Raw genomic sequence first — 55653 nt, 5'->3', positions numbered from 1 at the left:
CGCGAAACTCACGCACCGCTGCATCCACCGCAGCCTCGGCGTCGGGGTCGTACTCGCCCTTCGGAATCGACCACGCGCCGGCCTCCTTGCGCGCCCAGAACGGACCGCCCATGTGGGCGATCAGCACCTCGACCGCCGCACGGTCGAGTCGGTAGAGCAGGAGACCGGCGCTGTGGATCATGCCCCGGGGCGGGTCTTCGGCGAGACCTGGTAGGTCTTCTCCGGGTCGGTCTCGGCGACCGGCAGCAGCGCGTCGTCGATGGCGGCCAACGTGTCGGCGTCGAGCACCACCCCGGAGGCCTTCACCGAGTCGTCGAGCTGTTCGGGGCGCGAGGCGCCGACGAGGGCTGCGGCCACGTTCGGGTTCTGCAGCACCCAGGCGATCGCGAGCTGCGGCAGGGTGAGTCCCGCCTCGTCGGCGACCGGCTTCAGCTTCTGCACCGCGGTGAGCACATCGTCCTGCATGAACCGCTGGATGAAGTTCGCGCCGCTCTTCTCGTCGGTGGCGCGGGAGCCTTCGGGGGCCGGCCGGCCGGGCAGGTACTTGCCCGACAGCACGCCCTGCGCCATCGGCGAGAACACGACCTGCGAGATGCCGAGCTCCTCGCTCGTCGGCACGACCTTGCCCTCGATGACGCGCCACAGCGCGGAGTACTGCGGCTGGTTCGACACGAGCTGGACGCCCAGCTGCGTCGCCAGGGCGTGACTGGCACGGAGCTGCTCGGCGGTCCACTCGCTGACCCCGATGTAGAGGGCCTTGCCCTGCCGGACGATGTCCGCGAACGCCTGCATCGTCTCTTCCAGCGGGGTTTCGTAGTCGTAGCGATGCGCCTGGTACAGGTCGACGTACTCGACGCCGAGCCGTCGCAGCGACCCGTGAATGCCGTCGAAGATGTGCTTGCGGGACAGTCCGGCGTCGTTCGGGCCCTTCGGGCCGATCGGCCAGTAGACCTTAGTGAAGATCTCCAGCGACTCCCGCCGCTGGCCCTTCAGCGCCTCGCCGAGGACCTCCTCGGCCGCGGTGTTCGCGTACGTGTCGGCGGTGTCGAAACTCGTGATGCCGAGATCGAGCGCCCGGTGCACCGTGGCGATCGCCTGCTCGTTCCCGACCTGGGAGGCGTGCGTGATCCAGTTGCCGTACGTGATCTCCGAGACCTTGAAGCCGCTGTTGCCGAGGAAGCGATAGTTGACCATCCCTCCACGCTAGTGGCGACCTCAGACGCGCGGGCGACCAGGGCCACGCGCAGCACCGGACTCAGCGGCGGCGGCGGACGAACGCGACGCGGAGGCTCCGCAGGAGGAGAAGCAGGCCGCCGAGGCCCACGACGGCGCCAATGAAGGGGTATACCGGAACCTCCGGGGTCAGGTTCGGGCCGCCGCCCGCGACGCTGAGGAACACCGCCACGACCACCAGGGCGATACCGACGAGGGTGGTGGTGAGGCGGGCGACCAGCGTCTCGACCCACGACCGTTCGTCGCCGTCGTCGAAGCTGCGCAGGCTCACCCGGAAGGTCCCGTTCTCGAGCTGCTGGGTGAGGGTGCCGATACGCCGCGGCAGTTGCCGCAGCTGCTCGGCCATGAGCGCGGTGTGGGTCTGCACCGACATCGCCAGCGACCGCGGCGAGCCGATCTCGCGGGCGTAGTGCGGCGCCCGGGCGAGCGCCCGGCCCACCATGTCGTAGTCGGGGACGAGCCGGCGCAGCGACCCCTCGAGCGAGGCGAGGGTGCGGAAGACGAGAAGCAGTGCGGGCGGGAGCGCGAGCCGGTGCCGGCGCATGACGTCAACGAGCGCACGGAAGATGTTCTCGTCGACGCGGGTGTTGTGGACACGGGTGAGGATCACCCCGATGTCGTGCTGCAGCGCGGCCTGGTCGAGCGTGCCCTCCTCGGGCGCGGCCACCAGCATGAGGACCACGTCGGTGGCGCTCACGTCGTCCTCGTTCGCCATCGCGACCAGGAGCGGCAGCAGCATCCGGCGCATGCTCCTCTCCAGCACCCCGACCGAGCCGAAGTCGATGAGGGTCACGGCGCCGTCGGGCGCGAGCATGAGGTTCCCCGGATGGAGATCGGCGTGGAAGACGCCCCGCACGGCGATCTGCTCGAAGGCCGCGTCGAGCACGCCGTCGGCGATCTGGCGCGCGCGCTGCGGATCGAGGGTCGATGCATCGACGCGGCTGAACGGGATGCCGTCGGCCCGCTCCTGCACCATCATCTGCGCGGTGGTGAACTGGTCGTAGACGCGCGGGACGCGGAGGGTCAGCCCGGAGGAGCGCGCCACGGCGCCCCGCAGCATCTCGGTGTTGGCCGCCTCGATGCGGTAGTCGAGCTCCTCGCGGAGCGCTCGGCCGAACTCGGCGGCCAGTGCCACGGTGCCGTAGTCGCGTCCCCACTGCGTGTGGCGTTCCGCATCCCGGGCCAGCCGCTCCACGATGTCGAGGTCGGTGGCGACCTGCGCGCGGGCCTTCGGTCGCTGGATCTTGACCACTACGGCATCGCCGCCGTGCAGGGTCGCCGCGTGTACCTGGGCGACGGATGCGGCCGCCAGCGGCTGCTCGTCGACCTCGGCGAAGGCGGTGTCGAGGGGCGCGCCGAGCTGCGCCTCGATCGCTGCCCGCGCCTCGGTCCAGGGGATCGGCGTGCTCTCCATCTGCAAGGTCGCGAGCGCCGATGTGAGGTCGGGCGGCAGCAGATCGTCGCGGGCGGACAGCACCTGCCCGATCTTGATGAAGGTGACCCCGGCCTCGTTCATCGCCGCCACCAGCGCGGTCGGGAAGTCGTCCCCGGCGCCGGTGCGGCGCCGCCGGTACATGCCGAGGCCGTGGCGGGAGGCAATCGCGATGATCTGCCCGTACCGGCGGGCGCGGTCACGGCGGCGGAACGCCTCGCGGACCACGAGAACCGGGTTGACGAAGGGCCGGGTGGGCCAGAGGAACTCCAGAGTGACGAGCACGACCACAACGACCGCGAACATCCAGCCGAGGGTCAGCGCGAGGAACACCACGGCGAGCGGACCCTCGACGACGAGCCGATTGCCGGACATCACGCCCGCCTCATCGAGCGCCCAGTACGCGACCGGACTGACGAGCAGGAACACCACCGCGGCGGTGATCACCGAGCGGATCCAGCCGACCTTCGTCTCCAGCAAGCGCCGACTGCTCCAGCCCGCGACGACCGAGAACACGGCGATGATCACCACCGCCCAGATGTAGATCCAGAAGTCCACGTCGCCCCCGCTCGCGACCGTGCGTGAGGTCGCTGTCAGCCCAGGCTAATGGGACCCTCCGGATGCGGCGACCCGCCGCATCCGCCCCGCATCAGACCGGGGTGGCGGCCGCGGCGGCCTCGTCCTCGGTGCTCGCGACGAGCTGACCGCAGGCGCCGTCGATCTCTTTGCCGCGGGTGTCGCGGAGGGTGGTGGGGATGCCGGCGTCGTTCAGGCGACGCACGAACTCGTTCTGCACCGACTTCTCGGACGAGGTCCAGATCGAGCCGGGGGTCGGGTTCAGCGGGATGGGGTTCACGTGCACCCAGCCGCGTCCGCGGGAGTTGAGCTTCTCGGCCAGCAGATCGGCGCGCCAGGCGTGGTCGTTCATGTCTTTGATGAGGGCGTACTCGATCGAGACACGGCGGCCGGTCTTCTCGAAGTACTCGCGTGCCGCGTCGAGCGCCTCGTCGACCTTCCACTTCGAGTTCACCGGGATGAGCTCGTCGCGCAGCAGGTCGTCGGGGGCGTGCAGGGAGAGCGCGAACGTGACGGGGATCTCTTCGTTCGACAGCTTCCGGATGGCGGGGACGAGTCCGACCGTCGACACCGTGATGCCGCGCGCGCTCATGCCGAGGCCGTGCTTCTTGTCGACCATGACGCGGACGGCGTGCATCACGCGGGCGTAGTTCGCCAGCGGCTCACCCATCCCCATGAAGACGATGTTCGTCACCCGCTCGTCGGCGTGCTCGGCGGGGCCGAGGCCACCCTCGCGGATGAGGCGGTTGGCGCGAACGACCTGCTCGATGATCTCGGCGGCCGACATGTTGCGGGTAAGCCCCGCCTGGCCGGTGGCGCAGAACGGGCAGTTCATGCCGCAGCCGGCCTGGCTCGACACGCACAGCGTGATCCGGCCCGGGTAGCGCATCAGCACGGACTCGACCAGCGCGCCGTCGTGCAGCTTCCACAGGAACTTGACCGTGTCGCCGCGGTCGGTCTGCAGGCGTCGCACCTCGGTGAGCAGGGTCGGCAGCATCCCGGCGACGAGCTCCTCACGGCCGGCGGCCGGAAGGTCGGTCATGAGCTCCGGGTCCGACGTGTAGTGCGTGAAGTAGTGCTTCTCCAGCTGCGCGGCCCGGAACTTCGGGAACCCCAGCTCGAAGAGCTTCTCCGCACGCTGCTCGGCGGTCAGGTCGGCCAGGTGGACGGGCGGCTTGCCGCGCTTCGGACTGGCGAACTGGAGCAGCGGCCTGCCGGTGGCGTCCTTCTGCTGCGACCAGCCTTCCGTCGCCGGTCGCACCTGGCGAGGCGTGGTGGTGCGCACGGGCGTGGAATCGGTCATGGTTCCAGGGTACGCGAGCCGTCTGGACGGATGCCGGTGGTGGGGGATCAGGTCAGGAGCAGCAGATACACCGCCCCGACGACGGTCAGCGCGATCACCAGCCGCTCGAACAGCCGTTGCGGGATGCGGCGGGCGATGCGGCGGCCGACGAACGCGGCGGCGATGACCACGGGGGTCAGGACGAGCACGATCCAGAGCCCCGAGGGCGTGATCATGCCGAGCCCGACCAGGAAGGGGATCTTCGTGACGTTCACCACCGCGAAGAACCAGGCGCTCGTGCCGAGGAAGGCCGCGACCGGGAACCGCATCGACAGGAAGTACATCGACATCACCGGCCCGGCGGCGTTCGCGACCATGGTCGTGAACCCGCCGAGGCTGCCGTAGACCGCGGCGGCCACGCGATGGGGCCGAGGGCCGGGCGCAGCCGGAGCGCCGGCTGCGGGAGCGGGCGGCACGGATGCGGGGCGTCGGCGGCGCCACAGGGTGACACCGACCACCGCCAGCAGCAGCACCGCGATCGCGCGACGCACGAGGTCGTCCGAGGCGAACGCCAGGAACACGACGCCGAGGAGGAGCCCCACGATCACGGCGGGGATGAGGCGCAGCAGGGTCCGCAGGTCGGCGTCGCGCCGGTACGCCCACAGCGCGAACGCGTCACCGACGATGAGGAGCAGCAGGATGGTGCCGGTCGACTGCTTTGCCGGCAGGACCGCGGCGAACAGCGCGACGGCGACCGTGGAGCCGCCCGGCAGCGCTGCCTTCGTGAGCCCGATGACGACCGCGGCGACCGCGAGCAGCACCCACGCGAACGGGGTCAGGTCCGGCATGACGGGAAGACGGTGGGCACAGCGTTACGGTATCGCCCGCGACGGCCCCCGCCGTCAAGTCCCGGGCCGGGGCAACACCAACTCGGTACGGTGGCGGGCGTGAGCGACGTGACCATCCGACCCATCCACCCCGACGACGCCGGTGAGGTGCTGACGCTGCAGCGTGCCGCCTTCGTGTCGGAGGCGCAGATCTACGGCGACCCCGATATGCCGGTACTCACGCAGACCCTCGACGAGGTGCGGGTCGAACTCGCCGAGAACCTCGGATGCGTGGCGGTGCGCGGCGCGCGGATCGTCGGGGCGGCGCGCGCCCGCAGCGACGGCGCCCTGCTGCTGATCGGCCGGATCGCCATCGCCCCGGATCAGCAGGGCGAGGGGATCGGGTCGATGCTCCTGGCCGCCCTCGAGGACCGCGGCCGCGACGCCGGCTGCACCGAGGCGGAGCTGTTCACCGGCTCGCTCAGCGAGGCCAACCTGCGGCTGTACGAGCGCGAGGGGTACCGCGAGAGCGAGCGGGTGCCCGGCGACGGAAGCGACCAGATCTTCCTCCGCAAGCCACTCCGCTGAGCTGTCGCGGCACCGCTCTGGGTCAGCCCGCGGCCTCCGTCGTGACGATGCTGGCGCGCTCCCGCCAGGTGCGCGCGGTCACGCGGTCCAGGGCGACCTGACGCCGCAGAGCGTCAGCCTTCTCGTACAGCGACGGGTCGCCGTAGCTGGTGAGCACCTTCACGAGTACCGGGAGCAGCTCGATCATGAAGAAGAGCGCCGCGATCAGCCAGTGTGCCCACGCGAGCGCCGGCTCGCGCTGTGAGAGACGGTCGAGCGCGGAGATCTGGCTCAGCATCCCCTGTGCTCCGGCGTTCGTATCAGCGACCGCGGCGGAGCGCTCGTTGTAGGCCGCGAGCGCTGCGTCATACTGGTCCCGGGCAGCGGGCAGCTGGTCTTCCGCCTGCTGCTTGTTCGCCTCCGCGGCGCCGGCCGCCGCATCCGTCCCGGCCGCATTGGCGGCCGTCAGGGCGGCAGTCGCCTGCTGTAGCTGGGCCGCCAGGTCGTCGTAGGAGGTCTGCGCCTGCGTGAGCTGGGCCTCGGCCGCGTCGGAGCTCGCACCGTCGCCCTGGACGCCGGTGCAGCCCGGCACGGTGCCGGCACCCTGCCCAGTGAGTTCGCACTGGTACAGCGCGCGGGCCTGATCGATCACGCCCTGCTGGGCGGCGAGCTGCGCGGTGAGCTGATCCACGCTCTGCTGCGCGGCGACGGACTCGGCCGAGGTACTGGAGGTGCCCTCGACGATCCCGGTGGATGCCTGGTTCTCCAGCGCGCTCACCCGGGCGGAGGCCGCATCCAGTGCCTGCTTCTCCGGGCCGCTGGTGACCGCATCCTGGTCAGACAGCGCCTGACTGACGTTGACCGAGGTCACCTCCCGTGCGATGTCGTTGTGGAAGATCTGCAGCACGAGCGGCTCGGCGACCACGATGCCGATGAGCGCGGCCATGATGACGCGGGGCAGGGCGAGACCGAGCAGGCGCCAGACGCTGCGGGTGGCCCGCATGGTCGAGGTGAGGAACCGGTCGAGGTTGAAGATGATGAGCGCCCACACGATCGCGAGCGGCACCGCGAGCCAGATCGAGATGCGCACGCCGGTGATCAGCGCGAACACCATGGACAGGGCGGAGACGAGCGCGGTACCCGCGAGCACGAAGAACATCTGCACGAACCGCGGCGTCTCCACCGGGACGTCGTCCAGCACCTCGCCGTCGGCACCGCCGAGGATGGCGAGCCGGCGCGACAGCGGCATCCGACGACGGGACCGCGGCGCGCGGGCGGCGCGGGTGCGCGGCCCGTCTTCAACCGCATCCGGGGCGGTGTCCTCGGTCTCATGCGACGCCGCGGCATCGACCGGCTCAGCGTCTTCCCCGGGCGAGGCGTCGCGGTCGAGGTCGTCGGGATCGTCGCGGAGATCGCTCAGATACAGCGGGTCGTCCTCGAGGGGTCCCTCCAGGACGACGCGGCCATCGGCGCCGAACCGGCCGGGGCGGTGGTCAGAAAATGACATCCCATCAGGCTAGAAGGGTGCACCTGTGCGCCAGGTGGGCGCCGGTTATGGCCGGGCTGGGCGGCGGGCAGCGGGCAGGTATCCCCCGTTTCGGAGGGGAGTCGCATCCGAAGCCATTCCCGGACACCATGGAGGAAACGACAAGGAGCACCATGCGTCCGGATGCGGCACGGCGACGCGAGACGATCGTGCAGGAGGCGCGCGCCCTCTTGGCCGCGCACGGCGCGGGGGTGACCCTCGAGTCGGTGGCCGAGGCCAGCGGCGTCGGCATCGCCACCCTGTACCGCAACTTCGCGTCGCGGACCGAGCTGGCCGATGCCGTCGCCCTCGCGATCCTCGCCGACATCGAAGCGGCGGCCGCATCCGTCCTCGCCCGATTCGACGCGCATCCCGAGGCCGCCTGGCACGACTTCCTCATCCGGCTGACGACCCTCGACCTGGGCGCGCTCACGGATGCGGTGACCCGTCACGGGGCCGACGACGATCTGTCGGTCGCGGTGCGCGATGCGCATGATCAGGCGCTCGCCCGCGTCGCGACGCTGGTGACCGCGGCGCGCAGCAGCGGGCTCATGCGCGTCGACCTCGATCCACTGGAGCTCGTCGTCGCGATCGGCATGATCACGCGGCCGCAGCCACCGGCCGTCCGCGCGGTGTCGCCGCACCTGGTCCCGCGCCTGGTCGCGGTGTTCGAGGCGGGGCTGCGGGGCTGAACCGACCACGCCACCACTAACGTGGGGGCGTGGTTTCGCCGGAGAGTCTGCTCGCATTCGGCCTCGCGGCGATCGTGATCATCATCATCCCGGGGCCCGGTGTGCTGTTCGTGATCGGTCGCTCCCTCGCGCTCGGCCGCGTCGGGGGCCTCGTGAGCGTGATCGGCGGTGTGCTCGGGCAGGTGCCGCTGGTGCTCGCCGTCGCGTTCGGGGTCGGCGCGGTCGTGGCGCAGTCGGTGGTGCTCTTCACGATCGTGAAGATCGCCGGCGCCGGATACCTCGTGTACCTCGGGGCGCAGGCCATCCGGCACCGGAAGCGCGCCTCACGCGCCGCGACCGGCACGGCCCCGGTGTCGCACCGCCGTCAGCTCGCAGAGGGATTCATCGTCGGGGTCACGAACCCCAAGACGATCGCGTTCTTCGTCGCGGTGCTGCCGCAGTTCGTCGATCTGGGCGCCGGGTGGGTGCCGCTGCAGATGCTGGAGCTGGGGCTGGTATTCCTGCTGCTCGCGCTCCTCTCGGACGGCGCATGGGCGCTGCTGGCGGCCGCCGCCCGCGGCTGGTTCGCCCGCTCCCCCCGGCGGATCGAGACGCTCACCGCCACCGGCGGCGCCATGATCATCGGCCTCGGCGGCGTGCTGCTGCTCACCGGCTGGCGCGACTGAGGGAGGAGCCTCAGTCGAGGAAGATGTCCGGGAAGAGCTGGTCGTCGGGAGTCCCCGGCACCGCGGCATAGCCGGAGAAGTCGGTGATCCCGGCGGCCTCGAGCACGTCCTCCACGATCAGCGACTGCCCGGTGACCTCCCGCGCGGGCCGCGTGATGACCTCGTAGGCGGCGTCGGCATAGATGTCCGGAGTACGGCTGGCCTTCATCATCCGCTCCCCGCCGAGCGAGAACTGCACCGCCGCGGTGGCGATCGTCGTGCGCGGCCACAGCGTGTTGGCCGCGATCCCCTGGGCCGCGAACTCCGCGGCGATGCCGAGGGTGACCATGCTCATGCCGTACTTCGCGAGCGTGTACCCGGTGTGCGCCCCGAGCCACTTCGGCGAGAGGTTCAGCGGCGGAGAGAGGGAGAGGATGTGTGGGTTCTCCGCCTCGAGCAACGCGGGGAGGGCCGCCCGCGACAGCAGGAACGTGCCGCGCACGTTGACGTCCTGCATCAGGTCGTACTTCTTCACGGACAGGTCGAGAGACCCGGACAGGTCGATGACGCTGGCGTTGTTGACGACGATGTCGATGCCGCCGAATTCGCCCTGCGTCTTCAGCACGGCCTCGGTGATGGAGTCCGCGTCGCGCACGTCCCCGACGATCGGGAGCGCCCGGCCGCCCGCCGCCTCGATCTGCGCGGCAGCGGTGTGCACGGTGCCCTCGAGCTTCGGATGCGGGGTGTCGGTCTTCGCGAGCAGCGCGATGTTCGCGCCGTCACGGGCGGCACGCAGGGCGATGGCGAGGCCGATGCCGCGGCTGCCGCCGGAGATCAACAGGGTCTTGCCGGACAGCGGAGCGTTCTCGCTCATGCCTTCTCCTTCGGGGGACGGACGGATGCGGCGGCGAAGGCCGCGATGCGGGCGCGGGCCTGATCGGTGTCGAACGCCGCGCCGATGGTGGCGGCCTCGTCGTCGAGGTTCGCGGCGAAACCGCGGTGGGCGCCGGTGCGGATGAGGCGCTTGGCCTGACCGAACGCGGCGGTGGCGTTGTCGAGCCAGAACCGGGCGACCTGTTCGGTGCGGGCGGCGACCTGGTCGTTCGGGACGACCTCGGTCACGAGTCCCCATTCCTCGGCCGTGGCGGCGTCGATCGTCTCGTCCTGCAGCAGCAGACGCAGCGCGCGGCGCTGCCCGATCGCGGCCGGCAGCAGCGTCGAGACGCCGAGGTCGGGGGTGAGCCCGATGTTCGCGTAGCGGGAGACGAATTTCGCGCGCTCGGCCGCGACGATGTAGTCCGCGGTCAGCATGAGACCGAGGCCACCGCCCGCGACCGCGCCCTGCACGGCGGCGGCGATCGGCTTGTCCGATTCCACGAAGGTGCGGATGCCGTCATGGATGACGTGGGCCATGCCGGTGATCGCGGACCCGCCTGCGGCCGCTCCCTGCGCGCTCATCGCGATGACGTCGCCGCCGGCGCAGAACGCGGGACCCGCCGCGTCCAGGATCACGGCGCCGATGGTGTCATCGTCGGCGATCCGATGGGCGAGCTCCTGCCAGCGTTGCCCCATCTCGAAGTCCATGGCGTTCAGCGACGCCGGGCGGTTGAACGTGATCCGCGCGAGGCCGTCCTCGACGGCGAAGAGGATGCTGTCGCTCATCGCGGTGCCATCCGGATGGCGCCGTCGAGGCGGATCGTCTCACCGTTGAGGTAGCCGTTGCGGATGATCTCGAGCGCGAGCGAGGCGTACTCCTCCGGGCGGCCGACGCGCGGCGGGTAGGGCACCTGCTGGCCGAGCGAGTCCTGCGCGGCCTGCGGCAGCCCCGCGAGCATGGGCGTCTGCATGATGCCCGGGGCGATCGTGACCACCCGGATGCCGTAGCGGGCGAGTTCGCGCGCGATCGGAAGGGTCATGGCGTGGACGCCCCCCTTGGAGGCGGAGTAGGCGGGCTGACCGATCTGGCCGTCGAACGCCGCAACGCTCGCGGTGTTGACGATGACACCCCGGTCGCCGCCCTCCGTCGGGTCGGTGCGCGCAATGGCCGCGGACGCCTGCGAGATGACGTTGAAGGTGCCGACGAGGTTCACCCGCACGAGCTTCTCGAAGTCGGCGAGCGGCGACGGATTGCCGTCCCGGTCGAGGACCTTGGCGGGCGGCGCGATGCCCGCGCAGTTCACGACGACCCGGAGCGGACCGGACGCGGACGCCTGCGCGACCGCCTCCGCGACCTGCTCGGGGCTCGTGACGTCGGCGGCGGCGAAGGATCCCCCGAGCGCCGCGGCGCGTTCCGCCCCCGGCGAGGAGGGAAGATCCACGATCGTGACGATGGCTCCGGCGGCGGCGAGCGCCGTCGCGGTGGCGTGGCCGAGGCCGCTGGCGCCTCCGGTGACGAGGGCCGAGGCTCCCGTGATGTCCATGCGTTCTCCTTTGAAAGTCGGCATCCGGTGTCAGCATACGCGGCACCGCGTCCCGGATGCGGCCGGAACCAGGGGTGCGCCGACGGCGACGTCGCGTCAGGATATGGGGGTGGCACACCCTCCGATGTTCGACCCCGCCGACCCCGTGCTCGGGCGCCTCCGCGACCTGTGTCTGGCCTACCCGGAGGCGTACGAGCGGGTCAGTCACGGCCGGCCGAACTTCGCCACCGCCCGCAGCTTCTGCTGGTACGGCGGCAGCCAGCGCATCGACGGCGTCTGGGTGCCGCACGATGCCGCGATTCTCATCCGTCCCGACCCGGAAGACGAGCCGGCACTGCGGCAGGATGTCCGGTTCTTCGTCCCGGCCTATCTCGGCGTCCACGGCTGGCTGGGCCTGGACCTCGGCGTCGACACCGAATGGGCGGAGGTGGCGGAGCTCATCGACGCGTCCTACCGGGTCACCGCCCCTGCACGACTGGTCCGCACCCTCGACGCCTGAGGGCGGATCAGAGCGAGAACACCAGGCTCCAGGTACCGGCGAGGACGGCGGCGGTCACGGCGGTGGCGGCGACCACGACGGCCAGCCCGAGCATCACGACGTCGCGCCATCCGAGCCTCGAGACCCGCGCCCAGGTGCGGGGACCCTCGGCTCCGAACCCGCGGGCTTCCATCGCGGTCGCGAGCTTCGTGCCGCGGCGGATCGAGAGCACGAGCAGCGCGAACGCCTGCCCGAGGAAACGACGGATGCGGCCGGTGTCGGCGACTCCGCGCGCCCGCCGCGCCATGCCGAGCTCGCGCCAGTCGGAGATGAGTAGCCCCACGAGGCGCAGCCCGGCGAGCGCGCCCAGCACGAACCGGGCGGGCAGGCGCACCAGCTGGGCGAGCCCGTCGGCCAGGTCGGTGGGGTCCGTCGTGGCGAAAAGGAGGACGGAGGGCACGGCGATCGCGAGCACGCGCAGCAGGATGGCGCCCGCGAGGGAGAGCGAGCCCTCACTGATACGGATGAGACCCCACTCCAGGAACACGGTCCCCGACATCCGGCCGTAGAGGACGGTCGCCGCGCCCGCGATGACCGCGGCGACGACGATCGGCCACAGCCGCAGCCAGAGCTGCCGGGCAGGCAGACGCGCCCACGGCAGGAGGAGGAGGGTCGCACCGAGCGCCACGCCGGCGGACACCGGATCGATCGACAGCAGCAGCACGATCGACACGACGAGGGTCGCGGTCAGCTTCGTGACCGGGTTTATCCGGGCGAGGGGGCTGCGACCGACGTCCAGGGCGAACAGGCTCATGCGCCCACCCGCACCCGGTCGTCGGCGAGGAGGTCGACGAGGTCGGGGTCGTGCGACACGATTCCGACGGCCGTACCGGCGGCGCGCAGCGCGTCGATGAGGTCGGCGAGTTCGCGCCAGGTGCGGGCGTCCTGGCCGTAGGTGGGCTCGTCGAGCAGCAACACGGCGGGCTCCGTGGCGATCGCGGCGGCGACCGTCAGCCGCCGCTTCTCGCCGCCGGAGAGAGTGAACGGGTTGGCATCGGCGAGCCGGGCGAGACGGAGGCGGTCCAGCAGCGGGTCGATGCGCTCGGCTATCTGCGCCTCGCTGAGCCCGAGCGCACGGGGTCCGATCGCGAGCTCGTCTCGCACCCGGGTCGCCAGGAGCTGGTGCTCCGGCTCCTGGAACACCATGCCGATCCGGGTGAGCAGGTCACGCGACCGCCACCGGTGGGGTGCCGGCCGCAGCCCCGCCCGGAGACCCGCGGATGCGGCGACCGTGCCCGCCACCGGTTCCCGGAGGCCCGCGAGCGTCATCGCCAAGGTCGATTTCCCCGCTCCGTTGGGTCCGGTCACGGCGAGCGTCCGGCCCGCCCGGAGCGCGACGTCGATCCCGGATGCGGCCACCCTCGGGATCCGTTCCCCGAAGCCGCGGCGCCCCACGGCGAGGGAGCGGGCGGTGAGAAGCTCGGGGGCGTCGGCCCACCGGGTCCGGACGGCCGCGGCCACCGAGACGCCGGGGACCCAGACACCGGCATCCGTGAGGGTCCGGGCATGCGCGTCGAAGACGGCCGAGGGTGCCCCGTCGGCGAGGAGTCCCCCGTCGGCCGCGAGCACGATCACGCGGTCGACATGCTCCGCCCACAGCTCCACCCGGTGCTCGACCACGACGAGCGTCGCCCCCGCGCCGGTCGCCGCCGCCACCATGGCATCCCGTACCTCGACGGCGCCCGCCGGGTCGAGGTTCGCGGTGGGTTCGTCCAGGAGCAGAAGGCCCGGACCCATCGCGAGCGCTCCGGCGAGGGCGAGGCGTTGCTTCTGCCCGCCGGAGAGCGCCGTCGTGGGATGGTCGCGGGGGACCCGCAGGCCCACGGCGTCACGCGCTGCATCCACGCGTCGCCAGATCTCCTCGCGATCGATGCCGAGGTTCTCGCATCCGAACGCGATGTCGTCGCCGACTCGCGCCAGCACGACCTGGGAGTCCGGGTCCTGCAGCACGAGTCCCGCCCGACCCCGCACACGGGCGGGAGCTTCGCCGTCCATTCGCAGCCCGCCGGCGGATTCACCGTCCTCGGTGTCGCCGAGGACCCCCGCGAGACCACGCAGGAGGGTCGACTTGCCGGCTCCGCTCGCGCCGAGCAGCAGCACCCGCTCCCCGGGGTGGATGACGAGGTCGAGCCCGGAGACGGCCCACCGGCGACGCCCGGCGTGCCGCCAGCCCCACCCGCGCGCGTCGACCCGCGCGCCGGTCACGCTGCGTCGGCGCGGTCCACCGCACGGGCTTCACGGCCGGCGGCGAAGCGGTCCAGCGCCCCCGTGGCCGCCAGCGCCCGCACGAGCAGCCAGGACACGAGACCGGCCAGCAGGATGCCGGAGACCACGGCGGAGACGAAGTAGATCGCGCGCGGCCCGACGTCGTAGGCGGCGATGGAGCTGAAATTCGTGTCGAGGAGCGCCGCGGCCAGCCCCGCCAGCGCCCCCGAGACCAGGGCGGGCAGCAGCTTGAAGTTGGCGTAGAGGAACAGCGCGAAACCGAGTTCGGCGCCGAGACCCTCGACCACGCCCCACGCGAACGTGAGGAAGCCCCACTGGGTGCCCACCGCCATCGACACGACGGCCGCGACGATCTCGGTGTACAGCGCGGCACCGGGTTTGCGGATCACGAGTCCGCCGAGGACGCCGGCGAACAGCCAGCCGCCGGACAGCAGACCTTCCAGGCCCGGCAGGAATGCGAGGACGGTGCTCAGCGGCGTCCAGGCCTGCCCCCACACCCAGAAGATGACGCCGGCGGCCACTCCGATGACGCTGGCGACGACGATGTCGACGACCCGCCACCGGAATCGAGAGGCGGTGTTGACGGATGCGGACGTGGACGTGTGCATTCGGTGCTCCTTCCTGCGCCGGCATGATCCGGATCAGGTTCGACGGTCGAAGCGTGATTCGCTTCCTCTCAGCCCGGCATACCGGACTCCCGTGGGTGTGGTGCCGAGTATAGACGCGGTCGCGATAACTTAGGCGGGTGACCCCCGAAGGCCCTCCTCCCACCCGCCGTGCGCTGCGCGCGCGAAAGGCGCCCACGGTGGAGGTCACCCCACCCGCGGAGGACGATCCGTCGGCGTTGCCGCTGCTCGTCGCCGCCGCGGCGGCGGATGCCGCTCCCGTCACCGAGGGCACACCCGTCACCGCTGCGCCCGCTCCCGTTGCCGCGGAGCCGACGAGCCCCGAGGGCCCGGCACCGGCGATGGCGCCATCGCCCCACCCGGTCGCACCCCAGTCCGCCTCCGCGCCGCAGTCGGAGGCCAGGGCGCTGTCGACCGCGGACCCAGCAGCGGAGCCGTCGGTGGCCGTCGTCCTCCCGCCGACGGCACTGGCCTGGGTCGACGAGCGCGGCGTCCTCAGCCGCTCCGTCCCGCAGCTGCAGCTGGAGGCCCACGCGAGCGGGTACACCCCGGTCACCGCGGACCTCCTCGCCCGCGCCCCGCGACGGACGCCGTGGCGGCCCGGAGTCCTCGTCCCGACGGGCCTCATCCTCGCGATCATCGCCGCCTACTGCGCCACCGTGCTGCTGTGGCCGCTGCACGCGGTCGCCCCCACGGTGACCCCGATCGCGGTGCAGCCCGTCGCCGCGGCGGCCGCCGCTCCGGCCTGGCCGGCGCAGGGCAGTGCGGCCGTGACCGTCGACGGCGTGGGCACCGCCACCGCATCCGCCCTCGACGCGGTCCCGATGGCGAGCATCACCAAGGTCGTCACCGCCCTCGTCGTGCTGGAGCAGGCACCCCTCGCCCTCGGCGAGGAAGGCCGCAGGTTCCAGTTCACGTCCGCCGACCGCACGAGCTACTGGGCGTACCGTTCGCGCGGCGAGTCCGCCCTGGACGTGCCGGTGGGTGGCAGCCTCACCGAGTACCAGATGCTCCAGGGCATGCTCATCGGCTCCGCCGGCAACTACGCGGACCGCCTCGCCTCGACCTTCTGGCCGACGGATGCGGTCTACGCCGCGGCGGCCGGCAGCTGGCTCACCCAGCACGGCATCACGGGTGTCCGCGTGGTCGAGCCGACCGGCATCGACCCCGGGAACACCGCCACGCCGGAATCGCTCCTGGCGCTCGGCAAGCGGGCGCTCGCGAACCCGGTGATCGCGGAGATCGTTCGCACCGCCGCCGTCGACCTCCCCGGCGCGGGCCTGGTGACCAATACCAACCCGCTCCTCGCCGACCCGGGTGTCGTCGGCATCAAGACCGGCACGCTGGACCTGTACAACCTGCTCGCCGCGAAAGACCTCACCATCGACGGCACCCCGGTGCGCGTGTACGCCGACGTGCTCGGCCAGGCCGACGACGACGCGCGGGACGCCGCGACCCGGGCGCTGTTCGCGCAGGTCGAGCTCGAGCTGCAGCCGGTGCCGAGTGTCCCCCGCGGCACCACCGCGGGACAGGTGGAGACGCGCTGGGCCGATCCGGTCGCGATCATCGTCGACGCCGATGCGGACGTCATCCTGTGGAACGGCACGGTCGCCGACACCGCCAGCACGTTCGCCCTCGGCGACGCCCGTGACGAGGGCGAGCGGGTGGGCTCGCTCACCGCGACCGGCCCGAAGAACGCAGCGACCGTCGATCTGGTGCTCGCCGCCGACGTCCCCAGTCCGAGCCCGTGGTGGCGACTCACCCACCCACTCGAGCTGTTCGGCCTGCTCTGAGTCCGCTCAGGCGCGGAACTGCGGCGAGCCGAGCACCCGCTCGACGGTGATCTCCAGCACCACCCGCTCCGGGTTCACCGCCGGCTGCCGGTACCGCGCAGCGTAGAGCGCCACGGCGTGGGCGACCGCATCCGGGTCCTCGTTCACCCGCGCGGGACCCTCGAAGCTGATCCAGCGCCCGCCGTCCACGCTGTTGATGCTCGCCCGTCCCGCACGTGCGGCGTTCAGGAATTTCTGCGAGCCACGGGTGCCGATCACCCGCACGACGCCGTCCTCCCACGTCATCCCGACGGGCACGGAGTGGATGCGGCAGTCCCGCCCCAGCGTGGACAGGGTGGCCAGGTGGTACTCGCGGAGGAAGGCGCGCGCCTCGTCGGTGATCACGGTTCCAGCGTGCCATGCCGGATCCCGCACCGCCGACTCAGACGAACCGGACGGTCTGGTCCAGGCGCGTCCGGATGTCGAACACCTCGTTGCCACCGATGTCGCGGGCACCGGGCACGCCCCGGCGCAGCAGCGTCGACAGCGCGGCGCGGCCGACCACGGCGACCGGGGTGCCCCGGACCTTGCCGAGGTCGGTGATCGCCTGCGGTACGTCCTCGTCCGGCAGCACCACGATGGCCCCGCCGAAGCGCACCCGTGCGGCACGGGCGACCTGCCGCATCCCGGCGAGAAGGCGGGTGACCGGGGCGTCGGGCACGTGCGGCCCGGTGATCTCGCCGCGGCGGAACCCCACCGGCCCGCCGAAGTCCTCGCTCAGCACGCCATAAAGGCCGCTGGGGCCGAGCACCACGTGATCGAGTTTCGCGTCGGCGACGTCGGGTCCGCCGACGGCGACGTCATGCCACACCGTGTACCCCATGCCGAGATCGGCGACGATACGTGCCGTCGCCTCCTCGGCGAGCGCGTCGGCCAGCAGGCGTCGCAGCTCACGGGGGGCGGTGCGCAGCCACGCGGGGTCGTACGGGTCGGCGAGGTCCACGCCGCGACCCGCCCACTCCCGCATGAGCACGAGGTAGCGTTCCCGGCGCCAGCCGCCGGGGTGCCCGGTGCTCCGGGCGCGGGGCCGGGTGTCGGCGCGGGACGTCGGTGGCCGCCACATCGCCGCATCCGGGTCGGGCGCCACGGAGAACCCGTGACCGCGGTCGTAGGCGGCGCGGGACTCCACGGTGCCGATGAGCTCCCAGGCGCGTTGCACCCGCACGAACTCCGCGGCATCTCCGCCGGTATCCGGGTGGGTCTCCCGCAGCCGCTGGCGGAACGCGCGGCGCAGATCGTCGTCGGTGGCGGTGGCGGGAACGCCCAGCACCTCGTACGCGGATGCGGACAACGGACTGTCGAACACGCATCCTCCTCATGCCGCCCGGCGCGACGTCCCAGGCTAACGCGCCCCGGCCCCGCGGAGGCTGAGGGTACCCGGTCCCTCGTTCGGACATCACGGGCTCACCCCGGTCCTTCGTTCGGACATCCCACCTCACCCCGGTCCCTCGTTCGGACATCCCCACCTCACCCCGGTCCCTCGTTCGGACATCGCGGGCGACACGCCGCATCCTTGTCCCGCACCCCCGGGATTTCAGCGTCCGCACCAGCGGGATCCGAACGAAGGACCGGCAGGATCCGAACGAAGGACCAGCAGGATCCGAACGACGGACCGGCGGGATGGTCAGGGGCGGTCGTTACGGCGGGCGTAGGCGGCGGCGCTGCGACTGGACAGGGCGAGCAGGATGAGGATGTCGAGGGCGACGGTCAGCAGGGTCGTGTCGATGCGGATCTCCTGCCCGCTCGCGACCCACGTCGCGAACGAGGTCGAGGTGGAGATCACCGCGAACAGCATGACGATCACCCGCGGCCCGTTCCGGCCGAGGAGGATGAGCACCGCGAGCACCACCTCGGTCGCCATGACCACGCCGACGACGATCCACAGCACCCCGAGGCCGAGGCCCACCTCGTCCGCGCTGAGCGCGACGCCGTCCAGCTGCACGTCGATGTCGTGCGCGATCGAGCGCCACTGCACCGACAGCGCCAGCATCCACAGGAGCCCCGCGGCGACGCGCAGGAGCACGAGCACCGCCCCGGCGACGGTGCTGATCGGACGCTTCATGGCCGAGTCGGCCTCGGGCGCCTGCGCCAGCCGGGTCGGGGATTCGAAGGCCGGACGCTTGCGGTGCTCCTCGCTCACGCGGTCACCCCCCGCACGTCGATGATCGGCAGATCGCCGTCGGTGCGGATGCTGTCTCCGCCGCCGTTTCGGGAGTGATAGCCGGTGGAGAAGTCGCGGATGACGTCGACCGCGACGCCCGGGTGGCCCTCGGTAAGGGTGCGCACGATGTGGTCGCGTTCGATGTCGGTGTCGGCGTCGATGCGGTGCGTCACCTGCAGGGTGAACAGCGACAACCCCACCGCGGTGTCGAAGGTGCCGGCGGCGAGCCAGTCGACGCGGCGACCGCCGGGCAACAGCCAGTCGTCGGGGCACCGCCAGAACCGGACGTGATGGCGCTGCGCCGGGTTGCCGTCGACCTCCTGCTGGTAGGCGAAGTCCTGCATCCGGCCGAAGAGGAACAACGGGCTGACGGGCGCCTCGTTGTAGCTGCGACGGGTGAGGGTCGACGTTACGATCCGCCACGACGACCCGAGCGTGACGGGGTCGGCGCGCGTCCATCCGGCGGTTTCCAGCGCTCGCTGGATCTGTTCGGGCTCGCCCATCAGCGCAAGGTTCACCGGGTCGCCCAGCAGCCCGTCGCTCGTCCGGGTGCGGCCGATGAAGTACTCGGGCACATAGATCGTGGTGAGGATGCGGTGCAGGCGCGGCAGCACGAGGTAGGCCAGCAGCAGCCAGAACACGATGACCAGCGGCACACCCCACCAGCCGACCCGGAACGTCTCGGTGAAGCTGAGGTACGCAAGCCAGATCGCGGCGACCCCCGCGAAGACGAAGAAGAACCAGTCGAGGGCGATCCCGACGGAGTAGGTGCGGCGGCGACGGCGGACGGGACTGCTCACCGACTCACCCCCAGAGGGGTGCCGTCGGCACATGCGCGAAGGCCGCATCGACGACATCGGCGCCGACGTCGTCGAGCGCGGCCGGCTGCCAGCGCGGCGACCGGTCTTTGTCGACCAGTTGCGCGCGGATGCCCTCGAGCAGGTCGGGCTGCGTGTGCGCGAACCAATCCACCAGGGCGTACTCCTGCTCGAGCGCCGCGCGGAGCCCGGGGAGCGCCCGGGCACGTCGGACCGCCTCGAGGTTCACGGTCAGCGCGGTGGGCGACAGCGCACGGAGGGTGGCGGCGGCCGCCGCCGCATCCGGCTCCTCACGGGCGTCGAGCCGCGCCAGGATGCCCGGGACGGTGTCGGCGGCGAAGGCGTCATCGATCCAGGTGCGGGCGGCCTGCAGCCGGGACGGCCCTGGCGTCTCGTCGAACAGCAGCACGATCTCGGCGGGGTTGTTGGGCCCACGCACCCCGAGGCTCCGCGGATCGCAGGAGCGATCTGCGGAGAGGACGTGGGGAGGGTCGGCGCGGGACGCGAGGGCCTCGCGCAGGTCGCCCAGCCGCTCGGCCGGGATGAGGTGGTCGGCGAAGCCGGCATACACGGCGTCGGCCGCATCCATGCTGTCGCCGGTCAGCGCCAGGTACTCACCCAGGCGCCCCGGGGCGCGGCCGAGCAGCCACGTGCCGCCGACGTCGGGGGTGAAGCCGATGCGGGTCTCGGGCATTGCAAGCCGGGACCGCTCGGTCACGATGCGCACGGCGGCGTGCCCGGCGAGACCGATGCCCCCGCCCATCGTGATGCCGTCGGCGAGCGCGACGATCGGCACCGGGTACTCGGCGATCGTGGCGTTCAGCGCGTACTCGTCGCGGAAGAACACGGCCGCATCCGCCGCACCGCCCGCGAGAATCTGTTCCCGGAGGGCCCGGACGTCACCGCCCGCGCAGAATGCGCGGTCACCGGCGCCGTCGAGCACGACGACGTCGATGTCGGGGTCGGACCGCCATGTGTCGAGCGTCTGCTGCAGTCGCCGCACCATGTGGATGTCGAGCGCGTTGAGGGCGCGCGGCCGATCCAGCGTCAGCCGCCCGACCGCCCGTTCGGTGCGCACCCGCACCCCGTCGACGGATGCGGCATCGCCCGTCGTGGTCCCCCACTCAGTCACGAGCGCAACGTTACCGCTCCGCCTGATGGGTCGTCGTGCCGCGCCTCGCCGTCGATGGGTGCGGGGGCGCGACTCGCTCCGTCCGCGTGATTCCGGCAGGATGGGGAGGAACACCCCCGAGGAGAGGTCCCCATGCCCGACGGCCAGGTGCTCGAATTCGTGAGCGTGAGCAAGACCTTCGGCCCCGTGGCCGCGGTGTCCGAGCTCACCGCGACGATCGAGCCCGGTGCAGTGACCGGCTTTCTCGGTCCCAATGGCGCCGGCAAGACGACATCACTACGGATGCTGCTGGGGCTCGTGTCCCCGACCTCGGGCCGCACCCGCATCGGCGGGAAGGCCTACGCCGACCTGACGCATCCGTTCCAGACCGTCGGCGCGGCGCTGGAGGCCTCGAGCTTCCATCCCGGACGCACGGCCGCCGGCCATCTCCGGGTGTATTCCCGCGCCGCCGGGATCCCGCGTTCCCGCACCGACGAGGTCCTGGGCCTCGTCGGGCTCGCCGACGTCGCGGGGCGAAAGGTCGGCGGATTCTCGCTCGGCATGCGCCAGCGCCTGGGCCTTGCCACCGCGCTGCTCGGCGACCCCGGCATCCTCGTGCTGGACGAGCCGACCAACGGTCTCGACCCCGAGGGCATCACCTGGATGCGGACGCTCCTGCGCATGTTCGCGCGGGAGGGACGTACCGTGCTGGTGTCGTCGCATCTGCTGGGCGAAGTGCAGCAGACGGCCGACCGCCTCCTGATCCTCAGCCGCGGCCATCTCGTCTACGCGGGCGCGCTGGACGAACTGACCGATCCGAGTGAGTTCGCGACGCTTGTCGACGCCCCGGACCGCGCCGCCCTCTCGCAGGCGCTTCGCGACGCCGGCTGGGACCCCGAGGTCCTGCGCACCGGCCTCACGGTCCGCGGTGCGGAGCCCGCCGAGGTCGGTGCCGCGCTCGCCCGCGCCGGGATCGCGCTGTCACTGCTGACCCGCCGCGGCCCCTCGCTCGAGGATGTGTTCCTCGATCTCGTCAACGGCGTGCGCATCGCCCGCCCCGCCGAGGTGCTGGCCCTGCCTGCGGCATCCCCTGCGACTTCCGAGCCGGAGAACGGCCCGGCGGCCGCCCCGGACCCGACGTCTCCGCTCATCGAGGATGCGGCGGACCTGGCCGAAGGCCCCGTCGCCGAGGAGGCCCCGGACGTGGAGACCCTGTCGACCGACGAACCGCCCGCCGACGCCGGCGAGACGCACGAGACCGAGGTCGAGGTCGAGGTCCTGCCCGACACCGTGATCGAGGCGGAGACCGCCGAAACCGAGTCCGACGCCGACGAGCCCTGGCCTCCCGTGGACGCTGACGCGGACGAACCGTGGCCTCCCGTGGATACCGATGCCTCCGAGCCGGAAGAAGGGGACAAGCCGTGAGCCTGGGCCGCGCCACCTCCTCCGAACTGACGAAACAGTTCACCACCGCCATCTGGTGGGTCCTGGCCCTCGTCCTGGCGCTCTACGTCGGCGTAAGTGCCGCCGGGATCAGCGCGGCGATCGGTGCCAGCGCCAGCGGCGTCCTGCCCGACAGCACCGCCACCGGCCTCGGCGACGGATCGACCGGGATGCTGTACAGCCTGGCGAATTCGATCGGATACGTCTTCCCACTGCTGATCGGCACCCTGCTGGTCACCGGCGAGTTCCGGCACAAGACCCTCACCCTGACCTTCCTCGCGACACCCCGCCGCGGCACGGTGCTGTGGGCGAAGATGATCGCGGGCGCCGTGATGGGTCTCATCTACGGTGCGATCGCGGTGATCGTGACCGTCGGCGCCGTCGCCGGCATCCTGTCCGCCTTCGGCCTTGATCCCGAGCTCACCTCGCCCGACACCTGGGCGATGCTCGGCCGCATCCTCATCGCATTCGTGCTGTGGGTGCTCGTCGGCATCGGCACCGGCCTCGTCGTCCGCAATCAGGTGGCCGCGATCGTCATCGTCTTGGCGTTCACCCAGTTCGTGGAGCCGTTGCTCCGCCTGGGCGGATCATTCGTCGAGGGACTCTCCGACGCCGCCCGGTACCTACCGGGTGCGGCCGGGGACGCCCTCGTCGGCTCCAGCGTCTTCGGCGCGATGGCGGCCGGCGGCTCGGCGCTGGAGTGGTGGGCCGGCGGCGCCGTCCTCCTCGGCTACGCCCTGGTGCTGCTGCTCGTCGGCCATATCTTCAGCTGGCGGCGCGACGTCGCCTGAGCGCTGCAGCTGCTCGGCGGGGAGTTGTCCACAAGGCCTTTGGATGGGCGGTCCACGCGGCGTACCCTGGCCAGGTGAGTGACTTCTTCGCAATGGGGGACGCGGATGCAGCCATCGCGCGTGTGGAGGATCAGATCGCGCAGGCGCAGGCGCGGGCGGTGCAGGCGAGACAGCTGCGGGCCGACATCGATGCCGTGCGCGGCGTCGCCGCATCCGCGCGCCGCGAGGTGACCGTGACGGTCGACGCCTCCGGCCGCCTGGCGAACGTCGAGCTCGCGGATGCCGCCCTAGAACTCGCCCCGCGCGACCTCGGCCGCATGATCGTCGAGACCGCCAACAAGGCGCAGCGCGCCGCCGGGGAGAAGGCTGTGGCGCTGACCGCCGAGGTGTTCGGGGAGAAGTCCAGCGTGGTCGACCATCTGCGCGCCGAGCTCGACCGCGTACCGCCGTCGGCGGACGGTACGACCCTCACCGACTGAGACAGGGAGACGTCATGACCGACCGGATCGCGATCGACCACGAGCTCATCCTTTCGCACGCCGCGCGCGTGGAGACGGTCGCCTCCGACATCGCGGTCGCCCGCGACGCCGGGTCGTCCACCAACATGTCGGGTGGGGCGTTCGGCATGCTGTGCGCGTTCCTCGCACCGCCCGCCACCCTCGCGGCGAGCATGGCGACGCAGGCGATTGCCGCCGCCGAGGGGATGGTGCGGCGTTCGGCCACCGAGATCCGCGGCGTCGGTTCCGACATTGCGGCATACGAGGAGACGGTGGAGCAGGCCGTTCGCACGCTCGAAGGCGGGCTCTGACCGACACCCGCGGCGTCGGGGCTGCTCAGGCGGTCGCGGGCCTGGGCTTCGCCGCGCGGGGCTTCTTGGCGGGCGCAGCCACGATCTCGGCGACGTCCTCCGGCTCCGCGTGACCCTCCAGGCGCAACGCCCGCACCAGGGCCAGGCCGTGCCGGGTCGAGAGGATCACGCGCTGGAACTCGTCGTGCCCCTCGAGATCGATCACGACACCCGGGCGGTTGCGGCGGATGAGCGCGAAGTCCTTGCCCCCGGCATAGCGCCAGGTTCCGGCCGCGAGCGTCGCGGGGATGTACGTGCCGGGCGAACGCACGCCACGCAGCCACGTCCACGGGTCGTCGGTCAGCTGCACGCGGACGATCGCGGTCCGGGCGATCGTGAGGCTGCGCTTGCGGACGGCGAGCGCCTTCTCCGCGGGCGCCAGCACGATCTCGAGCGCAGCCGAGTCGAGCATGAGCGTCACCATGTGTCCAGTTTGCCAGCGACCCTCCCCCCGCGTTCGGACATTTGCTTACAGACCCGCAACGATCGGATGCGCCGTCGTCGCCTCCGCGACACGTCACGGTGGAAGACTGGCAGGGTGTTCGACTCCCCCGTCCCCTCCGGCGTCCGTTCCGTGCTGCAGCGCGCGGCCGCGGGAGAAGAGCTGACGCTCGACGACGCGCTCGCCCTGGTGACGGCGACCGGCCCCGATCGGGACGAGCTGTTCGCGGCAGCCGCGGCCCTTCGCGACGAGGGGCTGGTGCTGGCCGGCCGGCCCGGCGTCATCACGTACTCCCGCAAGGTGTTCGTGCCGCTGACGACGCTGTGCCGCGACCGCTGCCACTACTGCATCTTCGTCGACACCCCCGGTCAGCTGCTGCGCAAGCACCGCCCGGCGTTCATGTCGCCGGACGAGGTGCTGCAGGTGGTGCGGCAGGGGCAGGCGCTCGGCTGCAAGGAGGCCCTGCTCACCCTCGGCGACCGCCCCGAGGAGCGGTGGCCGGAGGCCCGGGACTGGCTCGACGCGCATGGCTTCGCCTCCACGCTCGACTACGTGGGGCACATCGCCCGGCTCATCACGGCCGAGACCGGGATGCTGGCCCACCTCAACCCCGGCGTGATGTCCGCGGCGGAGCTCGCGAGCCTGCGGCCCACCGCCCCGTCGATGGGCATGATGCTCGAGACCACCTCGCGGCGCCTGTTCGAGGAGCCCGGGCAGCCGCACTTCGGCTCCCCCGACAAGGATCCGGCCGTCCGGCTCCAGGTCATCGACGACGCCGGGGCCGCCCGCATCCCCTTCACCACCGGCATCCTCGTCGGCATCGGTGAGACGGCGCGCGACCGCGCCGACTCCCTGATCGCGCTACGCGACGCCCAGGCCCGGCACGGTCATGTGCAGGAGGTCATCGTGCAGAACTTCCGCGCGAAGCCCCGCACCGCCATGCAGGACGTCCCCGACGCCGACCTGCTCGAGTACGCCACGGTCGTCGCCTCCGCGCGCATCGTGATGGGCCCCCGGATGCGGGTGCAGGTGCCGCCGAACCTCTCCGATCCCGGCGAGTTCGATCTGCTCGTCGGCGCCGGCATCGACGACTGGGGCGGGGTGTCGCCGCTGACCGCCGACCACGTGAACCCGGAGCGCCCGTGGCCGCACGTGGATGAACTCGCCGCCCGCACCGCCGACCTCGGCTACGAGCTGCGCGAACGCCTCACCGCGCATCCCGAGTATGTCCGCGCGCCCGAGGCGTGGATCGACCCCATGCTGCATACCCCCGTCGCCGCCCTCGCCGATCCCGCATCCGGGCTCGCCCGCGCCGCGTCGCCGTCCCCCGCCGTCCGCGCCCTCACGGATGCAGCGCCCGCGGCCGCGGCCGCGGCACCGCAGGGTGCGACGCGGACGATGGCGCAGGGTGTGCGTGCCCTCGCGGAGCGCGCGGCGGCCGACCCGCTGCAGCTCGACGACCACGAATGGGTCGCCCTGCTCGAAGCCACCGGCGACGGCCTCGACGCGCTCGCCGCGACCGCCGACACCGTCCGCCGCTTCACGGTGGGCGAGGCGGTGAGCATCGTCGTCAACCGCAACCTCACCTCCTCCGGGTTCCGGGCCGCGGGCGCCGCAGCCCCCGACGAGTTCGACCTCGCAGATGCCGCCGGGATCGCGGCCGACGCGTTCGGCCTCGGCGCCACCGAGATCTGCGTGCAGGGTGTTCTGCCGCCCACCGAGGACCCGCAGGCGTACCTCGACATCGCCCGCACCCTCACGACCGCTGCCCCCGGAATCCACCTGCACGCGTACCGCCCGCAGGACGTCTGGGACCTCGCCGACCGCGGCGGTCTCGGACTCTCCGGCGCCCTCGCCGCGATGCGGGAGGCGGGGGTCCGCACAGTTCCCGGTACCGGGGTGAAGGTGCTCTCCGAGCGGGTGCGCGGCATCGTCGCCCCCGGCGACCTCGACATCGACCGGTGGACCGAGGGCATCACCGCGGCGCACGAGGCGGGTTTCCGCTCCACCAGCGTGCTGTTCTACGGGCACGTGGAGACCGCGGCCGAGCGCGTCGCGCACCTGCGCCGGCTGCGCACGATCCAGGACCGCACCGGCGGCTTCGCCGAGTTCGTCCCGATTCCGCTCCCCGGCCCGCAGGGCGGCGTCCCGCTCGTCGCCGGTCGCGCGCTCCTCGACGAGCACCGGGCGATGGTCGCCGTCGCGCGACTGCTGCTGTCGGGCAGCATCCCGCACGTGCAGATCCCGTGGACGCGCCACGGCCGGACGGTCTCTGCCGTCCTGCTGCAGGCGGGCGGCGACGACCTCGGCGGTACGCTCCTCGACGGACGGGTGCGCCCGGAGACGGGGATCGAACACGGTCTCGAACTCCCCCTCGCGGATGCGGAACGCCTGGTGCGGCCGTTGTTCCGGCCGCTGCGCCAGCGCGCCACCGACTACCGCGAGCCGGCCGCGGAGCGGAAGGCGGCGCTGCGCTGATGCTCGACGTCGCGATCGTGGGGGCCGGGTTCGCCGGGCTCGGTATGGGCATGGCCCTGCAGGCAGCCGGCCGCCGGGACTTCACCATCCTCGAGCGCGCGGAGACGATCGGCGGCACCTGGCGCGACAACACCTACCCCGGCGTCGCCTGCGACGTCCCGAGCCACCTCTACGGCTTCGCGCAGCATCCGAACCCATCCTGGTCCGGGGTCTACGCGACCGGTGCGGAGATCCAGTCGTACCTCGGCGAGGTCGCTGTCCGGGAGGGACTGGAGGCCCGCCTGCGGCTGCGCACGCCGCTCCTGGCAGCCACCTGGGCCGAGGACCGGTGGCGGCTGGAGACGGGCGGCCCCGATCCCGCCATCACCGAAGCGCGGAGCCTCGTGCTCGCGTGCGGCCGGCTGACCGAACCCCGCATCCCGGAGGTGCGCGGTCTCGAGTCCTTCGCCGGGCCCATCTTCCACACCGGCCGCTGGGACCACAGCGTGTCGCTCCGTGGCACCCGCGTGGCGGTCGTCGGCACCGGCGCCTCCGCGGTCCAGCTCGTGCCCGAGCTCGTCCGCCGTGGCGCGCAGGTGACCCTGTTCCAGCGAACGCCGGCGTGGATCGTGCCGCGCGAGGGACGGACGTACACGGACGCGGAGCGGGATCGGTTCGCGCAGCATCCGTCCGTGCTGTCGGCCATCCGCGAGGACCTTTATCTTGAAGGCGAGGCGCGATTCGCGTCCCGGTCCGGGGATGCGGTCGCCGCAGCCGAGGCGCAGCAGACGGCTCTCACCCACCTCCACGCACAGATCACCGACCCTGCCCTGCGCAGCGCGCTCACCCCCGGCTATGCCTTCGGCTGCAAGCGGGTGCTGCTGTCAGACGATTTCTATCCCGCGGTCGCCTCCGACGCCGTGACACTCGAACCGACGGCACTGGCCGCCGTCGACGACGGCACTCTCGTGGCCGCGAGCGGAGCGCGCCGCGAGGCCGATGTGCTCGTCCTGGCCACCGGTTTCGCGAGCTCCCAGCAGCCCTATGCCGATACGGTGCGCGGGGAGAGCGAAACCCTCGCCCAGCACTGGTCGGCGGGGATGACCTCGTTCGCGTCGACCGTGGTCTCGGGCTTTCCGAACCTGTTCGTCCTCAACGGCCCGAACGCCTCCCTCGGCCACAACTCGGCGGTGCTGATGGCGGAGGCGCAGGCCGAGTACGTCGTCCGCGCCCTCGACGAACGCGACCGGCGCGGCGGCGTGCTGCGGGTGCGCCCCGAGGCCGAAAAGGCCTACACCGCCCGGATCGATGAGGCCGCCGCATCCACCCCCTGGGTCGCCGGCGGATGCGACAACTGGTACGTCGACGAGAGATCGGGCCGGTTGACCCTGCTGTGGCCGGGAACGGTCGCGGCGTTCCGGACGCTGCTGACGGAGTGTCGCGGTGACGAATTCGTCGCCGCAACGGAGGAGCCCCGCGATCCGTCGCGGGCGAGAGGAGAGTCATGACTGTGCCCCTGCGGTTGGGTTACAAGGCCTCGGCCGAGCAGTTCGCCCCGGATCAGCTCGCCGACTACGCGGTCCTCGCGGAGGAGATGGGCTTCGACTCGGTGTTCATCTCCGATCACTTCCAGCCGTGGATGCACGAGGGCGGGCACGCTCCCGCGGCACTCCCGTGGCTCGGCGCTGTCGGTGCGCGGACGAAGCGGATCATCCTCGGCACCTCGGTGCTGACCCCCACCTTCCGCTATCACCCGGCGGTGGTCGCGCAGGCGTTCGCGACCCTCGGCGTCATGTTCCCCGGCCGCATCGTGCTGGGCGTCGGCACCGGTGAGGCGCTGAACGAGGTGACCCTGGGACTTCCGTGGCCGGATGCGCCGGAGCGGTTCCAGCGTCTGAAAGAGGCCATCACCCTCATCGAGAAGCTGTGGGCGGGCGAGCGCGTCACCTATGAGGGGAACTTCTGGCACGTCACCGACGCCACGGTGTACGACCGGCCCACGACCCCGGTGCCGATCTACATCGGGGCTGCCGGTCCTGCCGCCACCCGCCTGGCCGGCCGCATCGCGGACGGGTTCATCACCACGAGCGGCAAGGACCCGAAGCTGTACTCCGAGACGCTGCTGCCGGCGCTGCAGGAGGGGCTGGAGAAGGCGGGCCGTCCGGCCGACGCCATCGACACCCTGATGGAGGTCAAGGTCTCGTACCACCCGGACCACGACACCGCACTGCAGAAGACTCGGTTCTGGGCGCCGCTGGCGCTCAGCCCGGAGGAGAAGATGGGCATCCACGACCCCATCGAGATGCAGCGCCGCGGCGACGAGCTGCCCATCGAGCGGGCGGCATCCCGGTTCATCGTCTCGACCGACCCCGACGAGCACGTGGAGAAGATCGCGCAGTACGTCGACCTCGGCTTCCGTCACCTGGTGTTCCACGACCCGGGGGAGAACCAGGAGGAGTTCCTGCGCATGTACGGGGCGGAGATCCTGCCGCGGCTGCGCGCCCGGTTCGGGGAGTGAGCAACTCCTTCGCGCGCATAATTCAGGCAGAATCTGCCGATCCGGCTCCGGGGGCGCAGCCGGCGCCGATTCTGCCTGAATTGTGCGCACCGGAGTGGACCGTCGTCGTACCGCTGAAGCCGGCAGTCCGCGGCAAGTCCCGCCTGGGCGGGGCCGATGAGGGCCTGGTGCGGGCCATCGGGCTCGACACCGTGGCCGCGGCGAGCGCCGCTGCGGCCGTCGCGCGGGTCATCGTCGTGACCTCGGATGCCGACACGACCGCCACGATCGCCGGATGGGACCGGGTCGAGGTCGTCGCGGACCAGGGCGGCGGGCTCAACGCCGCCATCGCGCAGGGTATGGCGGACGCGGGCGAGGGCGTTCCCCGCGCGGCGCTCCTCGGCGACCTGCCCGGCCTCCGCTCGGACGAGCTCACCGCTGCCCTGACACAGGCCGCGGGGCAGGAGCGCGCAGTGGTCCCGGATGCGGAGGGCACCGGCTCCACCCTCGTCACCGCCCGCGCCGGGACACCCTGGGCATCCGCGTTCGGCGCCGGGTCGTACACGGCGCACCTCGGGCTCGGCTGCGTCGCGCTGTCGGTGGATGCGGCCGCGGGACTCCGCCGGGATGTGGACACCCTGCCGCAGCTGCACGCGATCTCCGCTCTCGTCGGCGACCACACGCACGCCGCCATGACGACAGGAGTGGCCGAACCGCCACCACAGAGGGGACACCGTTGACCGATCAGGTCCGCGGGGACGAGCAGGGGTGTCCCGTCTGCCGTGAGGGGTGAGCGCAGGGCCGCAGCCCCCGGAAGCTCTAGCCCGGTTGTCCACAGCCCTCGAACACCCACCCGGACGTGGTCGTACGCTGTGGGACGTGATGGATGAGAGCGGAGCGGTGGCATGAGCAATCCTCTCGTCGCGGGCCCGATCGACACCGCCACGCCCTTCAGCGGCGCGGGAATCCTCGACTCCGGCACGCAGCTTGCCGAAGCGATCGAATCCGGCGACTGGGTCATGGGCGGCCTCGCCGCGTTCTCGACCGCCGCGGACACGGTCGCAACGGTCTCCGATCCACTGGGGTCCCTGATCGGGGCCGGCCTCGGCTGGCTGATGGATCACATGGAGCCCCTCAAGGGCTGGATGAACGATCTCACCGGAGACGCCGGTGAAGTCGCCGGTTTCGCGCAGACCTGGTCGAACATGGAGGCGCAGCTGGACAGCGCCGCGCAGGAGCTCGAGCGCGTCGTCGGGGATCTCGATGAGCTGGCCGGCCAGGCGATCGACGCGTACCGCCGGTTCCAGGCCGATTCCGCCGAGCACATCCGCGCCGCCGGGCGATGGGCGGGCGCCATGGCCACCGGCCTCGAGGTGGCCTCCACCATCGTGCAGGTCGTCCACGATCTTGTCCGCGACGTCCTCTCCCAGCTCGTCGGCTCGGCGATCTCCTGGGCGGCGGAAGCGGTCTTCAGCCTGGGCCTTGCCACCCCCTGGATCATCGAGCAGGTCTCCACCCGCGTCGCGAGCCTCGCTGCCAAGGTCGGTAGCAAGGTGACCGCAGTGCTGCAGTCGTGCAAGAGCCTCATGAAACTGCTCGACGAGCTCAAGGTGCTGCTGCGCAACGCCGGTGACCTGTTCGACAAGGTCCTCAAGGGCGGGAAGTCCGCGGCACACTCCGCCCGGGAGTCCGTCGCCGCGCTTCCCGGCGTCCGGCGTCTCGACCCCCGGCGGAAGAAGCTCATCCAGGACATGGAGGACTGGGCCGCGCAGGCGCAGATCCCGGGCTACCACCCCTTCGGCGGGTTGGACGGCGACGAGTTCATCGACACCCATCTCAGGCGCTTCACCGAAAGCGGCTACCCCGACTGGCGCTGGCCGGGTGAGAACGGTTTCGACACCTCGAAGACGATCGTCCCCGGCAACCAGGTGGCCCCGCCCGGCACGATTCTCGACAGGATCTCCCCCGTCCGCGGCCTCGATGACACCGGCGAGTTCGCGTCTCCGCCCGGCACGGGTTTCCCCACCCAGAGCCTGCCCCCGGACCGTCTCTCGCCGCCCTTCCAGCACTATCAGCTCGAAGTGGTCAAACCTCTCCCCGACGAGGTCCGGTTCGGCCACATCGCGCCGGACTTCCAACAGCCCGGGGGCGGGTACCAGTTTCATTTCCCCGGTGGCATCGCACAATGGATCGAGTCCGGTCATATCCGGGTGAAGTGACACAAGAGGACGACAGATGAACTACGAAGAACTGGCGGATCGCGTCGCCACCCTGCCCGGGATCGACAGGGCGACAGTCCCGTACTTCGTCTCGATGGCGATCGATGAGGCGCCGGCGTCCGCGCTGGTCACGCTGGTTCGCGAGGCGGACGGCACCTTCACTGCCACCCTGGGCGATCTTCGCGAGAAGGTCACCGTCGCGCGAGACGCGGAGGGAGTGCCGCTTCGCTTCGCGGACGAGAGTGCGGCCTGCGAATGGGCGTGGAACTACGTTCGAGAGGCACGATCCGGCTTCCGCACGTACACCCCCGACGAGGAGGCTGCCGCCGCGGCCAGCGGCGACGAGATCCGTCGACGGATGGCGGCGCTGGAACAGTCCTCCTCGTCGTGACCGACGGGACGGCACCGCGAGGATGAGCGCCGACGCACTGACCCAGCGGGTCGTGGATGCGGTCCGGCGCTTGGACACGGTGTCCCCCGACGACGTCGGTCCGCTCGCCCCCGGCCTTCCTTCCCGCCTCAACGAGCGGTTCCGGGAACTCGTGCCGGACCTCGGAGTACGAGGACGCTACGCGCTCACCTGGCGGTGGATGCACCGTCGCTACGACGCATGAACGGAGCGTGCTATGGCCGTCGATGAGCCGACGGGACGGGCGCTGCTCGACGCCGCCATCGTCGCGTACGTCGGCAGGGGAAGGGGCAAGGTTCCCACGAGGGATGCTGCCGCGGTCGCGGCCCTGGCACCTCAGCACCCCGGAGGGCTCCTCGCACAGGTGAAGGACGCCGTGCGGGTGTCCGACACCCTGGCTTTCGAGCAGGTCGCGCCGTTCGATCGTGCTCTTCGCGGGCGCCTCTCCGCCCGCCTTAGGTCGCTGTTGCCGCAGCTCGGCGAGCCGGCCATCGAGGCACTGACGTGGCGGTGGGGCTACCTGCAGTTCGGCCAGTGACCCGGTCACCTGGGTCACACGTGGGGGCCTAGGCCGTGTGGCTGAACTCTCTTGAGGTGTTCGGCGTTCGCGATGACAGGATGGTCGTGTGGGCGATCAGATCGTCAGAGGGCCTCAGGTCGAAGTCGAGATGATGTTCCCCGCACTCCGGCTCCCTGCGACGACTGGTGACGATCTTGGTCCAGTCCGCGCCCCGCTTGGCCCACCTGTTGAAGTTCTTGTAGATCGTGTTCCCGTTGCCGAACCGCTCCGGCACATCTCGCCACGGCGCCCCGGTGCGATACCGCCACGCTGTCGCCTCGACCACCGCCCGGCGATCCACCGGGGGCCGCCCGGTCGACTTGGCGTTCGGGAACAACGAACCGATCACAGCCCACACTTCATCCGAGATCGCATCACGCGACACGTGTTCAAGACTCGCCCGCGAGCGTTTCAGACGTGTTTGGCAACACGCCCCTAGGCCCGAAGGGCGGCGTCGGCGAGCGCGGCGGAGTGCTCGAGATCCCGCATCCAGAGGGGCGCCACCACGGCGCGGATGCCGAGCCCGTCGACGGCTGCGGCAGCATCCGCGTCTTCCTCGGCCATCAGCCATGCGTCGAGCACTCCCCCGCCGCTGCGCGCCCCGTAATGCGCGGCGACCGCGGCGGCCGACGTCTCGACGCCGATCGCGGTGAGGCAGACATCGGCCATACCGCGGACGACCTTCCCGCCGATGATCGGCGACACCCCGCCGACGGGGGCCGCGGTCGCCCGCAGCGCCGCACGGATGCCGGGGACGGCGAGGATCGGACCGATCGACACAACCGGGTTCGAGGGGGCGATCAGCACCACGTCCGCATCCGCGATCGCCTCGACGACGCCGGGGGCGGGCAGCGCCTCGGCCATGCCCGGGTTCTCGAACTCCGCGGGGGCGAGGGTCGCCCGGTGGCGGGTCCACCACTCCTGGAAGTGCATCCGCCGCCCGTCCTGAAGCAGCACGTGGGTGTCGACCTCGGTGTCGGTCATGGGCAGCATCCGGACGCCGAGGTTCCAGCGCTGCGACAACCGCTCCACCACCTGCGTCACCGTGAGCCCGTCGCGCAGCCACCCGGTCCGGGCGAGGTGGGTGCCGAGGTCGAGGTCACCGAGCGTGAACCAGGGCCACCCCGCACCCCACGCCTGCAGTTCCGCGTTCACACGTTCGGTGTCACCGGTGCGACCCCAGCCGCGCACGCTGTCGTTCACACCACTCAGGGCGTAGAGCACCGAATCGATGTCGGGCTGCAGCCGCACCCCGGACAGCCACAGATCGTCGCCGGTGTTGACCACCACGGTCGCGGCGGGTGCGCCCGCACGGCGCAGCGCCTCGCGAACCCCCAGAGTGAACTTCGAGCCGCCGACGCCGCCGGCGAGCACGACGACACGGGCGGATGCGGTGTCCACAGTCATCCCTCGCAGCGCGTCAGGCCTGCGTGGCCGCTGCGGCGGCGCGCGCGGCAGCGGGGAGCGCCGCGACGATGCGCCCGAGGGCCGTGTCGTCGTGGGCGGCGGTGAGGAACCAGGCCTCGTACACGCTCGGCGGCAGCGAGACGCCCGCATCCAGCATCGCGTGGAAGAACGCCGGGTAGCGCCAGGCCTCCTGCTCGAGGGCGCGGGCGTAGGTGTGCGGCGCCTCGGGGAGGAACGCGACGCCGAAGAGGTTGCCGGCGCGGGGGACGCTGTGCGGCACCCCGGCGATCTCCAGCGCCCCCGACAGCGCGGTGGCGACGACCTCGGCGGCGGTGTTCACCCGGGCGTACACGTCGGGCGTCGCGAGGCGGAGGGTGGCAAGTCCCGCCGCGACCGACAGCGGGTTCCCGCTCAGGGTGCCCGCCTGGTAGACGGGGCCGACCGGGGCGAGCTTGTCCATGACGTCTGCGCGTCCGCCGAGGGCGGCCAGCGGCATCCCGCCGCCGACGACCTTGCCGAAGGTGAAGAGGTCGGGGGTGTAGGTCTCGCCCGCCTCCTGCTGCAGGCCCCAGAAGCCGGCGGAGTGCACGCGGAAGCCGGTCAGCACCTCGTCGAGGATGAGGAGCGCGCCGTGCTGGTGGGCCAGCTCAGTGAGCGCGGCATTGAAGCCGGGGAGCGGCGCGACGACGCCCATGTTCGCGGCGGCTGCCTCGACGATGACGGCGGCGATGCGGTCGCCGTGCACGGCAAAGACCTCGCGCAGCGCGTCCAGGTCGTTGTAGGGCACGACGAGGGTCTGCGCCACGATCGGGGCGGGAACGCCGGCGGAGGCAGGCAGGCCCAGGGTCGTGACGCCGGAGCCGGCGGAGGCCAGCAGCCCGTCGGAGTGGCCATGGTAGTGGCCGGCGAACTTCACCAGCAGGTCGCGGCCGGTGTAGCCGCGGGCGAGCCGGATGGCGGTCATGGTGGCCTCGGTGCCGGTGGACACGAGCCGCACCTTCTCGACCGGGGCGGCGTCGCCGACCTGCACGCGGCCGGCGATCACCTCGGCGAGCTCGACCTCGCCCTCGGTGGGGGCGCCGAACGAGAGCCCGCGGCCGGCGGCCTCACGGACTGCCTCGACGATCTCGGGGTGGGCGTGGCCGAGGAGGGCGGGGCCCCAGCTGGCGACGAGGTCGACGTACTCGGTGCCGGCCGCATCCGTCACGTATGCGCCGCGCGCCGACGCGAGGAACCGGGGCGCGCCACCGACGGAGCCGTAGGCCCGCACCGGCGAGTTCACGCCGCCGGGAATCGCGGCCTGCCCGCGCTCGAACAGGTCGTCGTTGCGGTCGTTCATCGTTGTCTCCATCGGGGCTCGCGAGACTTCACGTATGTCCCGCATTCCGCCGTTTTCCGGTACATACGTGAAGTCTCGGCGGAGGGGGGAGGGCGTCAGAGAGAGGCGCGGAGCCACTCCGCCGCCTCGAGGGCCCAGTAAGTGAGGATGGCATCGGCACCGGCACGACGGATGCCGAGAAGGGACTCGGTGATCGCGCCTCGGCGATCGATCCAGTTGTGTGCGGCGGCGGCCTCGATCATGGCGTACTCGCCCGACACCTGGTACGCCCACACCGGCACATCGACCGACGCGCGGACCTCGGCGAGCACGTCGAGGTAGGGCAGCGCGGGTTTGACCATGACGATGTCGGCGCCCTCTTCCACGTCAAGGAGCGCCTCGCGCAGCCCTTCGCGGGGGTTGCCGGGGTCGAGCTGGTACGTGCGGCGGTCGCCCTTGAGCTGTGAGTCCACGGCCTCGCGGAAGGGACCGTAGAACGCGCCGGCGTACTTGGCCGCGTACGCCAGGATGATCGTGTCGGTGAAGCCCTCGGCATCCAGCGCCGCACGCACGTGCGCCACCTGGCCGTCCATCATCCCGGAAAGGCCGAGCAGGTGTGACCCTGCGCGGGCCTGCGCGAGACCCATGGCCGCGTAGCGCTCGAGCGTGGCGTCGTTGTCGACCGAGCCGTCTGCATCGAGCACGCCACAGTGGCCGTGGTCGGTGAACTCGTCCAGGCACAGGTCGGTCTGCACCACGATCGCCTCGCCCACCTCGGCGATGACAGCTTGCGTGGCGACGTTCAGGATGCCGTCGGGATCGTCCGCACCGGAGCCCACGGCGTCACGCACCGCGGGCACGCCGAACAGCATGATCCCGCCGACGCCGGCCTCGGCCGCATCCGCCGCTGCCCGCCGGAGGGAGTCGAGGGAGTGCTGCACGATGCCGGGCATGGACCCGATGGGGACGGGTTCGCTCAGGCCTTCGCGTACGAAGGCGGGGAGCACCAGCTGCGAGGGGACGAGGTGCGTCTCGCGGACGAGACGCCGGACCGCGGGCGACTGCCGCAGCCGCCGGGGCCGGTGTGTCGGGAAGCTCACGGCTGGAACTCGTCCGCGGCGTGCGGCAGCGCGAACTGGGAGACCGCATCGATCAGGGCGTCCACCGTCTGCCGGTCGGCCACCACGTCGACGTCGAGCCCGGCCTGCCGCGCATCCTTGGCGGTGCGCGGCCCGATCGCGGCGATGACGGTGCCCTCGGGGATGTTCGGGAACTGCAGGTACACCTGCTCGGCGACCGATCCGCTCGTCACGAGGATGGCGTTGATGCGTCCGGACTCGACATCGTGCGCGATGCGCTCGGTGACGGGCACCCCCACGGTGCGATAGGCCACGACGCTGCGGACACGGTGTCCGGCCTCGACCAGACGCTTGGTGAGCACCGGCTTCGCGATCTCGCTGCGGAGGGTGAGGATGTCGCGCGGTTCCGGCTCCAGCCCGATCAGCTGGTCGGCCATCCCGGCGGCGGAGTTGTCGCGGTCCGGGACGAGGTCGACACGGTAGCCGGCGGCCTGGAGGGCCGCGGCGGTGGTCTCACCGACCGCGGCGACCTTGGTCGACGCGGGGATCTTGGCACGGTAGGCGAAGAGCACATCGACGGTGGTGGCGCTCGTCACCGTCAGCCAGTCGAATGCACCGGCGGCGAGGTCGGCCAGGGCCGTCTCGAGCGTGGCGATGTCGTTCGTCGGCGCGAAGTTGATCAGCGGTGCGACGACCGGGACGGCGCCCTGCGAGCGGAGGGAGGCGGCGACACCGTCGCCCCAGGGGCCTCCGCGGGGCACCAAGACGCGCCAGCCGCCGAGCGGCTTGGGGTCGTGCCGGGGGGAATCTTCGTGCATCAGGTCGGCTTTCATGATGAGACGTCCGCTGCTCCGCGATCGAGCAGCTCACGAGCGACGTCTTCTCCGGTGCGCCGAGCACGCGTTTCCGGGTCCGCGTCGCCGGCAGCAATCGCACCATTGCCGCTGCCTGAGATCTCAGCATACCCGTCCATGAGATGAAGCGTCCGATCCGTCCCCACCCGGGCGGACCCGTCGAGGGCGTAGACGACCGCACGCACGCGCAGGTACCCGTCGATCACCTCGGCGTGCACCCCCACCGGCGCGTGGCAGCCGGCCTCGAGGCCCGCCAGCACCGCCCGCTCCGCGGCGACGGCGACGCGGGTCGGCAGGTCGTCCAGCTGCGCGAGAGCCGCGCGCAGCTCGGCCGGTGCATCGTCACGGGTCTCGACGGCGAGGGCGCCCTGACCCGGAGCAGTCGGCCACTCCGACAGGCCGAGCGGCTCACCCGACAGATCGAGGGCGAGACCGCCCAACCGGACGAGACCGGCCGCGGCGAGGATGACCGCGTCCAGCTCACCGTCACGGACCCGACCGAGACGTGAGTCCACGTTCCCGCGGATGTCGCGCGCGGTGATGCGGGGGTTCCGGATGTGGAGCTGCGCGACGCGCCGCGGGGAGCCCGTCCCGACGACGGCGCCGGCGGGAAGCTCGTGCAGCGCCGTCCCATCGCGGGTGACGACGACGTCCCGGGCATCCTCGCGCACCGGGAGCGCCGCGATCACGAGGCCGGGAGCGGGGGCGGTGGGGAGATCCTTCAGCGAGTGCACGAGCAGGTCGCACTCGCCGGCGAGGAGGGCTTCGCGCAGGCGGGTGGCGAACACGCCCTGACCGCCCAGCTCGGACAGCGAGGCTCGGGAGACATCGCCCTCGCTCGTGATCGGCACGAGCTCCACCGGCACACCGGCGACGGCGGCGAGCGCGTCCGCCGTCTGCTGGGACTGGGCGGTGGCCAGGGCGCTGCGGCGGGTGCCGAGCCTGATCACGACAGGACCTCCGGGATGGCCGAGGTCGGGATGCGGCGGCCGGTGTAGAAGGGCACCTCCTCCCGCACATGGCGGCGGGCCTCGGTGTAACGGAGTTCGCGCATCATGTCGACGAGGTCGGTGAGCTCGTCGGCCTCCATCGGCAGCACCCATTCGTAGTCGCCGAGCGCGAAGCTCGCGACCGTGTTCGCGACGACGCCGGTGAACGCGGCACCCTTGCGGCCGTGGTCGGCCAGCATCCGGCGGCGGTCCTCCTCCGGCAGCAGATACCACTCGTAGCTGCGCACGAACGGGTACACGACGAGCCATTCCTTCGGCTCGATGCCGCGCAGGAATCCGGGCACGTGGGATCGGTTGAACTCGGCGTCGCGGTGCACCCCCATGGCGTTCCACACCGGGAGGAGCGGGCGGAGGAGCTCCGTGCGACGCAGCCGCCGCAGGTCCCGCTGCAGTCCGTCGGCATCCGGCCCGTGCAGCCACACCATCAGGTCGGCGTCGGCGCGCAGCCCGCTCACGTCGTAGAAGCCGCGCACGGTGACGCCGCCGGCCTCGATGAGCTGGACGATCTCGGCGAGCTCGGTGTCGTCGGATTCGGTGACCGGGCGGTTCGGGTCACGGCGGAAGACCGCCCAGAGTGTGTACTGCGCGGCTGTTCCCTCGGAATCGGTCATTGTTCCAGTTTCGCCCTCGGGAACGGATGCGGCAAACGCCGCCGATCCCGAATCAGCGGGTGTAGAGGCGCACCGCGCCCCAGACAACCGCGCCGACGGCCACGGCGACACCCGCTGCGGTAGCGATGGCGGCGGCCGGATTCTGCCGCGAGAAGTGCCGGAACTGTGCAGCCTTCTGCTCTACGGCGCGGCTGGCGCGCTTGGGAACATTGGCCTTGACCTCGATGGCGGCGAGGGTGGCCTTCAGCTCCGCACGCGCCTTCTCGACCGGGTCGGTGATGCCGAGCGCCACACCGGTGCGGGGCACGGGAACGTCAGAACTCATCTGTGGTGACCTCCTTGACGGCCCGTACATCCTCGGAAACGGAGGCGACGGGGTTCCCCTTACCGATGCGCTTGAACCGGAAGAAGCCCAGCAGCGCGAGCACGACGGCGATGACGAGCATCGCGCCGAAGACGACGATCGCGGAGAGCCAGACCGGCCACCACGAAGACAGTCCCGCGATCACGAAGGTGCCGAACGCGGGGATCGACCAGAACAGCAGGAACAGCGCGCCGAGTACCCAGCCGGCGCCGATCCCGGCGTTCTTGCCGGCCGCGGCGGCCCACTTCTTGGCCGCGTTGAGTTCGGCGACGATCAGGTTGCGGACGAGTTCGGGGATCTCGCCGATCAGGGTGAGCAGACCCTCGTCGGCCTTGTCACGAAAGCCTCGGGGCGTCGTCATGTCACTTCCCGGTGGAGGAGGTATCGGATGCGGTCGATCCCGCCTTCGATGCGGTCGAACCCGCCTTCGATGCGGCCTTCTTCGCGGCGGTCGCCGTGTTCTCGGCGGCGTCCTTGACGGCCTCTGCCGAGGTCTCCGCCGCATCGGCGACATCCTTGGCCGCGTCCTCGCCCGCGTCGATCGCGGCATCGAGCCGCTGACCGGGAGTTCCCTTGGTGGTCGCCGCGGCGGTGACCTTCTGCGCACCCTTCCAGAGGGTGGACGGCAGCGCCATGATGGCGGACTTGCCGAACTGCTCGACCTTGGCAACCTGCTTCTGCACGGGGTCAAGATTCCAGACCTTCAGGGCCTGCTCTTTGATCTGCTCGTAGCGTTCGTGCCCGGCACGGGTACCCAAAACGTACCCTGCGGCCAAACCGATGATGAGTCCTGCTTTGCCCCTCATGGGGTCTCCTCACGATGATGTCGGTGGAGCGGAAAGGTGGTTTTACAGTAGTGCCATATGCCGCTATCGGCATCCGGTTGACAAACCACTCGACGCCTGGGACCTTGACCCCCGGTCTCCCGGAGCGTCATGCGGGGTTAGGCGTCGCCGGAGCCGTCCCAGAGAGCGGCGCGCCGCGCGGCCACCGTCTCGTCGACGGCGTCGGGGATGACCTGTGCGAGTCCGGTGCCGCTGAGCCAGGCACCCACGGCAACCAGGCCCGGCACCGCACGGACGGCGGCGCGATCTGCAGCGGCGGCGGCCGCCCGACCGCGGACGGAGGCGGGCTGGGACTGGACGAACCGTTCCCGGTGCGCGCCGCGCAGCTGCGATCGTTCGAGCGGCACGCCGAGCAGCGCGCTCGCCTGCGCGAGCGCGAGCACTGCGGCATCCTCGTCCGACAGCGACGCGGTCGCGGGCTCCTCGCCCTGTGCCCCGAACGACACCCGCAGGGCGTGGATACCGGCGCCCGCCGCGGCGGCGACCCACGACCATTTCGCGGTGGAGTGCGTGAGGGCCTTGGCGGGGTAGGCGTGCGGCACGGTCAGGACACCCGTGCCGCGCGGGGCCGCATCCAGTTCCGGCGCCTCGACGACGAGGGTCACGATCTCGACGACCGGTGCGGTGCCGGCGGCGGGGGCGAGACCGGGGACCACCGGGGAGAGCAGCCGGCGGGCGGCGGCCTCGGTGGTGGCGACGACCACGACGTCCACCGTGGTGCTCTGATCGGACGGTCCGTCGGCCTCGATCTCGGCGGGCGGGGCGACAGCGTGCACGTCCCATCCGGCGCGCCCGCGCTGCAGCCGGTCCACCGGGGAGTTCAGCCGGACGTCGACGCCGAACTCGCCCAGACGTGCGGCCAGCGCGTCGACCAGGCGGGTCATCCCGCCCTCGAGACCCTCGACGGCGCTCCCCGGCACGGCGGCGCGTCCGGCGCGCAGCTGGCCCACCGCGCCGCTGAGTGAGCCGGTGCGGGTCAGTGCGGCGTTCAGGCCGGGAGCCGCCGCATCCACGTCGATGTCATCGGGGCGGGAGGAGTAGACGCCGGCGGTCACCGGGGCGACGAGCCGGTCGAGCACCTTGTCACCCATGCGACTGCGGACCAGGTGTCCGAGACTGCGGTCGTGACCGATCGTGAGCGGAGGGCGCAGCCGGTCGAGGTAGGCACGCCAGGCGCCGCCCCAGCCGAGGATGCGGCGCACCGCGGGATCCCACGGGTTCTCCGGGATGCCGAGGACCCCGCCGCGCGGGAGCGGCGCGGCGCCGACGCCGGGAACGCCCGCCACCCACGCTCCGCCGCCCGTCGGGCGGACGATGGCGTCGGAGAGGCCGAGCTCGTCGAGGAAGCGACGCACGTGGCCACCGCGGGTGGCGAAGCTCTCCGCCCCCACGTCGAGGCGGAGTCCCGCGACGTCGGCGGCGCGCAGCACGCCGCCGAGGCGCTCCGTGGCTTCGAACAGCGTCACGGTCATCCCGACCTTGGCGAATTCGAGGGCGGCGACCATTCCGCCGATCCCGCCGCCGACGACGGCGACGCGAATGCCGTGCGCGTGGGCGGCCAGCGTGTCGAGCGGCTCGGTCATGACGCCGTGGCGTGCACGTGCTCGACGATGCGGGTGAGGACCGTCGGGTCGGTGTCCGGCGGCACGCCGTGGCCGAGGTTGAGGATGTGGGCCCGGGCGGCGCGGCCACGGCGGAGCACATCGTCCACGTGTGCGGCGAGCACCTCCCACGGGGCGCGCAGCAGCGCCGGGTCGATGTTGCCCTGGACCGTCACGTCCGGCCCGAGCGCGGCGGCCGCCTCGTCGAGCGGGGTCCGCCAGTCCACGCCCACCGCGTCCGCGGTGGTGCCGAGGCGCATGTCGGGCAGGAGGTGCGCGGTGCCGACGCCGAAGTGGATGCGGGGAACCGTGACGGCGGCGAGCGCTGCCTGCGAGTGCGGCGCGACGAACGCACGGTAGTCCGCCACCGACAGCGAGCCCGCCCACGAGTCGAACAGCTGCACGGCCGAGGCCCCCGCATCCGTCTGCGCCTGCAGGAACGCGGCGGAGACCTGCGCGAGCCAGCCGGCCAGCGCATGCCAGGCCGCCGGGTCCGCGTGCATCATGGCGCGGGCACGGAGGTGCTCCTTGGAGGGACCGCCCTCGACGAGGTACGCGGCCAGGGTGAACGGGGCGCCGGCGAAGCCGATGAGGGGGGTGTCGCCGAGCTCCGACACCACGGCGCGGACGGCGGCGCGGATGGGTTCTGCCGCGGCGGCCACCTCGCCCGGGTCGACGGCGGTGATGCGGGCGACGTCGGATGCGGTGCGCACCGGGTTCGCGAACACCGGCCCCCGACCGGGCTCGATCTCGACGTCGATGCCGGCCAAGCGCAGCGGCACGACGATGTCGCTGAAGAAGATGCCGGCGTCCACGCCGTGGCGGCGCACCGGCTGCAGCGTGATCTCGGCAGCGAGGTCCGGGGTGAGGCAGGCATCCAGCATCCGAGTGCCGACGCGCAGGTCGCGGTACTCCGGCAGGGACCGGCCCGCCTGTCGCATGAACCAGACGGGCGGACGATCGGGACGGTCGCCCGTCAGGGCGCGCAGCAGAAGGGATGCGGTGGGCACGCCGTCCATCCTCCCACCCGCGTCCTTCACGGCAGCTGCGCGCGGGTTCAGGGAGCGCACGGGAGCGGGCGGAGTAGACTCACTCCTCGTGCTGCTGTGCGTGAGCGCGAGTCATAAGACCGCATCCTTCGACCTCCTCGAGCGGCTCAGCGCACCCCCGGCCCCGATCGCCCCGATGATCGCCGCGCACGACGACTGCGTACAGGGTGCCGTCGTCGTCGCGACCTGCAACCGCTTCGAGGCCTACGTCGACATGGACGAGCCCGTCACGGCCGCCGGAACCGTCGGCGTCGAGGCCGCCCTCATGGCCATCGAATCCGCCACCGGCGTCACCGCCGCCGACCTCGAAGGCTCGTACCGGGTGATCTCCGGCCCCGCGGTCGCCGAGCACCTCTTCGCCGTCGCCGCCGGGCTCGAATCCGTCGTCGTGGGCGAGGGTGAGATCGCCGGGCAGGTGCGCCGCGCGCTGACCGAGGCCCGCGCCGAGGGCACCACCTCCGCCGAACTCGAGCGCCTGTTCCAGCGCGCGTCCGAGGCGCAGCGCGAGATCAAGAACACCACCGCGCTCGGCCGCGCCGGCCGTTCCCTCGTGCGCCTGGGCCTCGACCTGGCCGCCAGCCGCGTCGCCGACTGGGGAATGCTGCGGGTGCTGCTTGTCGGCACCGGCGCCTACGCCGCCGCGACCCTCGCTGCCCTCCGCGACCGCGGCGCCACCGACATCACGGTGTACTCCCCCTCCGGCCGCGCCGAGCGCTTCGCGCACAAGCACGCGATCGACTGGGTCGAGCAGGCGGCCTACGCCACCGCCGCCCGCCGCGCCGACCTCATCATCACCTGCACCACCGCGGAGCATCACGTGCTGGACGCGGCGATCCTCGGCGGCGAGTCGACCGGGCCGTCCCGGTGCCCGGTGGGCACCCCCGTGCCGCGCCGTCTCGTGATCGACCTGGGCCTGCCCCGGAACGTCGACCCCGACGTCGCCGGGGTCACCGGCACCGAAGTGCTCGACCTCGAGACCATCCGGCTGCATGCGCCGCTCGAGGAGCTGCAGGCGACGGACGCCGCCCGCGCCCTGGTGCAGGACGCCGCCCACCGCTTCCTCGTCGCCGGCGAGCGACGCGCGGTCGCCCCGGCCGTGGTGGCCCTGCGCCGCCACGCGTTCGACCTGCTCGAGGAGGAGATCGAACGCGCCCGCGCAAAGGGCGACGACGGCCGCACCGAGCATGCCCTGCGCCACTTCGTCGGGCGGCTCCTCCACACGCCCACGACGCGGGCACACGAGATGGCCGAGCACGGCCGCGCCGACGACTACGTGCAGGCACTCGAAGCCCTCCTCGGCATCCAGGTGTCTGCGGCGACCGAGCCCGACATCGCGGACGACGCCCAGGATCTCGCCGGCTGACCCATGGCCCTGCACATCACCGACGACGCCGACGCCGACGAGCTGCTGAGCGAGAACCCGCTGGCCCTTCTGATCGGGATGCTGCTGGACCAGCAGATCGCGATGGAAACCGCGTTCGCGGGTCCCCGGAAGATCCTCGAGCGCACCGGCAGCATGGATGCGGCGACGATCGCCGCGATGGACCCGCAGGAGTTCGCGGCCGTGTTCTCGCAGACGCCCGCGGTGCACCGCTTCCCCGGGTCGATGGCGGCACGCGTGCAGGCACTGTGCACCGCCATCGCCGAGGACTGGCACGACGACGCGGCGGCACTGTGGACCGACGGCGACCCCACCGGCGCGGAGGTGCTGACGCGCCTCAAGGCGCTCCCCGGGTTCGGCGAGCAGAAGGCGAAGATCTTCCTGGCGCTGCTCGGCAAGCAGTGCGGATTCACCGGCGAGGGCTGGCGGGCCGCATCCGCCCCGTACGGCGAGGAGGGCTCGTTCCGCTCGGTCGCCGACATCACGAGTCCCGAGGCGCTCGGGAAGGTGCGCGAGACCAAGCGCGCCGCGAAGGCCGCCGCGAAGCAGGCCTGACCCCCACTGCGCGAGTGGGCACTCGTGGCGACTTTGGGGGCGCGGATTCCCGCCACGACTGACCACTCGCGCGCGCGCCGCTACCCTGGCGGCATGCCCACACGCGAACCGGCCGCATCCGTCACCCTCGACGGGTTCGAACTGCGGGTGCTGCACATCCCGCTGGTGAGCCCGTTCACCACCTCGTTCGGCACCGAGGCGGTGCGCGAGGTCATCGTCGTGCGTGCGCACACCCCCGACGGCGACGGCTGGGGCGAGATCGTCACGCAGTCCGCACCGCTGTACTCCAGCGAGTACACCCAGGGCGCGTGGGATGTCGCCCGGCGCTACCTCATCCCGGCGCTGCTCGATGCGCACACCCTTGCACCGGAACAGGTGGCGGGCGTCCTCGCCCCGTTCGTCGGGCACCGGATGACCAAGGCCGGCCTCGAGCTCGCGGTGCTCGACGCCGCACTGCGTTCCCAGGGGCGCCCCCTCGGCGGCTACCTCGGCGCCGTCCGCGACCGGGTGCCGAGCGGCGTCTCGGTCGGCATCCAGGCCGACCCATCGGCGCTCGTCGACGCCGTCGGGGGCTACCTCGACGAGGGCTACGTGCGCATCAAGATCAAGATCAAGCCCGGCCGCGACGTCGCCGACACCGCCGCCGTCCGGGAGGCGTTCGGGACCATCCCGCTGCAGGTGGACGCGAATTCCGCGTACACGCTCGCCGACGCCGACACCCTCGCCGAGCTCGACCGTTTCGATCTGCTGCTCATCGAGCAGCCGCTGCAGGAGGACGACCTCGTCGACCATGCGGCGCTCGCGGGGATGCTGTGCACGCCGGTGTGCCTCGACGAGTCGATCACCTCGCTGAAGGCCGCCACCGACGCGCTCGCGCTCGGCGCCACCTCGGTCATCAACATCAAGGCGGGTCGAGTCGGCGGGTACCTCGAGGCCGTCCGCATCCACGACCTGTGCCGAGACGCGGGGATCCCGGTGTGGTGCGGCGGAATGCTGGAGACCGGCATCGGCCGTGCCGCGAACGCGGCGCTCGCGGCGCTGCCCGGCTTCACCCTGCCGGGAGACGTGTCGGCGTCGGACCGGTTCTACCATCGCGACATCGTGACCGAGCCCGCGGTGCTCGAGGACGGCCACGTGCGGGTGCCGACGGGTCCCGGCCTCGGCGTCGAGATCGACCCGCTCGCTCTGGAGGAGTTCACCGTCGCCCGGGAGACCGTCCGCCGCTGACCCGGCTGCGCGGGGTGCCGACGGAACACGGCGGCTAGAATCGACGGATGCCGCCGGCTCGCGGCATCCGCGATCTCCGCGCCCCGTTCCCGACCATTGGAGCCACCGTGGCCGAGCAGTCCCGTCTCGACAAAGTCATCGCCCTCGCCCGCCACCGCGGGTTCGTTTTCCAGGCCGGTGAAATCTATGGCGGTTCTCGCTCCGCGTGGGATTACGGCCCCCTCGGCACCGAGCTGAAGGAGAACATCCGCCGCCAGTGGTGGCAGACGTTCGTGCGCAGCCGCGGCGACATGGTGGGCCTGGACTCCTCGATCATCCTGCCCAAGCGCGTCTGGGAGGCATCGGGTCACGTCGCCACCTTCACCGACCCGCTGGTGGAGTGCCTGCACTGCCACAAGCGCTTCCGCGCCGACAACCTCATCGAGGACTTCGAGGCCCGTAAGGGTCGCCCCGCCGAGAACGGTCTGGCCGATGTCCCCTGCCCCCACTGTGGCACCAAGGGTCAGTACACCGAGCCGAAGGCGTTCTCCGGGCTCGTCAAGGCGTACCTCGGCGTCGTGGACGACGAGAGCGGCCTGTACTACCTGCGTCCGGAGACCGCGCAGGGCATCTTCGTGAACTTCACCAACGTGCTCACCGCCAGCCGCAAGAAGCCGCCGTTCGGTATCGGCCAGGTGGGCAAGTCGTTCCGGAATGAGATCACGCCCGGCAACTTCATCTTCCGCACCCGCGAGTTCGAGCAGATGGAGATCGAGTACTTCACCCCGCCCGCGGAGGCGCAGGAGTGGTTCGAGCACTGGGTCGAGGCGTGCTGGAACTGGTTCATCGATCTCGGCATCGACCCGGCCAACATGCGCCGCTACAACGTGCCCGAGGACGACCGCGCCCACTACTCCGCCGGCACGATCGACGTGGAGTACAAGTTCGGCTTCCCCGGCAAGGAGTGGGGCGAGCTGATGGGCGTCGCCAACCGCACCGACTACGACCTCTCCAGCCACGCCGAGGCGTCAGGCCAGAAGCTGTCGTACTTCGACCAGGCCTCCGGCGAGACCTACACCCCCTACGTGATCGAGCCGTCCTTCGGTCTCACCCGCTCGATGATGGCGTTCCTCGTGGATGCGTACGAGGAGGAGGAGGTGCCGAACGCGAAGGGCGGCACCGACACTCGCACCGTGCTCCGGCTCGACCCGCGTCTGGCGCCGGTCAAGGTCGCGGTGCTCCCCCTCAGCCGCAACGAGCGCCTGTCGCCGCTGGCGCGCCAGGTGGCCGACGACCTGCGCGGCAACTGGAACGTCGACTTCGACGACGCCGGCGCCATCGGCCGCCGCTACCGCCGCCAGGACGAGATCGGTACGCCGTTCTGTGTCACGGTCGACTTCGATTCGCTCGACGACCACGCCGTCACCGTCCGCGACCGGGACACCATGGGTCAGGAGCGGGTGCCGCTCGACCAGCTCCACACCTACCTCGCCGAACGACTCCGCGGCGCCTGAGACGTGCCGGCGCTCTCCTCGATCGCCGGGTCGGTGCCGGCGTCCGGCATCCGGCGTGTGTTCGAGCTTGCGCAGGGCATCGACGGTGTCATCCCGCTCGCGGTCGGCGAGCCGGAGCTCCCGGTCGCGCCGCACATCCTCGCGGCCGGGGCGGCCGCGTGGGAGCGGGACGCGACGGCCTACACCCCGAACTCCGGCATCCTGGCGCTCCGCCGGGCGATCGTCGCCAAGCTCGCGCGCCACAACGGGTACGAGGCGGATATCGACCGCGTGCACGTCACGGCGGGCGGGTCGCAGGCACTGCACCTCGCGGCGAGCCTCGCCCTCGGTCCCGGCAATGAACTGCTGATCCCCGACCCGGGCTACGCGACCTTCGCGATGGTGCCACGCCTCGTGGGGGCGAGCCCGGTCGGTTATCCGCTGCACGCCGAGAACGGGTTCGTCCCCGTGATCGAGGAACTCGAGCGCCGCGTGACGCACCGCACCCGGGCACTGCTGATCAACAGCCCGTCCAATCCGCTCGGCGTGGTCTACCCGGCCGAGGTGATGCGCGACCTCCTCGCCTTCGCCGCGCGGCACGACCTGTGGGTCATCAGCGACGAGGTCTACGAGTACCTGTCCTACGACGACCGCTTCGTCAGCGCCGCGACGATCGACCCGAGCCGGGTGCTGGGCGTGTACTCGCTCTCGAAGACGTACGGACTCACCGGCGGACGCGTCGGCTACCTGGTCACCCCGCCCGGCCTCACCTCGGCCGTCCGTGCCGTGCAGGAGGCCACCGTCAGCTGCGTCAACGAGCCGGCGCAGTGGGCGGCGGTCGCGGCCCTCGACGGCCCGCAGGACGCGGTGACGGATGCGGTGACGCACTACGCCGAGAACCTCGCGGCGGCCCGCGCGGTTCTCGACTCCCGCGGCATCCGGCACCTCGTCCCGGGCGGCGCGTTCTACCTGTGGATCGACATGTCGCACGAGACCGGCGGCGATGTCGCCGGGTGGGCGGAGCGGTTCCTGCTCACGCAGCGGGTGGCCGTCGCGCCCGGGTCGGCGTTCGGCCCGTCCGGGGAGGGCTGGATCCGGGTGTGCTTCGCCGGTCGCGCAGAGCCGTTGCTCACAGGCCTGGGCCGTCTGCCCGCTCCGGCGGGCCGCACGCGCTAACGTCGAGGACACATCGCTCGCCAGGAGCACGTCGTTCGAAGGAGCCCCGTGACCGACCTTCCTGCCGTCGTGCTCGCCCTCGTGGGAACCGGTGTGCTGTTCGCACTGGCGATCCTCGCCGCGTGGCACGTCTGGTACGCCCTGGCGCTCAGCCGCGTCTTCGTCGCCCATGACACCGAGCCGTGGCGGGCCTGGGTCCCGGTGCTGAACGAGGCCGAGCTGCTGCGACTGGGTCGTGAGGATCCGGTGAAGGCGGCACTTTTCCTCGTCCCGGTGGTGAACCTCTACGCGATCGTGCTGAAGGCGATCGCGGCGGCACGGATCGGCCGCGCGGAGGATCGTTCCGGTGCCCTCGTTGCCCTGGCCGTCGTCCTGCCGCCGCTGTGGGCGACGCTGCTCGCGGCTCCTCGCGGACCGCGGACGACGGCGACCTCCGCCCCGGTGGCCGCTCCCGTCCCGGGCGTCGCGGCCGGGGTCCGCCCGACCGATCCGATCGCGCCGACTCCGCCGCTGCCGCCGGCACCGGGTCCGGTCGCCGGCGCCGACGCGTCGGCTCCCGCACCCGCGGCGCCCCCGGCACCACCCGCGCCCGCGCCCGCGGCATCGTCCGCTCCGTCCCCGGGTACGCCGGCCGATGCGGTGCCCGCTGGCCCTCCGCTCACGCGTCGTGCGGCGGCGCTCCGCCGCGACGGCGTCGACGACGCCACGGCGATCGTCCGCGCCCCCGCCGGGTGGGAGCTGGTGCTCCCCGCCGGGGACACTGTCGCGCTCACCTCCCGCGTCGTGATCCTCGGGCGCAACCCGCAGGCCGAGGACGATGCGCAGGTGGTGCCGGTCGCGGACACCACCCGCACGGTGTCGAAGCGTCACGCCCGCCTGGAGTGGGACGGCCGCACCTGGACCCTCACCGATCTGGACTCGACCAACGGCGTCTCGGTGACGGTCGAGGGCAGTCCGCGGATGCTGCCACCCGGCACGCCGGTGCCGGTGCCCGACGGCTTCGCCCTCGGCGATGCGGCCGTGGTGCTCCGCCGCTCCGCCTGAGTCCTCAGTCGATGCGCGTGGTGTCGCCGTACAGTCCGCCGCCGGGGTGATCGCCCACGGCGGTGCCGATGCCCGCGCGTCGCCGAGCCATCAACACACCCAGCGCACCGACGGCGCCGAGCAGCACGAGGCCGCCGACGGCGCTCGCGGTCGCCCAGGCGACGGCCGCGGCATTCGCGGGCGGGTCCGACGAGACCGTCACCGGTGCCGCATCCGACACGAGCGGGGGTGTCTGCGCGCCGTCGAGGAACGGGCTCGCGGGTCCGCGCAGACCCGTTCCGGGAGCGAGCATGATCGCGTCGTAGGGCTGGACCACACCCCATCCGGAAGCATCCGTTCGCGCGTCCGGATCCGCCCGCACGGCGGTGGCCTCGAGCCGGTAGGCCCATTGCGCCGGCGTCTCATCGGGGTGCGCCGCGGCGACCAGCGCCGCCGCGGCCGAGACGTACCCCGCCGCGTAGCTCGTCGCAGGCACCTCCGCGGCATAGATGCAGTCGCCGCCCACGGCGGAGGTCGTGAGGACGACCTGGCCGGGCGCGGTGACGGCCACGTGCGGGCCATGGATGCTCCAGTCGCCCACGACGCCGTCGAGATCGCCGGCACCGACGCCGAGGGCACCGGGGTCGCCCGCCGGGTAGCGGGTGCCGTCCTGGTCGTCCTCCTCCACCGAGAGGGTCGAGTCGCGGTTGCCCGCGCTGGCCACCACCAGCGACCCCCGCTCGGTCGCGTAGGCGACGGCCGCGGTCACGGCTGGATCGGCGGCGTTCGCACTCAGTGAGACGTTGATGACCTGCGCGCCCTGGTCCGCGGCGAAGCGGATCCCCTCGGCGAGCCGGGCGACCGAGGGCCCGATGCCGGCCTCGCGTTGCTGGTCCTCGATCCCGGCGAACACCCGCACCGACAGGATGCGGGCCTCCGGGGCGAGGCCCACGACGCCGGATCCCGCGATCTCGCGCGCGGCGATCTGACCCGCGATGGCGGTGCCATGACCGTAGAGGTCGGTGAACCCCGCCGCATCCGTGCCGTCGGGAACGAGATTGGCCCCCCCGATGACCGCCCCGCTGAGGTGCGGGTTCGACGCCGCGACGCCGGAGTCGACGACGGCGACCGTCACCCCGGCCCCCCGGGTGACGCTCCACGCCAGGTCGCTTTGCAGCACCTGCAGGGCGGGGACAGCCCGGTCAAGGCGGGTGGAGGCCGTGCACTCGCCCTCGGCGGTCTCGGCCTGCGCCGGCAGCGCCATGCCCGACAGCAGGACGGCGAGGACCGTCACTGCGGCGGCCCTCCGCGCCGTTCTCATTCCTCGTCGACGGCGGGCGATGTCCCCGCCGCCTCCTCCGTCAGCGCCGGACCGGTCTCGAACAGGGCGATCCAGCCCTGGGCGGCGGACCCGATGTCGTCGAGGTCGTAGCCCAGCCGGTTCACGGTCTCCTCGGTCGCTCCGGGCAGCGGATACGCGGTACCGGTGGCGTCGATCAGGGTGAGGATGCCGGTCTTCTGTTCGCCACGGCCGCCCGCGTACACCAGCGCCCCGTGACCTGCGGCGATGCGCACGCCCGCCGACACCGTCACGTCCGCATCCTGCGCGGCGAGCACGGTACGGGAGCCTGCGGCCCCGTCGCCGTCCAGGAGCGCGCACGGACGCTGATCGGTCGGGATCGCGGTGAAGCCGGTCTCGGGCCAATCGGCGCCGCCCGCCCCGATCGGTGCGGAGGGGATGTCCGCGACCGCGGCCGAAGAGACCTCGGTCACGCCGTCGAGGTCCGCCCCGCTGCCCAGCTGGTACAGCTGCCAGGCGAGAGGGGTGAGTTGGGCCAGCGTGCCGTCCGACTGCACGAGGAGTCGTTCGTCGTCCGCCTGGCCGCGGATGTGCACGACGTCGCCGACGGCGAGGTCGGTGCCCGAGAGCCGTTCGCCGGCGCCTTCGACGACGAGGGGTTCCAGCGGGGTGCCGGCGATGAAGAGGTTGAGCCACGCGGCGGAGACCTCGACCGGGTTCACCGCGGTGATCCCCGCGGCACGCAGCACGGCGTCACCGCTCGCGGCGTCCACCGCGAAGCTGCGTTCGCCGTCGACCACGAACCGTTCCCCGTCGACGTCGACCACGACGGCGCCCTCGGTGACGGCCGGTGCGCCGCTGCCGATGCGCACGGCCACGCCTGCGTCGTCGGCGACGCACGCGCTCCAGCCGGTGGCCAGCAGGTTGTCGGCGGGCGGCAGTTCATCGGGGGCGCCCACGATGCCGAGCGTGTCCCCCACGCTCACCCCGGAGAGGTTCTGCTGATCGGTTGTGATGACCTCGAATCCGCTCGCGGGAAGCAGCAGCCGGGCACTGGCGGTGTTGATGACCGGATGCAGCTCACCTTCGATCGTGACGAAGCGCGCGCCGGTGTCGGACACCAGGATCAGCTTGCCGTTATCCCACCCGGAGGGCAGGCCCGGTTTGATGAGCCCGTAGAAGACCCCCACCAGGACCACGCCGAGGGTGAGTGCGATCGCGGCGATGACCGCGCGCAACGGAGCGGTGGGTTCCATCTCCTTGCCACCGGGCGCACCGCTGACGAAGGCGGTGAGCAGGCGCCGACGGGAGAAGTTCTGCGCCTCGATCAGGTCGCTCTTGGTGGCCATCCCGGCTCAGGCCCATCCGGCGGCGATCGCCCCGAGCGGCAGCAGCAGCGCGAGGATGACGAGCTCGGCGGTGTCGGCCAGGCGGGTGAGCCGCATCCGCGCCTTCGGGGAGAGGAGGGTGAGGGTGACGACGATGACGGTGGCCACGGCGACGACGACCAGGAGAGCCGTGCGAAGGCCCGGCTGAGTGAGGGCGACGGTGATGCCGGTCGCGGCGAGCCCCACGGTGCCGACGCCCATGACGGCCAGCACGCTCGCCCGGGAGTACGCCTGCCGCGAGGGGAACATCATGGCGAGGGAAGCGAGCAGGCAGAGCGCTGCGCCGACCGGCCCGCTGGCGGCGACGAGCGGCACCGCCGCCAGCAGCACGAGACCGGCGGCGAGGCGGAGGCACACCAGCATCCGTCGCCCGCGGGCGGCACGGCGACGAACGTCCTCGGCATCGATCGGCACGGGGTCGGCGAACATCTCGGCATCGCTCTGCGGCGAGATGACCCGGATGCGGGTCGAGCTGAGGACGAGCCACGGCAGCGCGCCGCCGAGCGTGCCGACGACGGCGACGGTCAGCGCGTACACGGCCGCCTCGCCGCCCGGCATGAGGACCGCGATACCGGAGGAGATCGCGAGCGTTCCGGCCACGACGAGCGGAACCAGCTGGATCTCGCCCCGCTCGGGCATGAGCGCCATCGCGATGCCCGCGCACACCAGCGCGGAGATGCCCGCCATCGCCAGCGGGAACCCCCACAGCGAGGCGCCCGGCGGGGTGGCGAGGTAGCCGGCGAGGCCGGAGAAGACGGCGGCGGCGATACCGAGCCCGTGGCCGGCCTCCCCCTGACCGAGTCGCGATACGACCGCCGCGACCACGAGCAGAACCACCGCACCACCGGCGGCGATGAGCGATCCGAGGCCGAGGCCCGGACCCACGGCGAGAAGGAGGATGGCGCAGATCCCGAGCAGCGTGAGACTGGCAGCGAGCGCCGTGCGGGCGTTGTCCTGGGGGCTCCACGGCCTCGTCTGCTCCGCGGTCGCATCGATGACCGCCTCCACGATGTCGTCGTATACGCGCGGTTGGGTGACGAGCCCGCCGCGGGCGAGCGTCAGCACATCGCCGTCCTCCACACCCTGCGCCGCCGCCCCCTGGGAGATGTCGAGGGTCTTGCCGTCCGCCGTGAGCAGTGCGTAACCGTTCGAGGTCATCGTGGGGTCGAGGACGCCCAAGCTGCGGGCGAAGCCGGGCATGAATTCGATCAGCGGCACCTGCGCCGGCACACCGATGTCGAGCCGTCGGCCCTCGCTCTGCACCGAGATGCGAAGCAGCGAGCGCGGCGCGGTGATCGTCTGGGCCACGGTGCGGATCCCCCTCGAGCTTGTCCGAACGCGGTGGCGACCCGGTTCGCGCGGTCAGTCTAGTGCGCGGTCTGCGTGCACCCCTCCGACGGTGCCGAGCCTGTGGACACCAGCCCCCGGGAGAGAACTCTTATCCACAGACTTGCGATTTCACCGTCACAGCGGAAGTACCACATCTACCGTGGACTGCGGTAGGCCCGGGTGGCCGACTCCGCTCGAGGGTTATGCTCGGCGGCCATCACGACCCATCGCACAGAAAGAGGGGGATGTCGTGGCAGATGTGATCTCCGCCGAAGAGGGCGCGCTCAAGCGCGGCGCAGAGGCAGTAAACACCGCGAAGGCGGGTATCGATCAGCAGGTCAAGAAGGTTCGCGGCGAGATCGAGCAGGTCGCGGGCTTCTGGACGGGGGCCGCAGCCGGCTCCTACACCCAGCTCATGCAGCGCTGGAACGAAGAGACGACGAAGCTCAACGATGTGCTCGTCACGCTGGAGGATGCCCTGAAGGGCACCGAGCGCGACCAGGCGGCGTCCGAAGAGTCGCACCAGCAGACCATCTCCGGTCTCACCTCGATGATGGGCTCCTGACGCCGCGCGGCGCAGGAAGAGAAGGGATTTCGATATGCAGTCGATGTCAGTTCGTCCCGAGCAGGTCGTCGCGCTCGCGGGTCAGATCCGCAACGGCGCGGCCGGGATCAAGTCCCAGCTCGAGCAGCTGGAGTCCGAGGTCGGCAAGCTCCGCTCCTCCTGGAACGGTGAAGCGCAGACCTCGTACGATGACGCGCAGCGCAAGTGGACCCAGTCGCTGACGGCGCTCCAGGCGCTGCTCGAGCAGATCTCCTCGAAGACCGAGCAGATCTCGCAGGGCTACGTCTCGACCGACAAGTCGGCCGCGGGACGCTTCGCCCTCTGACGATTCGTTCACCCGGGCCGGGGTCGTGATGCATGCATCCGGCCCCGGCCCGCACCCAGTTCTACGCACCACGGGGGAAAACCATCATGCTTGACGCCGGCACCATCGGTTACGACCTGGCGATCCTCGCCAAGAACGTCTCGACCATGAAGGAGCATGCCGACGGCATGCTGGACCCCTCCGCCGTGGAGAAGGTCACCGGCGGGGGCGAAGACACCGCGCAGGTGAACTACACGGCCCGTCTCGAGCAGGTGATGACCCACCTCGGGCTGCGGATCGAGAAGATCCGCAGCTTCGTCACGGCCAACGCCGAGGCCCTCAACACCGCCGCGGCTGCGCTCGAGGCCACGGATTCCGAGGGCGATCAGGCCGCCGCGCAGGCCACCGAGTTCATCGACTCCATCGTCGCCTCCACCCCGGCGGGTTCGGGGACGCCGGGGAACACCGGAAACGGCGGGAACAGCGGCGGGTCCACCGGCAACGCCGACGGCGGCACCGCATCCGGCACGTCGCGACCGGGCACCTCGTCCGGCGGCGTCTCGGGACTGTGATCGACCACCACGAGGACCACCGGATGACGATTCCCCTGGCGCGACGGGCGGCGGCCGCCTGCGCGCTCGCGCTCGCCGCCGTGATCGGCGTGGGCACCGCCGCCCCCGCCGCGGCAGCCGGCGATCAGTGGTGGTACGACACGTACCAGGTGGAAAAGAACCACGCCGACGGCTGGACCGGGGAGGGCGTGAAGATCGCCGTCATCGACGAGCAGATCAATCCCGAGCTTCCCGTCTTCGCGGGGACGAACCTCACCGTCGCCCCGGAGGCGTTGTGTGAGGGGCGCTCCGCGACGTCCACCGACGTCGCCACCGCCCAGCACGGCAGCACGATCACCGCGCTCCTGATCGGCAACGGCGAGGGCGCCGCCGGCATCCGCGGCATCGTGCCGGATGCCGAGGTCACATTCTTCGGTCTCGGGCCGGAGCCGGAAGGCTCCGAGACCGACACGTGCGACCCTCCGGCCGAGGCCGGTGAGGGGGTCACGGAGCTCGGCTGGGGCATCCGGCAGGCCATCGACGCCGGCGCGGACGTCATCTCGATGTCGATCGGCGCGAACCCCGAGGAGGGTGACGCCGAGATCGTCGCCGAGGCCATCGCGCGCGGGATCGTCATGGTCGCGGCGGTGTACAACGGCGGCGCGGACTTCCTCGACACGCAGGTCTACCCCTGGGGGTACCGCGGCGTCGTCGCCATGAATGCCATGGATCAGAACGGTGCCCTGCCGATCGACCCGGACTTCGGCATCCCGCACATCGTGCCCGGGACCACGGCGGTCGCCGCCGGTGTGGACATCTCCGTCATCGGTCACGACGGCGACTGGAACGCGGCGGGGGTGGGAACGGGCTCCTCCTTCGCGGCTCCGCTCGTCGCCGGCATGATCGCCGCGACATCGCAGAAGTACCCGGAGGCCACCGGAAACCAGCTGCTGCAGTCGCTGATCCGTAACACCGGCCCCACCGACCACCCGCTGGAGTTCAGCGACACGGACGGCTACGGCTACGGACTCGCCTCCTTCACGCACATGCTGAACGTCGACCCGACCGGG

Annotated in this window: 60 protein-coding genes and 1 riboswitch (1 of these 61 only partly in view); of the genes, 27 read left to right on the top strand and 33 right to left on the bottom strand. The window is 71.8% G+C overall.

Translation table 11 applies throughout. The features are described 5' to 3' along the window. From NT132_RS09310 to NT132_RS09290, 5 genes are all read right to left on the bottom strand, one after another. On the bottom strand, nucleotides 1-181 hold the 5' end (the start) of the coding sequence (locus NT132_RS09310; protein ID WP_297787711.1) for an NUDIX domain-containing protein. 290 nt of this gene lie to the left of the window's left edge; the window shows 181 of its 471 coding nt (coding positions 1-181); its start codon is at nucleotides 179-181; its stop codon lies beyond the left edge, outside the window. Continuing rightward, a complete protein-coding gene (locus NT132_RS09305; protein ID WP_297787709.1) occupies nucleotides 178-1194 on the bottom strand; it encodes an aldo/keto reductase family protein in 1017 nt (338 codons plus the stop codon). The genes NT132_RS09310 and NT132_RS09305 overlap by 4 nt, the downstream gene beginning before the upstream one ends. Nucleotides 1195-1255: 61 nt before the next feature. After that, on the bottom strand, nucleotides 1256-3223 hold the full coding sequence (locus NT132_RS09300; protein ID WP_297787707.1) for an AarF/UbiB family protein: 1968 nt from the start codon (nucleotides 3221-3223) through the stop codon (nucleotides 1256-1258). Nucleotides 3224-3314: 91 nt separating this feature from the next. After that, on the bottom strand, nucleotides 3315-4544 hold the full coding sequence (gene rlmN / locus NT132_RS09295) for a 23S rRNA (adenine(2503)-C(2))-methyltransferase RlmN (protein ID WP_297787705.1): 1230 nt from the start codon (nucleotides 4542-4544) through the stop codon (nucleotides 3315-3317). 47 nt (nucleotides 4545-4591) lie between these two features. Continuing rightward, the gene (locus NT132_RS09290; protein ID WP_297787703.1) at nucleotides 4592-5371 is read right to left on the bottom strand and encodes a sulfite exporter TauE/SafE family protein; all 780 of its coding nucleotides are present in this window, start codon (nucleotides 5369-5371) and stop codon (nucleotides 4592-4594) included. A 99-nt stretch (nucleotides 5372-5470) separates the two neighbouring features. Here NT132_RS09290 and NT132_RS09285 point away from each other — a divergent pair, with 99 nt between their 5' ends. After that, nucleotides 5471-5938, top strand: a complete 468-nt coding sequence (locus tag NT132_RS09285) for a GNAT family N-acetyltransferase (RefSeq protein ID WP_297787701.1) — start codon at nucleotides 5471-5473, stop codon at nucleotides 5936-5938. A gap of 22 nt (nucleotides 5939-5960) precedes the next feature. On the opposite strand, the gene NT132_RS09280 is transcribed toward NT132_RS09285, so the two are convergent. Continuing rightward, a complete protein-coding gene (locus tag NT132_RS09280; protein ID WP_297787699.1) occupies nucleotides 5961-7424 on the bottom strand; it encodes a DUF4407 domain-containing protein in 1464 nt (487 codons plus the stop codon). Between the two features lie 152 nt (nucleotides 7425-7576). Between NT132_RS09280 and NT132_RS09275 the strand changes: the two genes are divergently transcribed. Next, complete coding sequence (locus NT132_RS09275) at nucleotides 7577-8134, top strand: TetR/AcrR family transcriptional regulator (protein WP_297787697.1); 558 nt, start codon at nucleotides 7577-7579, stop codon at nucleotides 8132-8134. Nucleotides 8135-8163: 29 nt separating this feature from the next. Beyond that, complete coding sequence (locus NT132_RS09270; RefSeq protein ID WP_297787695.1) at nucleotides 8164-8799, top strand: LysE family translocator; 636 nt, start codon at nucleotides 8164-8166, stop codon at nucleotides 8797-8799. A gap of 10 nt (nucleotides 8800-8809) precedes the next feature. On the opposite strand, the gene NT132_RS09265 is transcribed toward NT132_RS09270, so the two are convergent. From NT132_RS09265 to NT132_RS09255, 3 genes are read right to left on the bottom strand one after another with little or no spacing between them, the layout of a single operon-like run. Next, nucleotides 8810-9652: an NAD(P)-dependent oxidoreductase gene (locus tag NT132_RS09265; protein WP_297787693.1), complete on the bottom strand. Its 843-nt coding sequence runs from the start codon at nucleotides 9650-9652 to the stop codon at nucleotides 8810-8812. Further along, nucleotides 9649-10440 (bottom strand): enoyl-CoA hydratase/isomerase family protein, encoded by a 792-nt coding sequence (locus NT132_RS09260; RefSeq protein WP_297787691.1) that lies wholly within the window; start codon nucleotides 10438-10440, stop codon nucleotides 9649-9651. The genes NT132_RS09265 and NT132_RS09260 overlap by 4 nt, the downstream gene beginning before the upstream one ends. Then, nucleotides 10437-11198, bottom strand: a complete 762-nt coding sequence (locus tag NT132_RS09255) for an SDR family NAD(P)-dependent oxidoreductase (protein WP_297787689.1) — start codon at nucleotides 11196-11198, stop codon at nucleotides 10437-10439. Before NT132_RS09255 ends, NT132_RS09260 begins: the two co-directional genes overlap by 4 nt. Before the next feature lie 103 nt (nucleotides 11199-11301). Between NT132_RS09255 and NT132_RS09250 the strand changes: the two genes are divergently transcribed. Continuing rightward, entirely contained in the window at nucleotides 11302-11697 is a 396-nt protein-coding gene (locus tag NT132_RS09250; RefSeq protein WP_297787687.1) for an MmcQ/YjbR family DNA-binding protein, read from the top strand. A 7-nt stretch (nucleotides 11698-11704) separates the two neighbouring features. Here the strand turns inward: NT132_RS09250 and NT132_RS09245 are convergent, their stop codons facing one another. The 3 genes from NT132_RS09245 to NT132_RS09235 all read right to left on the bottom strand — a co-directional run bounded on the left by NT132_RS09245 (nucleotide 11705) and on the right by NT132_RS09235 (nucleotide 14570). After that, nucleotides 11705-12490 (bottom strand): energy-coupling factor transporter transmembrane protein EcfT, encoded by a 786-nt coding sequence (locus tag NT132_RS09245; RefSeq protein WP_297787685.1) that lies wholly within the window; start codon nucleotides 12488-12490, stop codon nucleotides 11705-11707. Next, complete coding sequence (locus NT132_RS09240) at nucleotides 12487-13941, bottom strand: ABC transporter ATP-binding protein (protein ID WP_297787683.1); 1455 nt, start codon at nucleotides 13939-13941, stop codon at nucleotides 12487-12489. The genes NT132_RS09245 and NT132_RS09240 overlap by 4 nt, the downstream gene beginning before the upstream one ends. Next, a complete protein-coding gene (locus NT132_RS09235) occupies nucleotides 13938-14570 on the bottom strand; it encodes an ECF transporter S component (RefSeq protein WP_297787681.1) in 633 nt (210 codons plus the stop codon). The genes NT132_RS09240 and NT132_RS09235 overlap by 4 nt, the downstream gene beginning before the upstream one ends. Then, nucleotides 14564-14673: riboswitch (TPP riboswitch) on the bottom strand. (Overlaps the previous gene by 7 nt.) Before the next feature lie 34 nt (nucleotides 14674-14707). Here NT132_RS09235 and NT132_RS09230 point away from each other — a divergent pair. Next, nucleotides 14708-16381 carry a D-alanyl-D-alanine carboxypeptidase gene (locus NT132_RS09230; protein WP_297787679.1) on the top strand — a complete coding sequence of 558 codons (1674 nt, stop codon included), beginning with the start codon at nucleotides 14708-14710 and terminating at the stop codon, nucleotides 16379-16381. A gap of 6 nt (nucleotides 16382-16387) precedes the next feature. Here the strand turns inward: NT132_RS09230 and NT132_RS09225 are convergent, their stop codons facing one another. The 5 genes from NT132_RS09225 to NT132_RS09205 all read right to left on the bottom strand — a co-directional run bounded on the left by NT132_RS09225 (nucleotide 16388) and on the right by NT132_RS09205 (nucleotide 20531). After that, nucleotides 16388-16765, bottom strand: coding sequence for a PPOX class F420-dependent oxidoreductase (locus tag NT132_RS09225; protein ID WP_297787677.1), 378 nt, complete (start codon nucleotides 16763-16765; stop codon nucleotides 16388-16390). Nucleotides 16766-16802: 37 nt separating this feature from the next. Further along, nucleotides 16803-17726, bottom strand: coding sequence for a DnaJ domain-containing protein (locus NT132_RS09220; protein WP_297787675.1), 924 nt, complete (start codon nucleotides 17724-17726; stop codon nucleotides 16803-16805). Nucleotides 17727-18044: 318 nt separating this feature from the next. Then, entirely contained in the window at nucleotides 18045-18560 is a 516-nt protein-coding gene (locus NT132_RS09215) for a hypothetical protein (RefSeq protein WP_297787673.1), read from the bottom strand. Continuing rightward, nucleotides 18557-19381 (bottom strand): LssY C-terminal domain-containing protein, encoded by an 825-nt coding sequence (locus tag NT132_RS09210; protein ID WP_297787671.1) that lies wholly within the window; start codon nucleotides 19379-19381, stop codon nucleotides 18557-18559. The genes NT132_RS09215 and NT132_RS09210 overlap by 4 nt, the downstream gene beginning before the upstream one ends. Nucleotides 19382-19385: 4 nt before the next feature. After that, a complete protein-coding gene (locus NT132_RS09205; protein WP_297787669.1) occupies nucleotides 19386-20531 on the bottom strand; it encodes an enoyl-CoA hydratase/isomerase family protein in 1146 nt (381 codons plus the stop codon). Between the two features lie 132 nt (nucleotides 20532-20663). On the opposite strand from NT132_RS09205, the gene NT132_RS09200 reads away from it, so the two are divergent. From NT132_RS09200 to NT132_RS09185, 4 genes are all read left to right on the top strand, one after another. Beyond that, complete coding sequence (locus tag NT132_RS09200; protein ID WP_297787667.1) at nucleotides 20664-21935, top strand: ATP-binding cassette domain-containing protein; 1272 nt, start codon at nucleotides 20664-20666, stop codon at nucleotides 21933-21935. Then, nucleotides 21932-22744, top strand: coding sequence for an ABC transporter permease subunit (locus NT132_RS09195; RefSeq protein ID WP_297787665.1), 813 nt, complete (start codon nucleotides 21932-21934; stop codon nucleotides 22742-22744). Before NT132_RS09200 ends, NT132_RS09195 begins: the two co-directional genes overlap by 4 nt. A 74-nt stretch (nucleotides 22745-22818) precedes the next feature. Continuing rightward, nucleotides 22819-23223, top strand: a complete 405-nt coding sequence (locus tag NT132_RS09190; RefSeq protein WP_297787662.1) for a YbaB/EbfC family nucleoid-associated protein — start codon at nucleotides 22819-22821, stop codon at nucleotides 23221-23223. Nucleotides 23224-23237: 14 nt separating this feature from the next. Further along, entirely contained in the window at nucleotides 23238-23552 is a 315-nt protein-coding gene (locus NT132_RS09185) for a hypothetical protein (protein WP_297787660.1), read from the top strand. Nucleotides 23553-23577: 25 nt separating this feature from the next. Here the strand turns inward: NT132_RS09185 and NT132_RS09180 are convergent, their stop codons facing one another. Next, nucleotides 23578-24015, bottom strand: a complete 438-nt coding sequence (locus NT132_RS09180) for a hypothetical protein (protein WP_297787658.1) — start codon at nucleotides 24013-24015, stop codon at nucleotides 23578-23580. Between the two features lie 114 nt (nucleotides 24016-24129). Here NT132_RS09180 and cofG point away from each other — a divergent pair, with 114 nt between their 5' ends. The 8 genes from cofG (at nucleotide 24130) to NT132_RS09140 (ending at nucleotide 32153) form a co-directional block, all read left to right on the top strand. Continuing rightward, the gene (gene cofG / locus NT132_RS09175; protein ID WP_297787656.1) at nucleotides 24130-26511 is read left to right on the top strand and encodes a 7,8-didemethyl-8-hydroxy-5-deazariboflavin synthase CofG; all 2382 of its coding nucleotides are present in this window, start codon (nucleotides 24130-24132) and stop codon (nucleotides 26509-26511) included. Then, nucleotides 26511-27998: an NAD(P)/FAD-dependent oxidoreductase gene (locus NT132_RS09170; RefSeq protein ID WP_297787655.1), complete on the top strand. Its 1488-nt coding sequence runs from the start codon at nucleotides 26511-26513 to the stop codon at nucleotides 27996-27998. Before cofG ends, NT132_RS09170 begins: the two co-directional genes overlap by 1 nt. Beyond that, a complete protein-coding gene (gene fgd, locus NT132_RS09165; RefSeq protein WP_297787653.1) occupies nucleotides 27995-29008 on the top strand; it encodes a glucose-6-phosphate dehydrogenase (coenzyme-F420) in 1014 nt (337 codons plus the stop codon). Before NT132_RS09170 ends, fgd begins: the two co-directional genes overlap by 4 nt. 80 nt (nucleotides 29009-29088) lie before the next feature. Then, nucleotides 29089-29727, top strand: a complete 639-nt coding sequence (locus tag NT132_RS09160; RefSeq protein WP_297787651.1) for an NTP transferase domain-containing protein — start codon at nucleotides 29089-29091, stop codon at nucleotides 29725-29727. 165 nt (nucleotides 29728-29892) lie between these two features. Continuing rightward, nucleotides 29893-31206: a TNT domain-containing protein gene (locus NT132_RS09155; RefSeq protein WP_297787649.1), complete on the top strand. Its 1314-nt coding sequence runs from the start codon at nucleotides 29893-29895 to the stop codon at nucleotides 31204-31206. Between the two features lie 16 nt (nucleotides 31207-31222). Beyond that, nucleotides 31223-31597 carry a hypothetical protein gene (locus NT132_RS09150; RefSeq protein ID WP_297787647.1) on the top strand — a complete coding sequence of 125 codons (375 nt, stop codon included), beginning with the start codon at nucleotides 31223-31225 and terminating at the stop codon, nucleotides 31595-31597. Nucleotides 31598-31619: 22 nt separating this feature from the next. Further along, nucleotides 31620-31820, top strand: coding sequence for a hypothetical protein (locus tag NT132_RS09145; protein WP_297787645.1), 201 nt, complete (start codon nucleotides 31620-31622; stop codon nucleotides 31818-31820). A 12-nt stretch (nucleotides 31821-31832) separates the two neighbouring features. Continuing rightward, nucleotides 31833-32153 (top strand): hypothetical protein, encoded by a 321-nt coding sequence (locus NT132_RS09140; RefSeq protein WP_297787643.1) that lies wholly within the window; start codon nucleotides 31833-31835, stop codon nucleotides 32151-32153. 28 nt (nucleotides 32154-32181) lie between these two features. Here NT132_RS09140 and NT132_RS09135 read toward each other — a convergent pair whose 3' ends face one another. The 12 genes from NT132_RS09135 to hemE all read right to left on the bottom strand — a co-directional run bounded on the left by NT132_RS09135 (nucleotide 32182) and on the right by hemE (nucleotide 42282). After that, nucleotides 32182-32532 carry a transposase gene (locus NT132_RS09135; RefSeq protein WP_297787747.1) on the bottom strand — a complete coding sequence of 117 codons (351 nt, stop codon included), beginning with the start codon at nucleotides 32530-32532 and terminating at the stop codon, nucleotides 32182-32184. Nucleotides 32533-32609: 77 nt separating this feature from the next. Then, nucleotides 32610-33581, bottom strand: a complete 972-nt coding sequence (gene cofD / locus NT132_RS09130; RefSeq protein WP_297787641.1) for a 2-phospho-L-lactate transferase — start codon at nucleotides 33579-33581, stop codon at nucleotides 32610-32612. A gap of 13 nt (nucleotides 33582-33594) precedes the next feature. Next, complete coding sequence (gene hemL, locus NT132_RS09125) at nucleotides 33595-34920, bottom strand: glutamate-1-semialdehyde 2,1-aminomutase (RefSeq protein WP_297787639.1); 1326 nt, start codon at nucleotides 34918-34920, stop codon at nucleotides 33595-33597. Nucleotides 34921-35015: 95 nt separating this feature from the next. Beyond that, the gene (hemB, locus tag NT132_RS09120) at nucleotides 35016-35999 is read right to left on the bottom strand and encodes a porphobilinogen synthase (RefSeq protein WP_297787637.1); all 984 of its coding nucleotides are present in this window, start codon (nucleotides 35997-35999) and stop codon (nucleotides 35016-35018) included. Next, on the bottom strand, nucleotides 35996-36811 hold the full coding sequence (locus tag NT132_RS09115) for a uroporphyrinogen-III synthase (protein WP_297787636.1): 816 nt from the start codon (nucleotides 36809-36811) through the stop codon (nucleotides 35996-35998). The genes hemB and NT132_RS09115 overlap by 4 nt, the downstream gene beginning before the upstream one ends. Beyond that, entirely contained in the window at nucleotides 36808-37782 is a 975-nt protein-coding gene (hemC, locus tag NT132_RS09110; protein WP_297787634.1) for a hydroxymethylbilane synthase, read from the bottom strand. The genes NT132_RS09115 and hemC overlap by 4 nt, the downstream gene beginning before the upstream one ends. Then, nucleotides 37779-38453, bottom strand: a complete 675-nt coding sequence (gene hemQ, locus NT132_RS09105; RefSeq protein WP_297787632.1) for a hydrogen peroxide-dependent heme synthase — start codon at nucleotides 38451-38453, stop codon at nucleotides 37779-37781. The genes hemC and hemQ overlap by 4 nt, the downstream gene beginning before the upstream one ends. Before the next feature lie 52 nt (nucleotides 38454-38505). Beyond that, entirely contained in the window at nucleotides 38506-38778 is a 273-nt protein-coding gene (locus NT132_RS09100; protein ID WP_297787630.1) for a DUF3618 domain-containing protein, read from the bottom strand. Further along, nucleotides 38768-39178, bottom strand: coding sequence for a phage holin family protein (locus NT132_RS09095; protein ID WP_297787628.1), 411 nt, complete (start codon nucleotides 39176-39178; stop codon nucleotides 38768-38770). The genes NT132_RS09100 and NT132_RS09095 overlap by 11 nt, the downstream gene beginning before the upstream one ends. A gap of 1 nt (nucleotide 39179) precedes the next feature. Then, entirely contained in the window at nucleotides 39180-39623 is a 444-nt protein-coding gene (locus NT132_RS09090; RefSeq protein WP_297787626.1) for a hypothetical protein, read from the bottom strand. A gap of 137 nt (nucleotides 39624-39760) precedes the next feature. Continuing rightward, on the bottom strand, nucleotides 39761-41245 hold the full coding sequence (locus tag NT132_RS09085) for an FAD-dependent oxidoreductase (protein WP_297787624.1): 1485 nt from the start codon (nucleotides 41243-41245) through the stop codon (nucleotides 39761-39763). Further along, complete coding sequence (hemE, locus tag NT132_RS09080; protein WP_297787622.1) at nucleotides 41242-42282, bottom strand: uroporphyrinogen decarboxylase; 1041 nt, start codon at nucleotides 42280-42282, stop codon at nucleotides 41242-41244. The genes NT132_RS09085 and hemE overlap by 4 nt, the downstream gene beginning before the upstream one ends. Nucleotides 42283-42361: 79 nt before the next feature. Between hemE and NT132_RS09075 the strand changes: the two genes are divergently transcribed. The 6 genes from NT132_RS09075 to NT132_RS09050 all read left to right on the top strand — a co-directional run bounded on the left by NT132_RS09075 (nucleotide 42362) and on the right by NT132_RS09050 (nucleotide 49167). After that, nucleotides 42362-43675: a glutamyl-tRNA reductase gene (locus NT132_RS09075; RefSeq protein WP_297787620.1), complete on the top strand. Its 1314-nt coding sequence runs from the start codon at nucleotides 42362-42364 to the stop codon at nucleotides 43673-43675. Between the two features lie 3 nt (nucleotides 43676-43678). Continuing rightward, nucleotides 43679-44248 carry an HhH-GPD-type base excision DNA repair protein gene (locus NT132_RS09070; protein ID WP_297787618.1) on the top strand — a complete coding sequence of 190 codons (570 nt, stop codon included), beginning with the start codon at nucleotides 43679-43681 and terminating at the stop codon, nucleotides 44246-44248. A gap of 93 nt (nucleotides 44249-44341) precedes the next feature. Then, the gene (menC, locus tag NT132_RS09065) at nucleotides 44342-45475 is read left to right on the top strand and encodes an o-succinylbenzoate synthase (RefSeq protein ID WP_297787617.1); all 1134 of its coding nucleotides are present in this window, start codon (nucleotides 44342-44344) and stop codon (nucleotides 45473-45475) included. 107 nt (nucleotides 45476-45582) lie between these two features. Next, a complete protein-coding gene (locus NT132_RS09060) occupies nucleotides 45583-46968 on the top strand; it encodes a glycine--tRNA ligase (protein ID WP_297787745.1) in 1386 nt (461 codons plus the stop codon). A gap of 3 nt (nucleotides 46969-46971) precedes the next feature. After that, nucleotides 46972-48123 (top strand): aminotransferase class I/II-fold pyridoxal phosphate-dependent enzyme, encoded by a 1152-nt coding sequence (locus NT132_RS09055; protein WP_297787615.1) that lies wholly within the window; start codon nucleotides 46972-46974, stop codon nucleotides 48121-48123. A 48-nt stretch (nucleotides 48124-48171) separates the two neighbouring features. After that, nucleotides 48172-49167: an FHA domain-containing protein gene (locus NT132_RS09050; RefSeq protein WP_297787613.1), complete on the top strand. Its 996-nt coding sequence runs from the start codon at nucleotides 48172-48174 to the stop codon at nucleotides 49165-49167. 4 nt (nucleotides 49168-49171) lie between these two features. Here the strand turns inward: NT132_RS09050 and NT132_RS09045 are convergent, their stop codons facing one another. From NT132_RS09045 to eccD, 3 genes are read right to left on the bottom strand one after another with little or no spacing between them, the layout of a single operon-like run. Beyond that, on the bottom strand, nucleotides 49172-50440 hold the full coding sequence (locus NT132_RS09045) for a S8 family serine peptidase (protein WP_297787611.1): 1269 nt from the start codon (nucleotides 50438-50440) through the stop codon (nucleotides 49172-49174). Between the two features lie 23 nt (nucleotides 50441-50463). Continuing rightward, nucleotides 50464-51795 carry a type VII secretion protein EccB gene (gene eccB, locus NT132_RS09040; RefSeq protein ID WP_297787609.1) on the bottom strand — a complete coding sequence of 444 codons (1332 nt, stop codon included), beginning with the start codon at nucleotides 51793-51795 and terminating at the stop codon, nucleotides 50464-50466. Nucleotides 51796-51801: 6 nt separating this feature from the next. Continuing rightward, on the bottom strand, nucleotides 51802-53142 hold the full coding sequence (gene eccD / locus NT132_RS09035; protein WP_297787607.1) for a type VII secretion integral membrane protein EccD: 1341 nt from the start codon (nucleotides 53140-53142) through the stop codon (nucleotides 51802-51804). Between the two features lie 271 nt (nucleotides 53143-53413). On the opposite strand from eccD, the gene NT132_RS09030 reads away from it, so the two are divergent. The 4 genes from NT132_RS09030 to NT132_RS09015 form a co-directional block, all read left to right on the top strand. Continuing rightward, a complete protein-coding gene (locus NT132_RS09030) occupies nucleotides 53414-53728 on the top strand; it encodes a WXG100 family type VII secretion target (RefSeq protein WP_297787605.1) in 315 nt (104 codons plus the stop codon). 43 nt (nucleotides 53729-53771) lie between these two features. Further along, entirely contained in the window at nucleotides 53772-54053 is a 282-nt protein-coding gene (locus NT132_RS09025; protein WP_297787603.1) for a WXG100 family type VII secretion target, read from the top strand. Nucleotides 54054-54139: 86 nt separating this feature from the next. Beyond that, a complete protein-coding gene (locus tag NT132_RS09020) occupies nucleotides 54140-54604 on the top strand; it encodes a hypothetical protein (protein ID WP_297787601.1) in 465 nt (154 codons plus the stop codon). A gap of 23 nt (nucleotides 54605-54627) precedes the next feature. Then, nucleotides 54628-55653: S8 family serine peptidase (locus NT132_RS09015; RefSeq protein WP_297787599.1), on the top strand; the 1026-nt coding region annotated here is incomplete at its 3' end.

Origin of the sequence: Microbacterium sp. (assembly GCF_026393345.1) — a bacterium.
Classification (GTDB): domain Bacteria; phylum Actinomycetota; class Actinomycetes; order Actinomycetales; family Microbacteriaceae; genus Microbacterium.
The sequence above is the reverse complement of the archived record's forward strand: the minus strand, read 5'-3'. Positions and strand labels throughout refer to the sequence as shown.

Coding starts and splice junctions, on each gene's coding strand:
- NT132_RS09170 (WP_297787655.1), top strand. CDS start 26,511: ATGCTCGACGTCGCGATCGTGGGGGCCGGGTTCGCCGGGCTCGGTATG.
- NT132_RS09255 (WP_297787689.1), bottom strand. CDS start 11,198: ATGGACATCACGGGAGCCTCGGCCCTCGTCACCGGAGGCGCCAGCGGC.
- hemE (WP_297787622.1), bottom strand. CDS start 42,282: ATGGACGGCGTGCCCACCGCATCCCTTCTGCTGCGCGCCCTGACGGGC.
- rlmN (WP_297787705.1), bottom strand. CDS start 4,544: ATGACCGATTCCACGCCCGTGCGCACCACCACGCCTCGCCAGGTGCGA.
- NT132_RS09025 (WP_297787603.1), top strand. CDS start 53,772: ATGTCAGTTCGTCCCGAGCAGGTCGTCGCGCTCGCGGGTCAGATCCGC.
- NT132_RS09180 (WP_297787658.1), bottom strand. CDS start 24,015: ATGGTGACGCTCATGCTCGACTCGGCTGCGCTCGAGATCGTGCTGGCG.
- NT132_RS09245 (WP_297787685.1), bottom strand. CDS start 12,490: ATGAGCCTGTTCGCCCTGGACGTCGGTCGCAGCCCCCTCGCCCGGATA.
- NT132_RS09145 (WP_297787645.1), top strand. CDS start 31,620: ATGAGCGCCGACGCACTGACCCAGCGGGTCGTGGATGCGGTCCGGCGC.
- NT132_RS09090 (WP_297787626.1), bottom strand. CDS start 39,623: ATGAGGGGCAAAGCAGGACTCATCATCGGTTTGGCCGCAGGGTACGTT.
- NT132_RS09260 (WP_297787691.1), bottom strand. CDS start 10,440: ATGAGCGACAGCATCCTCTTCGCCGTCGAGGACGGCCTCGCGCGGATC.
- NT132_RS09100 (WP_297787630.1), bottom strand. CDS start 38,778: ATGAGTTCTGACGTTCCCGTGCCCCGCACCGGTGTGGCGCTCGGCATC.
- NT132_RS09095 (WP_297787628.1), bottom strand. CDS start 39,178: ATGACGACGCCCCGAGGCTTTCGTGACAAGGCCGACGAGGGTCTGCTC.
- NT132_RS09250 (WP_297787687.1), top strand. CDS start 11,302: ATGGGGGTGGCACACCCTCCGATGTTCGACCCCGCCGACCCCGTGCTC.
- NT132_RS09305 (WP_297787709.1), bottom strand. CDS start 1,194: ATGGTCAACTATCGCTTCCTCGGCAACAGCGGCTTCAAGGTCTCGGAG.
- hemQ (WP_297787632.1), bottom strand. CDS start 38,453: ATGACCGATTCCGAGGGAACAGCCGCGCAGTACACACTCTGGGCGGTC.
- NT132_RS09185 (WP_297787660.1), top strand. CDS start 23,238: ATGACCGACCGGATCGCGATCGACCACGAGCTCATCCTTTCGCACGCC.
- eccB (WP_297787609.1), bottom strand. CDS start 51,795: ATGGCCACCAAGAGCGACCTGATCGAGGCGCAGAACTTCTCCCGTCGG.
- NT132_RS09265 (WP_297787693.1), bottom strand. CDS start 9,652: ATGAGCGAGAACGCTCCGCTGTCCGGCAAGACCCTGTTGATCTCCGGC.
- menC (WP_297787617.1), top strand. CDS start 44,342: ATGCCCACACGCGAACCGGCCGCATCCGTCACCCTCGACGGGTTCGAA.
- NT132_RS09140 (WP_297787643.1), top strand. CDS start 31,833: ATGGCCGTCGATGAGCCGACGGGACGGGCGCTGCTCGACGCCGCCATC.
- NT132_RS09020 (WP_297787601.1), top strand. CDS start 54,140: ATGCTTGACGCCGGCACCATCGGTTACGACCTGGCGATCCTCGCCAAG.
- NT132_RS09280 (WP_297787699.1), bottom strand. CDS start 7,424: ATGTCATTTTCTGACCACCGCCCCGGCCGGTTCGGCGCCGATGGCCGC.
- hemL (WP_297787639.1), bottom strand. CDS start 34,920: ATGAACGACCGCAACGACGACCTGTTCGAGCGCGGGCAGGCCGCGATT.
- NT132_RS09290 (WP_297787703.1), bottom strand. CDS start 5,371: ATGCCGGACCTGACCCCGTTCGCGTGGGTGCTGCTCGCGGTCGCCGCG.
- NT132_RS09150 (WP_297787647.1), top strand. CDS start 31,223: ATGAACTACGAAGAACTGGCGGATCGCGTCGCCACCCTGCCCGGGATC.
- NT132_RS09085 (WP_297787624.1), bottom strand. CDS start 41,245: ATGACCGAGCCGCTCGACACGCTGGCCGCCCACGCGCACGGCATTCGC.
- NT132_RS09235 (WP_297787681.1), bottom strand. CDS start 14,570: ATGCACACGTCCACGTCCGCATCCGTCAACACCGCCTCTCGATTCCGG.
- NT132_RS09155 (WP_297787649.1), top strand. CDS start 29,893: ATGAGCAATCCTCTCGTCGCGGGCCCGATCGACACCGCCACGCCCTTC.
- cofD (WP_297787641.1), bottom strand. CDS start 33,581: ATGACTGTGGACACCGCATCCGCCCGTGTCGTCGTGCTCGCCGGCGGC.
- fgd (WP_297787653.1), top strand. CDS start 27,995: ATGACTGTGCCCCTGCGGTTGGGTTACAAGGCCTCGGCCGAGCAGTTC.
- NT132_RS09275 (WP_297787697.1), top strand. CDS start 7,577: ATGCGTCCGGATGCGGCACGGCGACGCGAGACGATCGTGCAGGAGGCG.
- NT132_RS09115 (WP_297787636.1), bottom strand. CDS start 36,811: ATGAAAGCCGACCTGATGCACGAAGATTCCCCCCGGCACGACCCCAAG.
- NT132_RS09070 (WP_297787618.1), top strand. CDS start 43,679: ATGGCCCTGCACATCACCGACGACGCCGACGCCGACGAGCTGCTGAGC.
- NT132_RS09200 (WP_297787667.1), top strand. CDS start 20,664: ATGCCCGACGGCCAGGTGCTCGAATTCGTGAGCGTGAGCAAGACCTTC.